63 protein-coding genes, 1 pseudogene and 1 other annotated feature (1 of these 65 only partly in view) are annotated in these 54,705 nt (G+C 62.4%); of the genes and pseudogenes, 32 read left to right on the top strand and 32 right to left on the bottom strand.

The genetic code is table 11. The features are described from left to right. The 17 genes from ffh to LCF60_RS01385 form a co-directional block, all read left to right on the top strand. A protein-coding gene (gene ffh, locus LCF60_RS01465) for a signal recognition particle protein (RefSeq protein ID WP_292289238.1) crosses the window boundary here: on the top strand, window positions 1-644 show its end. The gene continues 862 nt to the left of window position 1, outside the view; only the last 644 of its 1,506 coding nucleotides appear in the window; its start codon lies off the left edge, out of view; its stop codon occupies window positions 642-644. A gap of 6 nt (window positions 645-650) precedes the next feature. Further along, window positions 651-1,187 (top strand): GNAT family N-acetyltransferase, encoded by a 537-nt coding sequence (locus tag LCF60_RS01460; protein WP_292289237.1) that lies wholly within the window; start codon window positions 651-653, stop codon window positions 1,185-1,187. A gap of 94 nt (window positions 1,188-1,281) precedes the next feature. Beyond that, window positions 1,282-1,809 (top strand): GNAT family N-acetyltransferase, encoded by a 528-nt coding sequence (locus LCF60_RS01455; protein WP_292289236.1) that lies wholly within the window; start codon window positions 1,282-1,284, stop codon window positions 1,807-1,809. Further along, window positions 1,806-2,321 (top strand): GNAT family N-acetyltransferase, encoded by a 516-nt coding sequence (locus LCF60_RS01450; protein ID WP_292289235.1) that lies wholly within the window; start codon window positions 1,806-1,808, stop codon window positions 2,319-2,321. Before LCF60_RS01455 ends, LCF60_RS01450 begins: the two co-directional genes overlap by 4 nt. Further along, window positions 2,318-2,926: a GNAT family N-acetyltransferase gene (locus LCF60_RS01445; protein ID WP_292289234.1), complete on the top strand. Its 609-nt coding sequence runs from the start codon at window positions 2,318-2,320 to the stop codon at window positions 2,924-2,926. The genes LCF60_RS01450 and LCF60_RS01445 overlap by 4 nt, the downstream gene beginning before the upstream one ends. A gap of 19 nt (window positions 2,927-2,945) precedes the next feature. Beyond that, window positions 2,946-3,239, top strand: coding sequence for a chorismate mutase (locus LCF60_RS01440; RefSeq protein WP_292289380.1), 294 nt, complete (start codon window positions 2,946-2,948; stop codon window positions 3,237-3,239). Between the two features lie 41 nt (window positions 3,240-3,280). Continuing rightward, a complete protein-coding gene (gene rpsP / locus LCF60_RS01435; protein ID WP_292289233.1) occupies window positions 3,281-3,661 on the top strand; it encodes a 30S ribosomal protein S16 in 381 nt (126 codons plus the stop codon). A gap of 217 nt (window positions 3,662-3,878) precedes the next feature. Further along, complete coding sequence (locus tag LCF60_RS01430) at window positions 3,879-4,700, top strand: MipA/OmpV family protein (protein ID WP_292289232.1); 822 nt, start codon at window positions 3,879-3,881, stop codon at window positions 4,698-4,700. A gap of 76 nt (window positions 4,701-4,776) precedes the next feature. Continuing rightward, window positions 4,777-5,283 carry a ribosome maturation factor RimM gene (rimM, locus tag LCF60_RS01425; protein ID WP_292289231.1) on the top strand — a complete coding sequence of 169 codons (507 nt, stop codon included), beginning with the start codon at window positions 4,777-4,779 and terminating at the stop codon, window positions 5,281-5,283. Further along, a complete protein-coding gene (locus LCF60_RS01420; protein WP_292289230.1) occupies window positions 5,280-6,080 on the top strand; it encodes a hypothetical protein in 801 nt (266 codons plus the stop codon). The genes rimM and LCF60_RS01420 overlap by 4 nt, the downstream gene beginning before the upstream one ends. Before the next feature lie 39 nt (window positions 6,081-6,119). Further along, complete coding sequence (locus LCF60_RS01415) at window positions 6,120-6,737, top strand: hypothetical protein (protein ID WP_292289229.1); 618 nt, start codon at window positions 6,120-6,122, stop codon at window positions 6,735-6,737. A 57-nt stretch (window positions 6,738-6,794) separates the two neighbouring features. Continuing rightward, the gene (gene trmD / locus LCF60_RS01410; RefSeq protein ID WP_292289228.1) at window positions 6,795-7,610 is read left to right on the top strand and encodes a tRNA (guanosine(37)-N1)-methyltransferase TrmD; all 816 of its coding nucleotides are present in this window, start codon (window positions 6,795-6,797) and stop codon (window positions 7,608-7,610) included. Between the two features lie 63 nt (window positions 7,611-7,673). Then, a complete protein-coding gene (locus LCF60_RS01405) occupies window positions 7,674-7,982 on the top strand; it encodes an EthD family reductase (RefSeq protein ID WP_292289227.1) in 309 nt (102 codons plus the stop codon). 301 nt (window positions 7,983-8,283) lie between these two features. Continuing rightward, window positions 8,284-8,667 (top strand): 50S ribosomal protein L19, encoded by a 384-nt coding sequence (gene rplS / locus LCF60_RS01400; protein ID WP_292289226.1) that lies wholly within the window; start codon window positions 8,284-8,286, stop codon window positions 8,665-8,667. Window positions 8,668-8,678: 11 nt separating this feature from the next. After that, on the top strand, window positions 8,679-8,900 hold the full coding sequence (rpmE, locus tag LCF60_RS01395) for a 50S ribosomal protein L31 (RefSeq protein ID WP_292289225.1): 222 nt from the start codon (window positions 8,679-8,681) through the stop codon (window positions 8,898-8,900). Window positions 8,901-9,086: 186 nt separating this feature from the next. Next, window positions 9,087-9,896, top strand: a complete 810-nt coding sequence (locus LCF60_RS01390; protein WP_292289224.1) for a division plane positioning ATPase MipZ — start codon at window positions 9,087-9,089, stop codon at window positions 9,894-9,896. Then, window positions 9,897-10,094 carry a hypothetical protein gene (locus LCF60_RS01385; RefSeq protein WP_292289223.1) on the top strand — a complete coding sequence of 66 codons (198 nt, stop codon included), beginning with the start codon at window positions 9,897-9,899 and terminating at the stop codon, window positions 10,092-10,094. 143 nt (window positions 10,095-10,237) lie between these two features. On the opposite strand, the gene LCF60_RS01380 is transcribed toward LCF60_RS01385, so the two are convergent. After that, the gene (locus LCF60_RS01380) at window positions 10,238-11,455 is read right to left on the bottom strand and encodes a hypothetical protein (RefSeq protein WP_292289222.1); all 1,218 of its coding nucleotides are present in this window, start codon (window positions 11,453-11,455) and stop codon (window positions 10,238-10,240) included. 240 nt (window positions 11,456-11,695) lie between these two features. On the opposite strand from LCF60_RS01380, the gene smc reads away from it, so the two are divergent. The 3 genes from smc (at window position 11,696) to LCF60_RS01365 (ending at window position 16,106) form a co-directional block, all read left to right on the top strand. After that, entirely contained in the window at window positions 11,696-15,151 is a 3,456-nt protein-coding gene (gene smc, locus LCF60_RS01375; RefSeq protein WP_292289221.1) for a chromosome segregation protein SMC, read from the top strand. 41 nt (window positions 15,152-15,192) lie between these two features. Continuing rightward, the gene (locus LCF60_RS01370) at window positions 15,193-15,549 is read left to right on the top strand and encodes a hypothetical protein (protein WP_292289220.1); all 357 of its coding nucleotides are present in this window, start codon (window positions 15,193-15,195) and stop codon (window positions 15,547-15,549) included. Window positions 15,550-15,743: 194 nt separating this feature from the next. Further along, on the top strand, window positions 15,744-16,106 hold the full coding sequence (locus LCF60_RS01365) for a hypothetical protein (RefSeq protein WP_292289219.1): 363 nt from the start codon (window positions 15,744-15,746) through the stop codon (window positions 16,104-16,106). On the opposite strand, the gene LCF60_RS01360 is transcribed toward LCF60_RS01365, so the two are convergent. Beyond that, window positions 16,103-17,092 carry a glutathione S-transferase family protein gene (locus tag LCF60_RS01360; protein ID WP_292289218.1) on the bottom strand — a complete coding sequence of 330 codons (990 nt, stop codon included), beginning with the start codon at window positions 17,090-17,092 and terminating at the stop codon, window positions 16,103-16,105. The genes LCF60_RS01365 and LCF60_RS01360 overlap by 4 nt on opposite strands. Before the next feature lie 252 nt (window positions 17,093-17,344). Beyond that, window positions 17,345-17,402 (top strand) — a sequence feature (sul1 is cis-regulatory element that is thought to sense ions involved in sulfur or methionine metabolism; They are found in Alphaproteobacteria). A gap of 65 nt (window positions 17,403-17,467) precedes the next feature. On the opposite strand from LCF60_RS01360, the gene LCF60_RS01355 reads away from it, so the two are divergent. After that, entirely contained in the window at window positions 17,468-18,958 is a 1,491-nt protein-coding gene (locus tag LCF60_RS01355) for a SulP family inorganic anion transporter (RefSeq protein WP_292289217.1), read from the top strand. Between the two features lie 11 nt (window positions 18,959-18,969). Then, a complete protein-coding gene (locus LCF60_RS01350) occupies window positions 18,970-19,827 on the top strand; it encodes a universal stress protein (RefSeq protein ID WP_292289216.1) in 858 nt (285 codons plus the stop codon). A 14-nt stretch (window positions 19,828-19,841) separates the two neighbouring features. On the opposite strand, the gene LCF60_RS01345 is transcribed toward LCF60_RS01350, so the two are convergent. The 9 genes from LCF60_RS01345 to LCF60_RS01305 all read right to left on the bottom strand — a co-directional run bounded on the left by LCF60_RS01345 (window position 19,842) and on the right by LCF60_RS01305 (window position 28,991). After that, window positions 19,842-20,219, bottom strand: coding sequence for a hypothetical protein (locus LCF60_RS01345; protein WP_292289215.1), 378 nt, complete (start codon window positions 20,217-20,219; stop codon window positions 19,842-19,844). A 10-nt stretch (window positions 20,220-20,229) separates the two neighbouring features. After that, window positions 20,230-21,003 (bottom strand): DUF6478 family protein, encoded by a 774-nt coding sequence (locus LCF60_RS01340; RefSeq protein WP_292289214.1) that lies wholly within the window; start codon window positions 21,001-21,003, stop codon window positions 20,230-20,232. 140 nt (window positions 21,004-21,143) lie between these two features. After that, window positions 21,144-21,752: a dihydroxy-acid dehydratase gene (locus LCF60_RS01335; RefSeq protein WP_292289213.1), complete on the bottom strand. Its 609-nt coding sequence runs from the start codon at window positions 21,750-21,752 to the stop codon at window positions 21,144-21,146. Then, entirely contained in the window at window positions 21,749-23,512 is a 1,764-nt protein-coding gene (gene ilvD, locus LCF60_RS01330; RefSeq protein ID WP_292289212.1) for a dihydroxy-acid dehydratase, read from the bottom strand. Before ilvD ends, LCF60_RS01335 begins: the two co-directional genes overlap by 4 nt. Window positions 23,513-23,686: 174 nt before the next feature. Beyond that, window positions 23,687-25,009 (bottom strand): FAD-binding oxidoreductase, encoded by a 1,323-nt coding sequence (locus LCF60_RS01325; RefSeq protein WP_292289211.1) that lies wholly within the window; start codon window positions 25,007-25,009, stop codon window positions 23,687-23,689. Then, a complete protein-coding gene (locus LCF60_RS01320; RefSeq protein WP_292289210.1) occupies window positions 25,006-25,824 on the bottom strand; it encodes an ABC transporter permease subunit in 819 nt (272 codons plus the stop codon). The genes LCF60_RS01325 and LCF60_RS01320 overlap by 4 nt, the downstream gene beginning before the upstream one ends. Then, complete coding sequence (locus tag LCF60_RS01315; protein ID WP_292289209.1) at window positions 25,821-26,711, bottom strand: ABC transporter permease subunit; 891 nt, start codon at window positions 26,709-26,711, stop codon at window positions 25,821-25,823. The genes LCF60_RS01320 and LCF60_RS01315 overlap by 4 nt, the downstream gene beginning before the upstream one ends. 3 nt (window positions 26,712-26,714) lie before the next feature. Then, window positions 26,715-27,839, bottom strand: a complete 1,125-nt coding sequence (locus LCF60_RS01310) for an ABC transporter ATP-binding protein (RefSeq protein ID WP_292289208.1) — start codon at window positions 27,837-27,839, stop codon at window positions 26,715-26,717. A 66-nt stretch (window positions 27,840-27,905) separates the two neighbouring features. Next, entirely contained in the window at window positions 27,906-28,991 is a 1,086-nt protein-coding gene (locus tag LCF60_RS01305; RefSeq protein ID WP_292289207.1) for a polyamine ABC transporter substrate-binding protein, read from the bottom strand. A gap of 179 nt (window positions 28,992-29,170) precedes the next feature. Between LCF60_RS01305 and LCF60_RS01300 the strand changes: the two genes are divergently transcribed. Both LCF60_RS01300 and LCF60_RS01295 read left to right on the top strand, forming a co-directional pair. After that, window positions 29,171-29,842: a GntR family transcriptional regulator gene (locus LCF60_RS01300; protein WP_292289206.1), complete on the top strand. Its 672-nt coding sequence runs from the start codon at window positions 29,171-29,173 to the stop codon at window positions 29,840-29,842. A 63-nt stretch (window positions 29,843-29,905) separates the two neighbouring features. Continuing rightward, window positions 29,906-31,309, top strand: coding sequence for an aspartate aminotransferase family protein (locus tag LCF60_RS01295; RefSeq protein WP_292289205.1), 1,404 nt, complete (start codon window positions 29,906-29,908; stop codon window positions 31,307-31,309). 45 nt (window positions 31,310-31,354) lie between these two features. On the opposite strand, the gene LCF60_RS01290 is transcribed toward LCF60_RS01295, so the two are convergent. From LCF60_RS01290 to era, 7 genes are all read right to left on the bottom strand, one after another. After that, window positions 31,355-32,125 (bottom strand): FCD domain-containing protein, encoded by a 771-nt coding sequence (locus tag LCF60_RS01290; RefSeq protein WP_292289204.1) that lies wholly within the window; start codon window positions 32,123-32,125, stop codon window positions 31,355-31,357. Window positions 32,126-32,185: 60 nt separating this feature from the next. Continuing rightward, window positions 32,186-32,632, bottom strand: coding sequence for a molybdenum cofactor biosynthesis protein MoaE (locus tag LCF60_RS01285; RefSeq protein ID WP_292289203.1), 447 nt, complete (start codon window positions 32,630-32,632; stop codon window positions 32,186-32,188). 5 nt (window positions 32,633-32,637) lie between these two features. Then, window positions 32,638-32,883 carry a molybdopterin converting factor subunit 1 gene (gene moaD / locus LCF60_RS01280; RefSeq protein WP_292289202.1) on the bottom strand — a complete coding sequence of 82 codons (246 nt, stop codon included), beginning with the start codon at window positions 32,881-32,883 and terminating at the stop codon, window positions 32,638-32,640. Window positions 32,884-32,887: 4 nt separating this feature from the next. Next, window positions 32,888-33,547 (bottom strand): CDP-diacylglycerol--glycerol-3-phosphate 3-phosphatidyltransferase, encoded by a 660-nt coding sequence (gene pgsA / locus LCF60_RS01275; RefSeq protein WP_292289201.1) that lies wholly within the window; start codon window positions 33,545-33,547, stop codon window positions 32,888-32,890. A gap of 181 nt (window positions 33,548-33,728) precedes the next feature. Beyond that, a complete protein-coding gene (recO, locus tag LCF60_RS01270; RefSeq protein ID WP_292289200.1) occupies window positions 33,729-34,466 on the bottom strand; it encodes a DNA repair protein RecO in 738 nt (245 codons plus the stop codon). 9 nt (window positions 34,467-34,475) lie between these two features. Continuing rightward, window positions 34,476-34,814 carry a DUF1491 family protein gene (locus tag LCF60_RS01265; protein ID WP_292289199.1) on the bottom strand — a complete coding sequence of 113 codons (339 nt, stop codon included), beginning with the start codon at window positions 34,812-34,814 and terminating at the stop codon, window positions 34,476-34,478. Further along, the gene (gene era, locus LCF60_RS01260; protein WP_292289198.1) at window positions 34,807-35,715 is read right to left on the bottom strand and encodes a GTPase Era; all 909 of its coding nucleotides are present in this window, start codon (window positions 35,713-35,715) and stop codon (window positions 34,807-34,809) included. Before era ends, LCF60_RS01265 begins: the two co-directional genes overlap by 8 nt. A 158-nt stretch (window positions 35,716-35,873) precedes the next feature. Here era and LCF60_RS01255 point away from each other — a divergent pair, with 158 nt between their 5' ends. Further along, a complete protein-coding gene (locus tag LCF60_RS01255) occupies window positions 35,874-36,707 on the top strand; it encodes an alpha/beta hydrolase (RefSeq protein WP_292289197.1) in 834 nt (277 codons plus the stop codon). Window positions 36,708-36,717: 10 nt separating this feature from the next. Here LCF60_RS01255 and LCF60_RS01250 read toward each other — a convergent pair whose 3' ends face one another. The 10 genes from LCF60_RS01250 to folK form a co-directional block, all read right to left on the bottom strand. Beyond that, window positions 36,718-37,605 carry a DMT family transporter gene (locus LCF60_RS01250; RefSeq protein WP_292289196.1) on the bottom strand — a complete coding sequence of 296 codons (888 nt, stop codon included), beginning with the start codon at window positions 37,603-37,605 and terminating at the stop codon, window positions 36,718-36,720. Beyond that, window positions 37,602-38,291, bottom strand: a complete 690-nt coding sequence (rnc, locus tag LCF60_RS01245) for a ribonuclease III (protein WP_292289195.1) — start codon at window positions 38,289-38,291, stop codon at window positions 37,602-37,604. Before rnc ends, LCF60_RS01250 begins: the two co-directional genes overlap by 4 nt. Continuing rightward, window positions 38,291-39,127, bottom strand: coding sequence for a signal peptidase I (lepB, locus tag LCF60_RS01240; protein WP_292289194.1), 837 nt, complete (start codon window positions 39,125-39,127; stop codon window positions 38,291-38,293). The genes rnc and lepB overlap by 1 nt, the downstream gene beginning before the upstream one ends. A gap of 71 nt (window positions 39,128-39,198) precedes the next feature. Continuing rightward, on the bottom strand, window positions 39,199-39,597 hold the full coding sequence (gene acpS, locus LCF60_RS01235) for a holo-ACP synthase (RefSeq protein WP_292289193.1): 399 nt from the start codon (window positions 39,595-39,597) through the stop codon (window positions 39,199-39,201). Then, window positions 39,594-41,078: an alpha/beta fold hydrolase gene (locus tag LCF60_RS01230; RefSeq protein WP_292289192.1), complete on the bottom strand. Its 1,485-nt coding sequence runs from the start codon at window positions 41,076-41,078 to the stop codon at window positions 39,594-39,596. Before LCF60_RS01230 ends, acpS begins: the two co-directional genes overlap by 4 nt. A gap of 9 nt (window positions 41,079-41,087) precedes the next feature. Next, window positions 41,088-41,840, bottom strand: coding sequence for a pyridoxine 5'-phosphate synthase (locus LCF60_RS01225; RefSeq protein ID WP_292289191.1), 753 nt, complete (start codon window positions 41,838-41,840; stop codon window positions 41,088-41,090). A gap of 26 nt (window positions 41,841-41,866) precedes the next feature. Then, entirely contained in the window at window positions 41,867-42,520 is a 654-nt protein-coding gene (locus tag LCF60_RS01220; RefSeq protein WP_292289190.1) for a DUF2062 domain-containing protein, read from the bottom strand. A gap of 20 nt (window positions 42,521-42,540) precedes the next feature. Next, window positions 42,541-44,679, bottom strand: a complete 2,139-nt coding sequence (locus LCF60_RS01215; RefSeq protein ID WP_292289189.1) for a bifunctional (p)ppGpp synthetase/guanosine-3',5'-bis(diphosphate) 3'-pyrophosphohydrolase — start codon at window positions 44,677-44,679, stop codon at window positions 42,541-42,543. 39 nt (window positions 44,680-44,718) lie between these two features. Further along, a complete protein-coding gene (gene rpoZ / locus LCF60_RS01210; RefSeq protein ID WP_292289188.1) occupies window positions 44,719-45,072 on the bottom strand; it encodes a DNA-directed RNA polymerase subunit omega in 354 nt (117 codons plus the stop codon). A 75-nt stretch (window positions 45,073-45,147) separates the two neighbouring features. Then, complete coding sequence (gene folK, locus LCF60_RS01205) at window positions 45,148-45,714, bottom strand: 2-amino-4-hydroxy-6-hydroxymethyldihydropteridine diphosphokinase (protein ID WP_292289187.1); 567 nt, start codon at window positions 45,712-45,714, stop codon at window positions 45,148-45,150. Between the two features lie 153 nt (window positions 45,715-45,867). Here folK and LCF60_RS01200 point away from each other — a divergent pair, with 153 nt between their 5' ends. Together LCF60_RS01200 and LCF60_RS01195 are read left to right on the top strand one after the other, a co-directional pair. Continuing rightward, window positions 45,868-46,440, top strand: coding sequence for an NYN domain-containing protein (locus tag LCF60_RS01200; RefSeq protein WP_292289186.1), 573 nt, complete (start codon window positions 45,868-45,870; stop codon window positions 46,438-46,440). Between the two features lie 24 nt (window positions 46,441-46,464). Next, window positions 46,465-46,902, top strand: coding sequence for a YqaA family protein (locus tag LCF60_RS01195; RefSeq protein WP_292289185.1), 438 nt, complete (start codon window positions 46,465-46,467; stop codon window positions 46,900-46,902). On the opposite strand, the gene LCF60_RS01190 is transcribed toward LCF60_RS01195, so the two are convergent. Together LCF60_RS01190 and LCF60_RS01185 are read right to left on the bottom strand one after the other, a co-directional pair. Then, entirely contained in the window at window positions 46,883-48,136 is a 1,254-nt protein-coding gene (locus tag LCF60_RS01190; protein ID WP_292289184.1) for an MFS transporter, read from the bottom strand. The two genes, LCF60_RS01195 and LCF60_RS01190, sit on opposite strands and share 20 nt — an antisense overlap. Window positions 48,137-48,220: 84 nt before the next feature. Continuing rightward, window positions 48,221-48,688, bottom strand: a complete 468-nt coding sequence (locus tag LCF60_RS01185; RefSeq protein WP_292289183.1) for a cytochrome c — start codon at window positions 48,686-48,688, stop codon at window positions 48,221-48,223. Between the two features lie 136 nt (window positions 48,689-48,824). On the opposite strand from LCF60_RS01185, the gene ispH reads away from it, so the two are divergent. Further along, entirely contained in the window at window positions 48,825-49,775 is a 951-nt protein-coding gene (gene ispH, locus LCF60_RS01180) for a 4-hydroxy-3-methylbut-2-enyl diphosphate reductase (RefSeq protein ID WP_292289182.1), read from the top strand. A gap of 83 nt (window positions 49,776-49,858) precedes the next feature. Here the strand turns inward: ispH and LCF60_RS01175 are convergent, their stop codons facing one another. Beyond that, window positions 49,859-52,051 carry a DEAD/DEAH box helicase gene (locus LCF60_RS01175; RefSeq protein WP_292289181.1) on the bottom strand — a complete coding sequence of 731 codons (2,193 nt, stop codon included), beginning with the start codon at window positions 52,049-52,051 and terminating at the stop codon, window positions 49,859-49,861. 232 nt (window positions 52,052-52,283) lie between these two features. On the opposite strand from LCF60_RS01175, the gene LCF60_RS01170 reads away from it, so the two are divergent. Genes LCF60_RS01170 through LCF60_RS01155 form a run of 4 tightly spaced genes read left to right on the top strand, consistent with a single transcriptional unit; the run spans window position 52,284 to window position 54,397 of the window. Then, a complete protein-coding gene (locus LCF60_RS01170; protein ID WP_292289180.1) occupies window positions 52,284-52,736 on the top strand; it encodes a DUF3429 domain-containing protein in 453 nt (150 codons plus the stop codon). Beyond that, complete coding sequence (locus LCF60_RS01165; protein ID WP_292289179.1) at window positions 52,733-53,323, top strand: class I SAM-dependent methyltransferase; 591 nt, start codon at window positions 52,733-52,735, stop codon at window positions 53,321-53,323. The genes LCF60_RS01170 and LCF60_RS01165 overlap by 4 nt, the downstream gene beginning before the upstream one ends. Next, on the top strand, window positions 53,316-53,777 hold the full coding sequence (gene rnhA / locus LCF60_RS01160) for a ribonuclease HI (protein ID WP_292289178.1): 462 nt from the start codon (window positions 53,316-53,318) through the stop codon (window positions 53,775-53,777). Before LCF60_RS01165 ends, rnhA begins: the two co-directional genes overlap by 8 nt. Next, a complete protein-coding gene (locus LCF60_RS01155; protein WP_292289177.1) occupies window positions 53,774-54,397 on the top strand; it encodes a trimeric intracellular cation channel family protein in 624 nt (207 codons plus the stop codon). The genes rnhA and LCF60_RS01155 overlap by 4 nt, the downstream gene beginning before the upstream one ends. A 2-nt stretch (window positions 54,398-54,399) precedes the next feature. Here the strand turns inward: LCF60_RS01155 and LCF60_RS01150 are convergent. Continuing rightward, window positions 54,400-54,705, bottom strand: a pseudogene (locus LCF60_RS01150) (aminotransferase); the annotation flags it as partial.

Raw genomic sequence — 54,705 nt, 5'->3', positions numbered from 1 at the left:
CGGACCGGATCGCGGGCCGCATCCTCGGCATGGGCGACATCGTCGCGCTGGTCGAGAAGGCACAGCAGACGCTCGAGGTCGAACAGGCCGAGCGCATGATGAAGCGCTTCCAGAAGGGTCAGTTCAACATGAACGACCTCAAGATGCAGCTGGAACAGATGATGAAGATGGGCGGCATGGAAGGCATGATGGCGATGATGCCCGGCGCCGCCAAGATGCAGAAGCAGATGGACGGCGCAGGGATCGACGACAAGATGCTGCGCCAGCAGATTGCGCTGATCCAGTCCATGACAAAGAAGGAACGCGCCAATCCGCAGATCCTTCAGGCGAGCCGCAAGAAGCGCATCGCCAAGGGTGCCGGGATGGAGGTGTCCGAGCTCAACAAGCTGCTCAAGATGCAGCGCCAGATGGGCGACATGATGAAGAAGATGGGCAAGATGGGCAAAGGCGGCATGCTGAAACAGGCTATGAAAGGCATGTTCGGCAAGGGCGGCATGCCCGAGGGGATGGACCCCAGCCAGATGGATCCCAAGGCGCTGGAACAGGCCGCCAAGGCGATGGGTGCCAAGGGCGGCATGCCCGGACTGGGCGGCGGCATGGGTGGCCTGCCACCGGGCCTGAGCGGATTCGGCAAGAAGAAGTAACTCTCGATGCGTGAAGCCCCCGTCATAACCACGCCGCGTCTGCGTCTGCGTCCACATCGCATGGACGACATGGAAGCCTTCTGGGCCTTTTACCAAACGCCGCGCGCAGGCTATATCGGCGCGCCCAAGGACAGGACACATCTGTTCTACGGGCTGTCGTCCGAAGTGGTCGCGTGGGACTGGATGGGGCACGGGGCGTGGGCCGTCGATACGGCCGAGGGCGATTTTATCGGCCAGGTGGCGATCACCCATCCGCCGCATTTCCCAGAGCGCGAGATCGGCTGGACCCTGTTCGAGACCGCCGAGGGCAAAGGCTACGCGTCCGAGGCCGCCACAGCCGCATTGGGCTGGGCGTGGGAACAGGGCTTCGACACGCTGGTAAGCTACATCACGCCTGAAAACACGCGCTCGCGCGCTCTGGCCGAACGGCTTGGTGCTGTGCTGGACCTCGACGCTGCACTCCCCGAGGGCGAAACCGCCGAGGAAACCGTCGTCTACCGCCACAGCCCGGACGCCGACGGCAGCCCGGAGGCCTACGCATGAGCGCCCGGGTGACGCAGGCGAAAGCGCCTTCGAAGGCGCTTGGAACGCGGTTTGCAAACCGCGTCGCAAGCCTTTTCGAAAAGGCTTCCCGCGCATGAGCCTGACCAATGCACCCACCCTCGAAACGGATCGCCTGATACTCCGCTCGCCCGAAAGGCGCGACGCGGACGCGATAATCACGTTCCTGATGGACGACACGCGTGCGGCCGGTTTTGGCGGCTACACCAATCGCCCGGAATCGTGGCGCTGGTTCGCCCTTAACGTGGGCCACTGGCACTGGCACGGCTATGGATATTTCACGATCGAAGACAAGGCGACGGGCAAACCCGCCGGCATCAGCGGCATCTGGAATCCCGAGGGCTGGCCTGAACCCGAGGTAGGTTGGGTCGTGTTCGACGGGTTCGAAGGCAAGGGCATCGCTTTCGAGGCCGCCTGCCGCGCGCGCCGCTGGGCCTATGACGACCTCGGCTTCACCACGCTGACCTCGAACATCGTGCCGGGCAACACCCGCTCGATCCGGCTGGCAGAGCGCATGGGCGCCGTGTACGAACGGACCTACCACAACCCGAACATGGGCGAAGACCTGCTTTACCGGCATCCGGGTCCGGAGACGCTGGCATGACTTTGGACATCCCCGTGATCGAAACAGACCGCCTGATCCTGCGTGGCCCGCGCGAAAGCGATTTCGAGGCGTTCGCAGCATTCGCCGCTTCCGACCGCGCGCGGTTTGTCGGCGGGCCCTACCCGCGCCTGCGCGCCTGGGGCGGATTTCTGGCAACCTATGGCCACTGGGCTTTGCGCAGCTACGGAATGTGGATGCTGGAAGATCGCGCCAGCGGCACAACCGCCGGGCGGGTCGGCTTCATCTTCAACGAAAGCTGGGATGAACCCGAACTGGGCTGGCATGTCTACGATCCTTTCGAAGGCACAGGTATCGCCTATGAGGCGGCAACCGCAGCCCGAGCCTACGGAGCGCGGCATTTCGGTCTGGACGGCGTGATTTCCTACATCGACCCGGAGAACGCGCGGTCGCGCGCTCTGGCGGACCGGCTTGGCGCGATCCACGAACGCGACGGAACCGTGGCCGGTCATCCCTGCCACGTCTACCGGCATCCCGTTCAGGAGGTCGCATGACAGGTCACCGCGACATTCCCGTTCTCGAAACCAAGCGCCTGCAACTGCGCAGCCCCAGGGCCGAGGATTACCCAGACTTCAAGGCGACCTTTGCATCCTATCGGTCACGCTTCATGGGTGGGCCGCTCAATGGCTACGAGGCGTGGATGCTCTATGCCGCCGAGATCGGTCATTGGGAAATCCGCGGCTTCGGCATGTGGATGGTGCATCTCAAGGACACCGGTGAGACCGTCGGCATGGCGGGTGGCTGGTCGCCGGCGAAATGGCCCGAACGGGAAATCGCCTGGATCATCTGGCCGGATCGCGCAGGCAAGGGATACGCGCTGGAAGCGACCCATCGCGTGCGCCGCCATTTTTACGAGGACAAGGGCTGGGAGACCGCGGTCAGCTATCTCGACCCCAAGAACCTCGACAGCATCCGGCTGGCCGAACGTCTGGGCGCGAAGAAAGACCACGATGCGCCCACCGTCGATGGCAGCGATGTTGTCTACCGTCATCCCAGCCCCGATGCGCTGCGCGGCACGCAATTGTCGCACGGCATCGACATGGAAATTGCGCATTACCAAGACCCCCTGTTCAAACCGAAAGGCTGGGCCATTGACTGATATTGGGACTGACATAACCATTGATCCCGTGACCCGCGCAGCCGAGCTGCTCAAGGGCCACCGCAAAAGCATTGACCGGCTGGACGCGATCCTCGTGTTCACGCTGGCCGAGCGCTTCAAACACACGCAGGCCGTGGGTGTGCTCAAGGCACAACACGACCTCCCGCCCTCAGACCCCGCGCGCGAAGAAAAACAGATCGCGCGGCTCGAAGAGCTTGCGGCTCAGGCCGACCTTGACCCTGAGTTCGCCAAGAAATTCCTGAATTTCATCATTCAGGAAGTCATCCAGCACCACAAACAGAAGCAATCCTGACGGTCAGCCCGTCATCTCGAAAAACCTAGGAGAATATCAAAATGGCTATCAAAATTCGTCTCGCCCGAGGCGGTTCCAAAAAGCGCCCTTTCTACCGTATCGTTGCCGCAGACAGCCGCATGCCGCGCGATGGCCGCTTCATCGAGAAGCTGGGCACCTATAACCCGCTGCTGCCCAAAGACAGCGAAGAGCGCGTGAAGATGGACGTCGAGCGCATCCAGTACTGGATGAGCCAGGGCGCCCAGACCACAGACCGCGTGTCGCGTTTCCTCGAAGCCGCTGGCGTCGTAGAGAAGAAAGAACGCAGCAACCCGAAGAAAGCGGTACCGGGCAAGGCCGCAACCGAACGCGCCGAAGCCAAGGCCGCCAAGGCGGCAGAAGCTGCCGAGGCTCCGGCCAGCGAAGACGCCTCCGCAGAATAAACGCGGACATGCGCGCAGATGGTCGGCCCACCCGGCCATCTGCACGTTTTCCTGCGTTGGTGCAGGACCAATCCCAGGATGGCAGAAAAGCATCGCGGCCTCGGGCGCGTAGTGGACCGTTACGGCATTTTGCGGGAACGCCGAGGCTTTTCTTGACGCCTACCCATCGCCGCGCCATGTCTCCAACCAAGCCTTCACGCCAACAGGAGCCCTCCTCATGATCGCGCGCCTCGTCACCGTCTCAAGTCTCGCCCTCGTCACAGCCGCGGCCGCTCACGCCGCGGGGCCGGAAGAAACAACCGCTCAAGCCCCTGTCATGGCTCCTGCCCCGGCACCGGAGCGGCCGCGGCTTGTCTTCACTTTGCGCGGCGGGGTGGCGGCGTCGCCTGAATATTTTGGCTCGGACGAATATGCGGTCGGGCCCGACCTTGGTTTTCGACTCGATTATCTATCTCTGGGCAACGGTCGCAGCGTCGGCAATCTTGATCCATGGGCCGAAAGGACGGGTCTGAACTTCCGCGGATCGTTCCGCTATATCCGCGAACGCGACACCGGCGATTTTGACGAGCTCGCAGGTCTGGATGACATCGACGCTGCATTCGAAGTAGGTGGCGCAATCAGCTACGGCACGGAAAATTTCGCCACCTTTGTCGAGGCCCGTCGCGGTTTCGGTGGTCATGAAGGCTGGGTTGGAGAAATCGGCGCTGATGCGATCCTGCGCCCGACAGAACGTTTGCGCCTGTCGGTGGGACCGCGCCTGCTTTTCGGTGACGATACGTATACAGACACCTATTTCGGCGTCACACCGGCCGAATCCAGCGCCGCGCTCGGGGCCTACGATCCCGACGGCGGCATGGTGTCTGCGGGGGTCGAGTTCGGAGCCCGCTACAAGATCAGTGATCTCTGGGGACTCGAAGGCGCAATCACCTACGACAAGTTCACGGAAGATGCGGCAGACAGCCCGATCATCGAACAGGGCGAAGACGAACAATGGGGCATCCGGTTTGGTGTGACCCGCGTCTTCAGCATCGGCGGCTGATCCGACACGCAGGCAATTGCCTCGGCATGCCGGTCTGGTCTATCCAGTCGGGCATAGCGACCGGGAGCGAAACCGCGTGAGTGACAAAGTCTGTGTCGGAGCAATTGCCGGGGCCTTCGGGGTGCGCGGAGACGTGCGCCTCAAGAGCTTCACATCCAATCCCGAGGACATCGGGAGCTATGCGCCGTTGGAAACCGAAGACGGCACGCGCAGCTTTACCGTAAAGATCACACGCCAGATCAAGAACGGGCTGGCAGCCCGCCTGTCCGGCGTCAGCACCAAGGAAGACGCCGATGCCCTGCGGGGTACGCAGCTTTTCGTGCCGCGCGACAGGTTGCCGACACTTCCGGACGACGAATTCTACCATGCCGACCTGATGGGGCTCGAGGTGGTCGATACGGGCGGCGCCCCGCTGGGCAAGGTGATGGCGGTGATCAACAACGGCGCGGACGATCTGCTCGAATTGCGCGCTCCGGGCCAGAAACAGACCGTGCTGTTGCCCTTCACCAAGGCGGTCGTGCCCACCGTGGACCTTGCGCAGGGGCGCATCGTGGCCGACCCGCCCGAGGGCCTGTTTTCGTGACGACACGGATCGTCGTGCATGCAGGGTTTCACAAGACAGGCACCACAAGCGTGCAGGCCATGCTGCGCGAGAACGCCAAGCGGCTGGACCCGCATCTGCGGGTTTTCCTGAAAGACGATTTCGAAGACCTGACCACCAGGGCCCGCGCCTTTTCGATCGACCCGAAAGAACGCACGCTGGCGCAGGTCGCCAAGGCGGCCGTCGCATTTTTCGAAACCCTGGACGCGGATGATCCGAGACCTGTCCTGCTCTGCTCCGAAGACCTTTCGGGTCATATGCCGGGTCGTCATGGCCTTGAATGCTATGACAGCGCCGGGCTGGTGATGAAATGCCTGTCCGATGCCGTTCTTGCCCGCTTCGGGGCCGACGCCGACGTGACGTTCTACTTCTCGACGCGTCACCGCGACCCATGGTTGCGCAGCACCTGGTGGCAGAACCTGCGCAGCACCCGTTTGACCCAGGATTTCGCCGCCTACAGTGCCCAGTTCGACGACGCGCGCGGCCTCGAAGACATCCTGACCGAAGTGGCGCAGGACGTTGCCCCGGCCCGTGTCACCTCCTGCGGACTCGAGCAGTCCGCAGAATTGCCCCTCGGACCATTGGAGCCCATTCTGTCTCTGCTGGATCTGCCCGATCTTGACCGCGCGTCCCTGAAAGCCCTGCCGCCCGAGAACGTCCAGCCCGATGTCGGAATAGACGCCGTGTTTCTTGCCTTGAACCAAAGCGCGCTGCCCGAAAAGGACGTGCAGGAAGCCAAGCGCCTCATTCGCAAGATGGCCCGGCGCGTCCTTGCCTGATCTTCCACGGATCTGCGTGGAATTCGCCACGTCAAAGCCATGATCTCGGCGGGAATTCGCCATTCCCAGCCGGTACCGATACTCGACGGCTCGGGGGAGCGAGACTTGGTGACCAACATATCACGCCGACTACTGCTAAGTATTGCCGCGCTTTCACCGGGCATGGTCTTTATTGCCTTGCAGGAATTCGCGGTTTCGATCGCGTTCCTGATCCTTGGGCTGTTCGGCGCACTCGGGGTCGCAGCGGCCGCGCTGGCCCTGTCGCCCCAGATCAAGAACGCCCAGATCGGGGCTGGTATCATCAAGAATGAGTATCCCTCACTTCTTGTTCCCTCTGCCAGATCGGCGCTGATCGACAAGGCGCCCGACCCGATGGTGATCCGGGCGAACCTTCACAGCCTCATGTCCGCCACGACACAGCCGGCCGCGTTTCTGTCCCCTGACGCACAGATCGCGATGGTGCTCACGCGGATCATGGCGCGTTGGCGGAAAACCGATGTGTTGCATGTCTCGGACGATCAGGCCCGCGAGTTGTGGCTCATCGAACGCGTGATGCGCGCAACGCCGGCCGAAGCCGGCGCCATGGCAGCCTTTTTTGCCTCGCCGACCGCAGTTCTGGCCATGCGCGACAGCATTGCTGTATCACCGAGCGCCTGAACTGGTCATTGCGCGAACAAACGACTAAATGCATCGGCGTCACGAAAGGCGAACCCGATGGACGATTCCAAGACACCTCCGCAGAAATCGCATGGCCGCAAAACCATTCGCGCAACATTCAAGCCGCGCGAGTTGATGGAGCAGAGCCCGGATCTGGCGCGGGTCTGGAAGGCGCAGGTCATCACGCTGATGCCCGAGGCGTTCCCCGGCATACTGGGGCAGTCCCTGACCGGGCGCGCGCTCAAGGATGGGCTTTGGCAGATCGAAACCGTGGCGCTGCGTCAATTCGGCGAGGGCAAGCATCGCAATGTGGATGACACTCCGGCCGGGGGTGGAGCCGGCATGGTGCTGCGTCCCGACATCATGGCCGCGGCCATCGACCATGCCCGCCCGCGCGCCGCGCCCGGCAGCCCGCTGATCTATCTCAGCCCACGAGGCCGGCCCTTTACGCAGGACATGGCCAAGAGCCTTGCCGCCGGTCCCGGCGTCAGCCTGATCTGCGGCCGCTTCGAAGGGCTCGACCAACGGGTGATCGACCATTACCGCATCATCGAAGTCAGTCTTGGCGACTTTGTCCTGACCGGAGGAGAGATCGCGGCACAGGCGCTTATCGATGCAACCGTGCGGCTCTTGCCGGGGGTCTTGGGCAATGACGCCTCGACAGAAGAGGAAAGCTTTTCCGACGGCTTGCTTGAACACCCGCAATACACGCGCCCTGCGGAATGGCGCGGCATGGCGATTCCACCGGTCCTGATGTCCGGGCATCACGGCGAAATCGCCAAATGGCGCAAGGAGCAGTCCAGATCACTGACCCGCGAAAGACGACCGGATCTTTGGGCGACACTCGAGGCCAAGGACGACCAGAAGGATTGAGCGCGGCGAAATCTCATGAAGTGTGATAGGGTCGGCGCATTCAGTGACCTGCCGGAGAAGAAAATGGCCCTTTCCCTACAAGTGATTTACCCAATCACCGAAGATACCCATTTTGATTTCGAGTATTACCTTGGCACCCACATCCCCATGGTGGGCGAACACATGGGCGCTCATATCGACAAGACACTTGTGACAAAGGGGCTGGCCTCGGGACCGGATGTAGCGCCGCACTCCTATGCTGTCGCCACAATGACCTTTGCCGATCAGGGTGCCTTGGACTCTGCCCTGGCAGCGTCGGGGCCGGTGATCGCGGACATTGCAAACTTTACCAATACACAACCGCAGATGCTGATTGGCGAAGTGATCGCCTGACGTGGCTCGTGTTCCTTGCACACACTGGTGATGATGCTGCTTCCGGCACCAAACGGCCCTTGATTTGCAGGCCCGGTTCTGGTTTACGGCGCATGTTCCGGGTGTAAGCCCGGTGCGGTGATTCCGTGTGTTCTTCGCATGTGGCCCGAACCGCACCCATCCCGGACATGACAAGACAAAGACGACCTGATCTCTGGCGGGCGCTCCGAACACTCGGAACAGGCGGACCCGGACGAAGACCAAGAGCTCTGAGGACGCGCACATCTTTGCGGAGCAACCGCAAGCATTTAGGAGAGAAGCGATGGACCTGATCGCTCAGTTGGAGGCGGAACAGATCGCCTCGCTCGGGAAAACCATTCCCGATTTCAAGGCCGGCGACACCATCCGTGTCGGCTACAAAGTGACCGAAGGCACCCGCACCCGGGTTCAGAACTACGAAGGCGTCTGCATCAGCCGCCGTCAGGGTTCGGGCATTGCCGGATCGTTCACGGTTCGCAAGATTTCGTTCGGTGAAGGTGTGGAGCGTGTGTTCCCGCTCTATTCGACCAACATCGACAGCATCGAGGTTGTCCGCCGTGGCCGCGTCCGTCGCGCCAAGCTGTACTACCTCCGTTCGCGTCGCGGCAAATCGGCCCGTATCGCGGAAGACACAACTTACAAGCCCCTCAAGGGCGCAGACGCGTAAGGACCGCCGAGATGAAAAAAGATATCCATCCCGAATACCACACCATCAACGTCAAGATGACCGATGGCACCGTCGTGGAAATGCGCTCGGTCTGGGGCAATGAAGGCGACACGCTGTCGCTCGACATCGACCCCTCCGTTCACCCGGCCTGGACAGGCGGCAACTCGCGCCTGATGGACACCGGTGGCCGCGTGTCGAAGTTCAAGAAAAAGTACGAAGGCCTGGGCTTCTAAAGCACCCGCCCTCGAATTCGGATCAGGCCGCTCTTTTCAGGGCGGCCTTTTCATTTGCGGGTGCAGTTCTGCCCGTCCGCCACCTGAGTCTCCGTCGCCGCAATTGGCGCCAAATCGCACCGCACCCCGTTGCAACATCCGCTGCAATCAGGTCATAGATTTTCCAAAGGCGGGGTGAGCGAACAGATGGCACATATCATTGTTGTCGGGAACGAAAAGGGCGGCGCGGGCAAATCGACCGTGTCGATGCATGTCGCGACGGCGCTGTCGCGGATGGGCCACCAGGTTGGCACGCTCGACCTCGATCTGCGGCAAAAGACGATGGGCCGCTACATCGGCAACCGCATGAAGGTGCTTGAAAGCGAGGGGCTTGACCTGCCGACCCCGCGCTACCTCGAATTGCCGGACATCGACCCCGAGAGCCTGCAACCGGGCGAAAACATCTATGATCACCGCCTGTCCGCCGCCGTGGCCGAACTGGAACCCGGTAGCGAATTCATCCTGATCGACTGTCCCGGCTCGCATACACGGCTGAGCCAGGTGGCGCATTCGCTGGCCGATACGCTGATCACGCCCTTGAACGACAGCTTCGTCGATTTCGACCTGCTGGCCCATACCGATGCAAGCGGCGAAAAGATCGAGGGCCCGTCGGTCTATTCCGAGATGGTCTGGAATGCGCGTCAACTGCGTGCACAGGCCGGACTGCCACCGATCGACTGGGTCGTTCTGCGCAATCGCGTTGGTGCACAGCAGATGGTCAACAAGGCCAAGATGGAAAAGGCGCTCGACCGTCTATCCAAACGTATCGGATTCCGCGTGGCCCCCGGCTTCAACGAACGGGTGATCTTTCGCGAATTGTTCCCGCGCGGCATGACCCTGCTGGATCTCAAGGATGTCGGTGTCAAGCAGCTCAACATCTCGAACATTGCCGCCCGTCAGGAATTGCGCGACCTGATCAAGGCGTTGAACCTGCCCGGCGTCACTGTCACCTTCTGAGTGTCGGGTCCGACCCGAAAGGAACTCTGGTTCCGGCTCGTGTTCAGCCTTGGCGGTCTTGCGTTGCTAGTCGTCGTCGTTTTGGTGCGGGGCATTTCCAACGCCGCCGCGCTGGTCGAGGTGGTGGGCATCGCCGGGCTGTTCTTCGGCGGCACCGCGCTCTGGACCGGGCGTGAGCTCTGGCGCAGCCGCGATTGACGTGCCTTGGCGCCGATGCTGAACAGGAAAATCTCAAAGACGCCGCGAATTTGGTCACGCCTGGTGCAGACCTGGTTGCTATACTGTGGAAAGCCCGGACCACCTGATCCGGGCTTTGCCTGTCTCGAGAGCAAGGGCTGCGGTCACTCCGCCGGTACTGCGGCAGCGGGTGCCGCGCGGCGGGTGAAATGCTGACGGTTAAGGCGCAGCACCAACGCGATGGCGACGATCTGAGCAGCAATGGCGATCCCGGTGACACCCCAATAGGCGATGCCGAATTTCTCGATGGCCCCGGCACCAACCAGCCCCTTGTTGACGAAGAAGTGGAGCATCACCGAAAGCGCGACCGCCGGACAGACCAGCGCATAGGATCCGGGCGAGGTTTTCGCCCCCATCACGAAGTCGGTGAAATAGCCCTGACGCATCATGACAACCGCACCGAGCAGAAGGAACACAACCTGCACCGACAGCAAACGGGCCAGGAAGATCATCGTGTCACCGGCCTGCGTATGCGCATCGAACGCGACGTGCAGTCCATGGCTTTGACGCAGGAACAGGATGCCCAGAACGGTGACGATCGGCACGATGATCATCAGGGTCGGGCCGGATTCCCGCGCGGTGCCATGCTGAAGCATCGACGCAAAGGCGGTGGTGGCGGCGATCACGGTATAAAGGATCGCGGCAACCCCGAAGAAGGTCGACAGCATCAGGGCCACGGCAACGGTGCTGGCCGAGGTGCTCATCGCGGCGGGCGCGGCAAAGCCGACACCGACCATGGCGATGCTGAAGGCGGGCAGAAGCTGTGCGAACGAATTATGCGCGGTCACGTCGAACACGCCACCCTTGGACAGAACGCGGCCAAGGAAAGCCCCGATCATGCGGAACGCCAGTACCCCGATGGCGGCAAAGGCGACCAGGGCCATGGGGAACAGGTATTCGACCACGCTCCAAAGCTGCGGCACGAAGACCAGACCGACGATGAACAGGGCGTTGACGCTCATGGCAAGCGCCAGCGGCATGGCCAGCACCGTGGCTTCGGCATTCGTTTCGCGCAGTTTTGCGTAGGCCTCTGTTTTCTTGAAGGCCGAAAACGACTGGAGGTTCCAGATCAGCGATTTGAGGTTGAGAAAGACAAACGTGGCGATGCCGAACAGGGCCACGGCAATGCCGATTTGCAACGACAGGCTGCCACTGCCGAACGCGGCTGTAATGTCCTCGAACACGGGCACGGGTTGACCCGGATGGGGCACCCAGAACATCAGGAACATGAAAAACGTCACGGCAATACCCCCGGCGCCAAGAGAGGCCAGGAAGTAGATCGGTGAATAGGTATCTGCGGGTCTGATGACGGAACGGTCCATGAGCGATCTCCTTACATTCTATTTATGGAATATAAATACATTCCATTTTCAGAATGTAAATAGCTGATTGCTGAACGGGAGATGGTCCTGCACGTTACCGCCTCGCGACGCAGCCCCTAAATCCGCAATATCTTGTGGATAAGCACCCGCTCCTCACCACATGCGGCACGAATACGTTGACTTCGCCGCAACCGCCGCGACACACTGTCGTCAAAGACAGGAATCAGGCAGGCTACCCGAGTGCGCTTTTCCAAACTCCGTTTGACGGGCTTCAAGAGCTTCGTTGACCCCACCGATCTGGTCATCGCAGATGGCCTGACCGGCGTCGTGGGGCCGAACGGCTGTGGCAAGTCCAACCTGCTGGAAGCCCTGCGCTGGGTGATGGGCGAGAACCGTCCGACCGCCATGCGCGGCGGTGGCATGGAAGACGTGATCTTTGCCGGCGCGGCCACCCGCCCGGCCCGAAACTTTGCCGAGGTGTCGATCCAGATCGACAATGCCGACCGTGTCGCCCCGGCAGGCTTCAACGACCAGGATCAGATCGACATTGTCCGCCGCATCACCCGCGACGTGGGCAGCGCCTACAAGGCCAATGGCAAGGACGTGCGCGCGCGCGACATCCAGATGCTGTTTGCCGATGCGTCCACCGGGGCACATTCGCCTGCGCTCGTCCGGCAGGGCCAGATCAGCGAATTGATCAACGCCAAACCCAAGAACCGCCGCCGGATCCTGGAAGAGGCGGCCGGCATCTCGGGGCTTTACCAGCGTCGTCACGAGGCCGAGCTGAAGCTCAAGAATACCGAGGCCAACCTGCTGCGCGTCGACGACGTGATCGAACAGCTGGCAGCGCAACTCGCCCAGCTGGCGCGACAGGCGAGGCAGGCCGCGCGCTACCGCGCCATCGGAGAAGAACTGCGTCACGCAGAGGGTCTCTTGCTTTATCGGCGCTGGAAAGATGCGGATGTCGCCCGTGCCGAAGCGGATGGGCAGTTGCGAGACCGCACGACGGAAGCCGCCAAGGCCGAGACCACCGCGCGCATGGCCACGAGGGCGCGCGAAGAGGCGGATGCCGCCCTGCCCCCGCTGCGCGAGGAATCCGCCATCGCCGCAGCCATCGTCCAGCGTCTGACGCTTCAGCGCGACACGCTTTCGGAGCAGGAACGCCGCGCCGAGGAAACCATCCAGACGCTTACCCGACGCATCGATCAGATGACCAGGGACATGGAACGCGAAAGCGGCCTGAACCGGGACGCGGGTGAAACCATCCAGCAGCTGGAATGGGAAGCGCGCGAACTGGCGAAAGCCGCCGAAGGCCACGACGACAGGCTGGCCGAGACCGCCGAAGCCGCGCGCGAAGCGGGTGCTGTCCTGCAAGCCCGCGAAGCCGATCTGAGCCAGAAAACCGAGGACGTGGCGCGTCTGGCCGCCCGCCACCAATCCGCGCACCGACTGTTGTCGGACAGTCAGAAGACACTCGACCGGAACGAGGCAGACGCGCTGCGCGCCCGCGAAGCGGTTCTGGATGCGAAACAGAGTCTTGTCACCGCGAAAGACACCGCAGAACAGGCCCGCGCCGAACAGGCTTCGGCTCGTGATCTCGCCGAGCGGGCAGATGAGGTTCTGACCGAAGCCGAAGCCGCCCGTGCCGACACGCAAGCCCGCGAGGCCGACGCCCGCGCCGAGCGCTCTGAAGCCGAGGGAGAGATGAACGCGCTTTCGGCAGAGACAAGCGCCCTCGCCCGCCTGCTTGACCGCGACACCGCCGAAGGAGGACAGATCCTCGACCGTCTTCAAGTCGAGCAGGGATTTGAAAAGGCCCTTGGCGCGGCGCTGGCCGACGATTTGCGCGCCCCCGAGGTCGAAGGTGACGGGCCGACGGGCTGGTCTGTCCTGCCCGCTTATGACGTGACCCAGCCGCTGCCCGACGGCGTGACCGCTCTCACGCAACATGTCTCGGTCCCGGAGGTTCTTGAGCGGCGCATGTCGCAGATCGGTCTTGTCGATCCCGAGGACGCGGCACGCCTGCATCCGCTGCTCAGACCCGGCCAGCGCCTTGTCAGTCTTGAAGGGGACCTCTGGCGCTGGGACGGCTACCGCGCATGGGCCGAGGACGCGCCTTCTACCGCGGCGCTGCGGCTGGAACAGCTCAACCGCCTTGAATCCCTCAAGCAGGAGACCGCGCGCGCCTCGGCCCGCGTGGACGGCGCACGGGACGCACATGAGAGCCTGACCCAGCGCATGTCCGATCTGGCGCAGGCCGAGAAAGCCGCCCGTCAGGCCCGCCGCGATGCGGATGCCGCGGTCACCGAAGCCGCCCGCAAGCTCAGCCGGGCAGAGGCCGATCGCGACATGGCGGAAGGCAAGCTTGAAAGCCTGTCGCTGTCGGTGTCGCGCTACGAGGATGAGGCCACCACGGCGCGCGCTTTGCTGGTCGAAGCCCAACGTGCCGTGGCCGGCCTTGAAGACCTCGACAGCGCCAGGGCCGAGGTCGAAGACCTCAAGATGACGGTCGAAGCGGCGCGCATGACGATGATGTCCCGCCGCTCTGCCCATGACGAACTGCGCCGCGAAGGCGAGGCTCGCAAAGCTCGTGCGCAGCAGGTCACCAAGGATCTCAGCGGCTGGCGCCACCGGCTCGACACCGCCGAAAAGCGCAGCGCCGAGCTTGCCGAACGACGTGAGGCGGCGCAGACCGAACTTGATGCGGCCTCGCACAGGCCCGCGGAACTTGCCTTGCAGCGCGAAAACCTCGGGCACGAGATTTCGCAGGCCGAGGCCCGCAAGGCCGCCGCAGAGGTTGCGTTGTCTTCTGCCGAGGCCGCTTTGCGCCAGTCGGATCAGGCCGAACGCGAGGCCGAGCGGAAAGCGTCGGAGGCCCGCGAAGCCCGCGCCCGATCCGAGGCCCGCGCCGAAGCCGCCCGCGAAGCGGTCACGGCGGCCGCCGAACGGATCGCCGAGGAGCAGGACACCAGCCCGACCGCGCTCTTGCAGAAGCTGGGTGCCGATCCGGACAACCTGCCGAAGGCCGAGGCGATCGACGCGGACGTGTCCCGCCTCAAACGGCAGCGCGACGCCCTTGGCGCCGTGAACCTGCGTGCCGAGGAAGACGCCCGCGAGGTGCAGGAAGAGCACGACACCCTGCTTGCCGAAAAGCTTGATCTGGAAGAGGCGGTCAAGACACTCCGCTCCGGCATCGCCAGTCTTAACCGCGAAGGCCGCGAACGGCTTCTGACAGCGTTCGAGCAGGTGAACAGCAACTTTACCCTGCTTTTCACCCATCTGTTCGGCGGCGGCGAGGCAAACCTCGTAATGGTGGAAAGCGACGACCCTCTCGAAGCCGGGCTCGAGATCATGTGCCAGCCGCCGGGCAAGAAGCTGTCCACCCTGTCGCTCCTGTCAGGTGGCGAACAGACGCTGACTGCGCTTGCGCTGATTTTTGCCGTCTTCCTCGCCAACCCTGCGCCGATCTGCGTGCTCGACGAAGTTGACGCTCCGCTGGATGACGCGAACGTCACCCGCTTCTGCGACATGCTGGACGAAATGTGCCGCCGCACCGAAACTCGGTTCCTGATCATCACCCACCACGCCGTCACCATGTCTCGCATGGACAGGCTTTTCGGGGTGACCATGCAGGAACAGGGCGTGAGCCAGCTTGTCTCGGTCGATCTCAAGAAGGCCGAACGCCTGGTCGCGTAAACGTGTCCCCGGTTTCGGCGCGGTTCGTCTAACATCCAACCATGATACGCTGGATTTTCCTTCTGTGCCTTTTGCCTGCGATGCTTGCCGCACAGGAGATCGTGCCGCGCGACGGTGACGTCCTGTTCGATCAGACAACGCTCGACACCCGGCTCAGGGGCACCACGATCAGGTTTTTCGACGATGGACAGTCCCGATTTTTCGAGGACGGTCGCTATACCTACACCTACGCAAACGAAGGCGGCACCGGGTACGGGTATTTCGAGGTCGGAGAGAACAGCACCATCTGCATCGAATTCGTCACCGGGTTTTCGCGGTGTGATCTTTACGTGACAGACTCGGCTGGGCGGTTGACCGTCATCACCACGTCCGGAGACCGGTTTCCGACCCGACCCTGAGTCATAATACGCGACAAGACCGGGTTCGCCACAACCCATACACGAAAACCGGCGCGGAACCGCAAAATATCGGCTGGCTTCCGCTCATTTTAACATTTCGGGCACAAAGCTTACCTGAACGTTAACTCTTTATTATCATCTGCTGAACGACGCTGGGAAAGCCCCCCGCCCCGAAACCGGATCCGCTAACCTCAATGCATGTGCTGATTGTACAGAACAACGTGAAGCTTGGTCAGATGTGGCAACGCCATCTGCAACGGCACGGGCATGTGGCGGACGTGTCCCTTGACCAGGAATCCGCGATCGACAGTCTTTGCGCCCGCTACTACCCGATCATCATCCTCGACGTGGTTCTGGACAATGGCAGCGCCATCGCCGTCGCCGATTACGCAAGCTATCGCCATCCCGATGCCCGCGTGATCTTTGTCACCAACACCAGCTTCTTTTCCGACGGGTCGATCTTTCAGCTGTGTTCGAACGCCTGTGCCTTCGTCCCCAGCGCCACACAGCCGGATGACCTTGCGGCGATGGTCGAGCATTACGCCAAGGCGAACTAGGCGGCGTGCAGACGGTCCCGCCCATGTGGCGCATCGAAGTCGAGGATCGGGTTGATCGGGATGATCCGGTTCGGATTGATGCTGTCGTGGCTGTAGTGATAGTGGCGCACGATATGATCGAAGTGAACGGTTTCGGCAACGCCGGGCCATTGGTACAGTTCGCGCGTATAGCCCCAGAGATAGGGATAATCGATGATCCGCCGACGGTTGCACTTGAAATGCAGATGATAGACGGAATCGAACCGCGCAAGCGTCGTGAACAGACGCCAGTCCGCTTCGGTGATCCGATCGCCCATCAGGTAGCGCCTTGATGACAGCCGGTCGTCCAGCCAGTCCAGGCTGTCGAAAAGCGGCACCACCGCTTCGTCATATGCCTGTTGCGTGGTGGCGAAACCCGCCTTGTAGACCCCGTTGTTGACCGTATCGTAAACACGCGCATTCACCTCTTCGATGTCGTCGCGCAGCGGTTTCGGCCAGTAATCATCGGTGTTTCCGGTGATCCCGTCGAAGGCCGAATTGAACATGCGGATGATTTCGGCGCTTTCGTTCGACACGATGGTCTCGCGCTCCTTGTCCCACAGGATCGGAACGGTGACCCGACCCGAGATCCCGGGATCGGCCTTGAGGTAGATGTCGCGCGCGAAAGGCAGACCGTACAAGCGATCGCCGGTTGCCCCCGGAAAATCCGTGTCGAACGACCAACCGTCACCCAGCATGTCCGGATGCACCACGGACACGTCGATATGCGGCTCGAGCCCTTTCAGCTTGCGGAAGACCAGCGTGCGATGCGCCCAGGGGCAGGCGAAGCTGACGTAAAGGTGGTAGCGTCCCGACTGGGCCGGAAAACCGCCGTCCCCGGACGGGCCCGCGCTTCCATCGGCGGTGATCCAGTTGCGGAATTTCGATGTGCTGCGTTCGAACTTTCCGCCCGAGCTTTTCGTATCGTACCACTGGTCTTTCCAGACGCCGTCTACCAATAGACCCATGTCGCGCTCCTCTTTTTCATTCAGGAACACATAGCGCAGACCGCCGTTCCACAAAACGCCACTGCCCGCGCAGACAGGTCCGGGTTTGCGCACATCCCGGGCCGGTCATCCTCAAACACCCGGTCCGCTGCCAGACTTCTGCTCAAATCCTGGGCATCCGGTGCCTTAAAGACACCGCTGCGTGCATGACGGCCAAGGATTGTGCCGGGGCAACTTGGCTTTTGCGTGGCGTCACGGTAAGGAGCCCGCGAACATGGAGCGGGGTATCTCATCCTGCTGGCTCTTCCGGCCGCCTATCCGCCGGATAACCCATAATTTATGACACCGAAAAAAGACCGCGAATCGACACCGCGGCCTATGGGCACAGAACTTTTCATGATCACTCTCTCACAGTATCGTCACCAGTGGACCCACAACATCCGAGGCGACCTGCTCTCCGGTCTTGTTGTCGCCCTGGCCCTGATCCCCGAAGCCATCGCGTTCTCGATCATCGCCGGGGTCGATCCGAAGGTCGGGCTTTATGCGTCCTTCTCGATTGCCGTCATCATCGCGATCACGGGCGGACGTCCCGGCATGATCTCGGCAGCGACAGCAGCCACCGCGGTGCTGATGGTCACATTGGTCCGGGATCATGGGCTGGAATACCTGCTTGCCGCCACGGTTCTTGCCGGGCTCTTGCAGATCGGAGCGGGTTTCCTGAAACTCGGGTATGTCATGCGCTTCGTGTCGAAATCGGTGATGACCGGGTTCGTCAACGCGCTCGCGATCCTGATCTTCATGGCGCAATTGCCCGAACTCGACCCCTCCCTGGTGCCCATGCTCACTTACGTGCTGGTCGCGGCGGGGCTTGCCATCATCTATCTTTTTCCGATGCTGACCAAGGCTGTCCCGTCACCGCTGGTCACGATCATCGTGCTGACCGTGGTCGTTCTTGTCATGGGATGGGACGTGCGGACCGTGGGCGACATGGGCGATCTTCCCGACACCCTGCCGGTGTTCCTGATCCCCGACATCCCGCTCAACTTCGAGACCCTGCAGATCATCTTCCCCTATTCGGTCGCCGTTGCCGTCGTCGGCTTGCTGGAAAGCCTGATGACGCAGCAGATCGTCGATGACCTCACCGACACCTCGTCAGACCGCAACCAGGAATGTATCGGCCAGGGCATCGCCAACACTGCCACCGGCTTTATCGGCGGCATGGCCGGGTGTGCCATGATCGGCCAGTCGATCATCAACGTGAAATCCGGAGGCCGCGGGCGGCTCTCGGCGTTTTCAGCCGGGGTCTTTCTCTTGATCATGGTTGTTGCCCTTGGTGACATCGTGGCGATGATCCCGATGGCGGCGCTGGTGGCGATCATGATCATGGTCTCCATCGGCACGTTCTCTTGGTCCTCGATCAAGAACCTGCGCGATCACCCGAGATCGTCCTCCATCGTGATGCTGGCGACCGTGTTCTTCGTCGTCTACACGCACAACCTGGCCATCGGCGTTCTGGTCGGCGTGCTTCTGTCGGGCATCTTTTTTGCCTGGAAGATCTCGCAACTGTTCCGCGTGCGTTCCACCATCACGCCGGATGGCAACCACCGCACCTACATGATCGAAGGCCAGCTGTTCTTTGCGTCCTCCGAGGACTTCATGAAGGCCTTTGACTTCCGCGAAGCGCCAGAGAAAGTCACCATCGACCTCAGCCGCGCGCATATCTGGGACATTTCGTCGGTTGCGGCGCTGGACATGGCTGTGCTCAAATTCCGCCGTGAAGGGGCAGAGGTCGAACTGATCGGCCTGAACGAAGCCTCCGAAACCATCGTTGACCGGCTGGCAATACACGACAAGCCAGGCGCGATGGACGAACTGCTGGGCCACTAGGGAAGAAACCAATGACCACCAACACACTGATCGCCCTCGTGGACGGCTCTGCCTACGCCGAAAGCGTTTGTCATCACGCCGCGTGGATCGCGGGGCGCAATGACTGGACCGTCAAGATCTACCACGTCATGGGCCGCCGCGATGCTGTCGAAAAACAGGATCTGTCCGGCGCTATCCGCCTCGGGGCGCGCACCGCTCTGCTTGAACAGCTGTCGGAACTGGACGCCACCCGCGCCAAGCTCGCGCATGAACACGGGCGCGCCATTCTGGAAGATGCAAAGGCGATCATCGAGGGGGATGGCAAGGTCGCCGTCGAAACAAGGCTGCGCCAGGGCGATCTGGTCGAGACGATCACCGCCAAGGAAGAAACCGGCGACATGATCGTCATCGGGAAAAGGGGCGAAGCCGCCGGGCTGGCGATGGAGCATCTTGGCTCCAATCTCGAACGCATCGTGCGCGCCAGCCACAAGCCGGTCTTCATCGCCAACCGTGCCTTCAAGCCGGTGGAACGTGTGCTCGTGGCCTTTGACGGCGGAGCGTCTTCGCTCAAGGCCATCGACTACATTGCGCGCAGCCCGCTCTTCTCGGGTCTGAAGGTGACGCTTGTCTTTGCCGGCAAGGACACCTCCGACCTGAAAAAATCCCTGTCCGATGCCGCCGCGACGCTCAAGGCGGGCGGGTTCGAGGCTGAAACCCTGGTCCAGCCGGGCGAGCCGGAAAAGGTGCTGGCCCAGGTCACGTCCGAAGGCGCGCACGACCTTCTGGTCATGGGGGCCTACGGCCATAGCCGCGTGCGCTCGTTCATCATCGGCTCCACCACGACAGAGATGCTCCGCTCGTGCCGGGTGCCGGTTCTGATCATGCGCTAGAGCGGAAACCCGGCTCAGGCGGTCTCGCGGCAGTGTCGACGGAACGACCGTTTGAGCAGGTCAAGCTCGGCCCGGAGCAGGGCCATTTCCGATCGGATGTCCTCTCCGGCGGCGTCTCCCGCGATGATGGAGAAATCGCCGAGCGGCAAGCCCAAGCTGTCCTCGGAGATCAGGAAGGTATGCACACCGTCGGCGATCATGTTGGCAGGGACAGGCACGCGAAGCAGCCAGGACGCCGGATCCGGCAGCGGCTCGATCGCCACGTCCGGAACCTCCTGGTCATGTACCCGGACGGCGACTTTCGGTGCGGGGGTGTCGTCGGTGCTTCCGGCGATCACGCCTTCCCAGATGCCTTCGAAAAAGCGGGATTTCGACAGGGAATACGCAGTCATCAGTTGATCCTCACAACTCGGCACGCGGGCGACGGCTGAAAAACAAGTCCCGCAGGATCACCTCGCTCATTTCCGGGTTCTCGAAAATCAGGTCGATCCAGAGTTTCTCGACCCGCTTCTCGTTCAGTTTCGTGTAGGCCAGATCGAATTCGACGGCGAGCGTCCGGTCGTTCAGCGGCAGTTCCCGCACGATTTGTTCGGTGTTGGGGCCGTGTTGGACATTCAGCCGGGCAAAGATTTCCAGTGGCCTCTCCAGCTCGACGATGACATCGAAGCGGATCAGATGTTTGCGCTTGAGATCATGCGCGGCGGCCGGCGGAAGGTCGATCACCAGGGACAGGTACGAGCCGTCGAAACGAAAGACATCAAGTCGCAGACCATAGGCCGCCAGATCATCGGCGCTGGTGTTGCGCAGCTGGCGCAGCGTCAGTTCGGATTGGGCGCAGTCGTGAAACAGCGTCACCTCGCGCCCCAGCATGGATTTGTTCTCGACCGACGAGATACCTTGCACCGGCAACGGGCCGCACCACGCTTCGGGGCGCCACGACCAGTCCGCGTCATAGGGGACCGGCACCGCCTGGTTGCCGACGACGGGAAGCGCGAGGCGGTCGTCGGCGACATGGATCAGTTCATCGAGATGGTATTTCATCCGGCGGGCCGCCGCCCGGTTGCGCCGTAATTCGCGCAAATCTGCATAGCGCGCGGTTTCGGCCCAGCGGCGGAACCGCCTGAGCGCGGATTGCTGGATCACACGGTCAAGCAGACCGGGTTTCATCTCCGACATGAGCTGCTCGCTCCTGCAAATATGCGTCCGGCGTTTTTCTGGCCGGTTCCCCGTTTTTATCACAGATCCCGCAATCGTAATAAACGGTCAAGTCGCGGGACCGGAGGATCAGTTGCAGATTGCGACTGTTCTGCACTGGGCTAGGTGCCTGCCTCGGATCTAGCGCGGATGCGTGAAGAAACCGTGTTCAGGAATGCGGCCCCCTGCGCGCCGGTCAAGGGGCTGTTCCGAGGCGCGTAAAGCGTGACACCGATCAGATGGTCGCCCAGCACGAACGCCCCGCGCCAATGGCGCGGATCGCTTCCGTCGAACGCCGATGCGCCGCCGCTTGCCATCTGGCCCACGCTCAGCGCGCTGAGTTCGCGGCTGTTCAAAAGCTCGGTCCCCAGCGCGCCGGCAAGATCGGAGGGTGAGGGCGCGACGCCGTTTGCACGGCTCACCGTGACCGTCACGAGACCCGGCTCCACCTGCGGACCGTGCTGGCCCCCGGTCAGGATGTTGCAGCTTGCGATGGCCGCGAAACCGCCACTTGCCGCGCGGCGCAATGTTGTCCGGTCGATGCAGTAGCCGTCCGGACCCGAAACCGTGATGCGCCCACTTGCCAATGTCGCGGACAGCAGTGGCGCCGGACCCGTTTGCACCGACGGGTCCACCAGGGACATGCTGCCGAACGGCGCCGTATCGTTGCAACCAAGCAGCAATACCGCGCCCAGAAGCGCGGTGCCGATCGGTTTCAAAATGGCTGTCACAGATCGCAATACTGGTGTTTTTCGCCTTCGGCTCCCGGATGCGTGACAGCGCCCTTGTAGGTCGGGCCGACAAGCTTGGCGAATTTCCAGATCGCACCGGAGGTGTAGATGGTTTCACGCGGGCCGGTCCAGTCGGCCTTGCGCTGTTCCAGCTCGTCGTCCGACAGGTCCACGCTGAGTGATCCGTTGACGGCGTCGATGGTGATCATGTCGCCGTTTTTCAGCAGTCCGATCGGACCGCCAAGGGCGGCTTCGGGGCCGACATGGCCGACACAGAACCCGCGCGTCGCCCCGGAGAACCGTCCATCGGTGATCAGCGCGACCTTCTTGCCCATACCCTGACCCGACAGCGCCGCCGTTGTCGCCAGCATTTCACGCATGCCGGGGCCACCGGCGGGGCCTTCGTTGCGGATCACCAGGACCTCGCCCTCTTCGTAGGACCGCGCCTTGACGGCGGCGAAGGCGTCTTCCTCGCATTCAAAGACGCGGGCCGGGCCGGTGAAGACCTGGCCTTCGGCCGAAATGCCAGCGACTTTGACGATGGCGCCTTCGGGGGCAAGGTTGCCCTTGAGGCCCACAACGCCACCGGTCTTGGTGATCGGGTTTTCGATCGAATAGATCACCTTGCCATCCGCCTCGCGCGCGATGCGGTCCAGCTCTTCGCCGATGGTGCGGGTGGAGGCGGTGATGCAATCCTCGTGGATCAGGCCCGCCTTGCGCAGTTCCTTCATCACGACGGGGATCCCGCCAGCGTCGTAAAGATCCTTGGCGACATAGGTGCCGCCGGGCTTGAGGTCGACGAAATAGGGCGTGTCGCGGAAGATCTCGCAGACATCCTCAAGGTAGAATTCGATCCCGGCCTCGTGCGCGATGGCAGGAAGGTGCAGGCCGGCATTGGTCGATCCGCCGGTACACGCCACGACGCGCGCGGCGTTTTCCAGCGCCTTGCGGGTCACGACGTCACGCGCCTTGATGTTCTGCTCGATGAGATCCATGACCGCGCGGCCCGACGCCTCGCCATATTGATCGCGGGATTCGTAGGGTGCCGGCATGCCCGACGAATTGAACAGCGCCAGACCGATCGCTTCGGAAACACAGGCCATGGTATTGGCCGTGAACTGTCCCCCGCAGGCCCCGGCAGACGGGCACGCGACGCGTTCGAGCATGTCGAGCGCCGCATCGGACATTTCGTTGTTCTGGTGTCGCCCGACCGCTTCGAACATGTCCTGCACGGTCAGGTCACGGCTACGGAAATCCTCGGGGATCTCGTCGACCTGCGGCGCACGCCCCGGAAGGATCGACCCACCGTAGATGAAGACCGACGGCACGTTGAGACGCACCATCGCCATCATCATGCCGGGCAGGGACTTGTCGCAGCCGGCAAGTCCCACAACCGCGTCATAGGAGTGGCCCCGCATCGTCAGTTCGACCGTGTCGGCAATCGCTTCGCGCGACGCCAGCGAAGACCGCATGCCCTCGTGGCCCATCGCGATGCCGTCGGTGACGGTGATCGTGGTGAATTCACGCGGCGTTCCGGACGCGTGCTTGACGCCCATCTTCACCGCCTGCGCCTGACGGCTCAAAGCGATGTTGCAGGGGGCGGCCTCGTTCCAGCAGGTGGCAACGCCGACCAGAGGCTGGTGGATTTCTTCCTCGGTCATGCCCATCGCGTAGTAATACGACCGGTGCGGCGCGCGCTCGGGTCCTTCGGTGACATGGCGGCTCGGCAGTTTCGACTTGTCGAATGGACGCTTGAGCATGACGCTCCTCCCTGAAATCTTGCTTGGATCCGGAATAACGAAGGGGTGAGACCTGCACAAGAGATTGCGGAACGGGCGTGCAAGCCATTTCGAAATGGCTTGAAGGAAGCGCGTTCGAACGCGCTTTGGACGCGGTTTGGAAACCGCGTGGGCAACGGCTTTCGAAAGCCGTTCCTACCGATCGAACATCGTTGCGGCAGCGTAGGCCGGAGCAAGCAACGCGCGGCGCGCCGACCCTAGCGGGAAGCGCCCGGGCGGCTGCGACACGAAGCGCGGGACCGGACCCCGAAAATGGCGCCCCAGAACCGTATCGGCCAGCCGCGCGCCAAGGTAGCTGCCCATTGCGACGCCGTTGCCGTGATACCCGAGCGCGGCGTAGACGCCCGGCATCTCGGGAACGGCACCGGCAAAAGGTGTCAGACCGCGCATCAGGCAGACCAGACCGGACCATTCATGGGTGATGTCGATCTCCTGCCAGTGCGGGAACAGCTGGTGGAAATCGGCACGGATTTTCCGGGCAAGCGCCGCTTCGGACCGTCGCGTCGCGCGCAGGCCACCCCGCATGCCGAACAGGAAGCGACCATCCGGCATGAGCCGGAAATAATGCAGCAGAAGCCGGCTGTCATAGCACATCTGATCGCTCGTCCAACCCTGACGGGCTTGCTCGCTTTCGGTGATCGGCCGGGTCACGATGATCGACGATTGCACCGGCAGGTACCGGGCGCGCAACCATCCGGGCACGTCTTCCGAGGAGTAGCCGTTTGTGGCAAGGATCACGGTGTTGGCGGTGAGTGTTCCGCTCGGCGTCGTTACGCGCCATCTCCCGCCTTTCGGGGCAAGGGTCAGCGCCGGACTCCGGCAGAAAACCGCAGTACCGGCGGCTTGGACCGCGTCGCGCAGACCGGCGTGATATTTGCCCGGATCGAGGGCGAAGCCGATCGGGGTGGTCATGCCGCCATGGAATTGCCCGGCAAGGCCCTGCTCGGCCAGTTTTTCTCGACCGAAGACGTCCGGGGTCACGCCATGATCCCGTTCGACCTGTGGCACCGAAGCCCGCATCGCGGTGAAGGCCCGCGGGGTATGGGCGAGGCATGTCTCGCCTGCGGAATGGGTGTCGGCGGCGATTGCGTGACGGTCGAGCAGATCGCGCACATGCGCCACCGCTGCCCGTTCGGCGGCATGCCAAAGGCTGCGTTCATCCGTGCCGTGTCGTCTTTCCACAGCGGCGCCGCCAAGTTTGGAACCGCCAAGACAGCAGAACCCGCCATTGCGGCCCGACGCGCCCCAACCAGGGTGTTCGGCATCCAGGACGGTGACCCCGACCCCGGCCTCGGCCAGTGCCAGCGCGGCGTTGAGACCGGTGAAGCCGCCGCCGATCACCGCCACCTCGGTCACGTGATCACCTTCCAGCCGGGAATAGTCGACCGGCGGCGCGGTTTCGCGCCACCAGCAGGCGGTCGGGGTTTGATACGCCGCCGCTTCGTAGATGCGCCTCATGCCGGGCGTTCGGCCATGCGTTCGTCGCGCGCCTGCCGGACCGCCGCTTGTTTGGTGACAAGTGATGCCGTGATGACGCCGACGGTGACGATGGCGATCATGATGGTGGACAGCGCGTTGATTTCCGGGCTGACGCCCAAGCGCACCGCCGAGAAGATCTTGATCGGCAGGGTCGTCGCTGACGGACCCGTGGTGAAACTGGCAATCACCAGATCATCCAGCGACAGGGTAAAGGCCAAAAGCCAGCCCGAGATCACCGCAGGCGCGATGATCGGCAGGGTCACGAGCCGGAACGCCTCGAATGGCGAACAGCCCAGATCGAGCGCCGCTTCCTCGAGCGACTGGTCGAAGCTGACAAGGCGCGAGGAGACAACGACGGAGACATAGCACATCGAGAAGGTCGTGTGGGCCAACACGATGGTCAGAACGCCCCGGTCCAGACCGATGCCGATGAAAAGCAGCAGCAGCGACAGGCCGGTGATGACTTCGGGCATCACCAGTGGCGCATAGATCATGCCCGAGAACAGCGTGCGCCCCGAAAACCGTCCGGCGCGCACCAGCACGTAGGCCGCCATCGTGCCCAGCACCGTGGCGATGGTGGAACTCATCACCGCGACCTTGATCGTGACCCAAGCGGCGTTCAGGAATTCCTCGTTGCGGATGAGTTCCCCGTACCACTGGGTCGAGAACCCGGCCCAGACGGTCACCAGCTTGGACTCGTTGAAGCTGTAGACCACCAGGATGATCATCGGCACGTAGAGAAACGCGAAACCCAGCGTGAGAGCGGTTGCGTTGAACCAGGAAAAGCGTCTCATCCCTCGGCCTCGCGCTGTTTCTGTTCGTTGCGCTGGAACAGGATGATCGGGATCACGAGGATCAGGAGCAGGATCACTGCCACCGCCGAGGCCACGGGCCAGTCGCGGTTCGAGAAGAATTCCTCCCAAAGGACCTTGCCGATCATCAGCGTGCCCGAGCCCCCCAGCAGCGACGGGATCACGAATTCCCCGATCACCGGGATGAAGACCAGGAAACATCCCGCGATGATGCCGTTCTTCGATAGCGGAATGGTCACCAGCCAGAACGCGCTCATGCGGGAACAGCCGAGGTCTTCGGCGGCTTCGAGAAGGCTGTCATCCATGCGTTCCAGCGCCGAATAGATCGGCAGGATCATGAACGGCAGGTAGGTATAGACGATGCCGATATAGACGGCGGTGTTGGTGTTGAGGATCGTCAGCGGTTCATTGATCACCCCGAGCCACAGCAGGAACTGGTTCAGCAGACCCTCGTTCGCCAGGATGCCCATCCACGCATAGACCCGGATCAGGAAACTGGTCCAGAAGGGCAGGATCACCAGCATCAGAAGCGTCGGGCGCCATTCGGGCGCGGATCGCGCCATGGCATAGGCGATCGGATAGCCGACCAGCAGCGTCAGAAGCGTTGAGATCAGCGCAATCTGAAGCGAACTGAGATAGGCCTTCCAGTACAGATCGTCGGTCGTCAGGAAGCGGAAATTCTCGAAATCGAGCGCGGCAAAGAAGGATCTGATCCCCTCCCATCCAGCGGACAGATCGAGTTGCGGCATGTAGGGCGGCCGCGCCAGCGCGATATCGGACAGGGATATCTTGAGGACGATGAGAAACGGGATCAGGAACAGCGCGACGAGCCACAGGTAGGGCACCGCGATGAGGAGGAACCGGCGCATTCCCTAACGCTCCAACAGGACACCGGCGGTGTCCGTCCAGCTGATCCAGACCGGATCTTCCCACGTGATCTGTCGCCGCGACAGGCGCCTAGTGTTGGCCGTTTGCGCCTTGATGACATGGCCTGTGGGCAATTCGACGTGGTAGGTCGAAATGTTGCCGAGATAGGCGATGTCGAGGACTTTGCCCGCGATCTTGTTGGCGGCATCCTGCGGCTCTTCGGCGCTGATGGCGACCTTTTCGGGCCGGATGGCGAAATGGATCTCCTGACCATCGGCAAAGGGCAAGGATGTCGTGCCGATGATGTCGGGCTGATGCTCGGCCCATCTGACCGCCACCTTGTCGCCCTCCGGCTTGGCGCGCCCCGAGATGATGTTCACGTCCCCGATGAAGTCGGCCACGTAGACCGAATTCGGCGCCTCGTAGATCTGCGCGGGGGTGGACACCTGGATGATGCGCCCTTCGTCCATCACGGCCACGCGGCTTGCCACGGTCATTGCTTCTTCCTGGTCGTGAGTCACGATCACGAAGGTGGTGCCGGTCTTTTCCTGGATGTCCATCAGTTCGAACTGGGTGTCCTGGCGCAGCTTCTTGTCAAGCGCGCCCAGCGGTTCGTCCAGCAAAAGCAGTTTCGGTGCCTTGGCCAGCGAACGCGCTAGCGCGACACGCTGACGCTGACCGCCGGAAATCTGGTGCGGTTTGCGCTTGGCAAACTTGCTGAGCCGCGTAAGCCGCAGCATTTCCTCGACCCGCGCCGCAATCTTGTCCTTGTCCTTGCCCTCGCGCTTGAGGCCGAAGGCGATGTTGTCCCACACCGACAGGTGCGGAAACAACGCGTAGGACTGGAACATCATGTTGACCGCGCGCTTGTTGGGTGGAACACGCGCCATGTCCTGACCGGCAATCAGGATTTGCCCCTCTGTCTGGGCTTCGAACCCGGCCAGCATCCGCATCATCGTCGTCTTGCCGCAGCCCGAGGGGCCAAGAAGGGCAAAGAACTCCTTTTCGAAGATGTCCTGCGTCAGATCGTCGATGGCGGTAAAATCGCCGAACCGCTTGGTCACGTTCTTGAACTGGATCAGCGGCTTTTCCGTGGGATCTTCCCACGGAGCGAAAACGGTTTGGGCCACTCGGCACCTCCGGGTCGGAAGGAGAATCCGGCGGAGGGCGTCCGCCGGATTTGAGAGCAGGTCGGATCAGGTCCCGGATTTGACCGAGGTCCACATCCGCGTCAGGTTCCGCTGTTCGCGCGGCGGGAATGGCGTGACCGTGTAAAGGTTTTCCAGCGTCGATTCATCCGGATAGATCGCCGTGTCGTTGATCACGTCGTCGATCAGGAATTCCTGGGACGCCTTGTTTCCGTTGGCGTAATAAACGTAGTTCGACGCGGCAGCCATGTTTTCCGCGTCCATGATGAAGTTCAGGAAGGTGTGCGCCGCGTCCGGGTTGGGGGCGTCGACCGGGATGGCCATCTGGTCGAACCACATCAGCGCACCTTCGGTGGGCGCATTATAGGCCACTTCCACGCCATTGTCCGCTTCCGCGGCGCGGTCACGTGCCTGAAGGATATCACCGGACCAGCCGAAGGCCACGCAGATATCCCCGTTCGCCAGCGCATTGATATACTCGGAACTGTGGAATTTCTGGACATAGGGACGCACGGCCGACAGCACTTCTTCTGCCTTGGCAAGGGCTTCTTCGTCCTTGAGATCCGGATCCATGCCCGCATAGGTCAGCGCGGCCGGGATCATCTCGGTCGGTGCGTCCAGGAAATGCACGCCGCATTCGGACAGCTTTTCCATGTTCTCCGGGTTGAAGACCAGCTCGAGCGACGAGATCGGGGCGTCCTCGCCGAGGACTTCCTTGACCTTGTTGACGTTCACGCCGATGCCCGTGGTGCCCCACATGTAGTTGATCGAATACTCGTTGCCCGGATCATACTGTTCGGTGCGTTCTTCGATGGCTTCCCACATGTTGTCGAGGTTCGGCAGCTTGGATTCATCCAGCTTCTGGAACGCGCCGGCCTGGATCTGGCGTTGCAGGAACGTGCCTGTCGGCACGACGACGTCATAGCCCGACCCACCGGCCAGCATCTTTGTTTCCAGCAATTCGTTGCTGTCGAACACGTCGTAGATCAGGTCGATCCCGGTTTCTTCCTCGAACTTCGTGAGAAGCTCTTCGTCGATATAGTCAGACCAGTTGTAGACGCGCACTTCGTCGGCATGAGCGATTGACGCCAGCAGTGCGGCACCTGCGGTCATGGTCAGCAGATGGGTTTTCATGAAAGTCTCCCGTTGATCCTCGGGCGCTTGCGGCCCAATGGATTTGAATTTGATCAAATCTTGCCCGATCTGGCAATAGCTGAGATGGTTTCATGCCCGCCGGGATCGTGCAAGATGGCTTGTCAGAAGCGGGTTTTCAGGCAATGTGCCCAAGGAAGCGGCAGTCAGCGAGGGATGGGATGACCAGTCAGAGACCTGTCAAAGCTTACGCCGAGGCAACCGGACTGCCGGCGCATGAGGTGGTTTACCGCAGGTTGCGCGACCAGGTGCTGTTCGGAGAGTTCGAACCGGGCCAGCCGGTCACGATCCAGGGATTGACCGAGTCCCTCGGCGTCGGCATGACCCCGGTCCGCGAGGCTTTGCGTCGGCTGACCGCCGAAGGGGCGCTGGAATTCCTGGGCAACCGGCGGATCGCCGTGCCGGTGCTCGATCACCGGGCGATCGACGAATTGACCGTTGCGCGCAAAGCGCTCGAACCAGAACTGGCGCGACGGGCAGCCGGCAACGCCACGCGTGATGACATCAACAGGCTGACCGAAATCGACACGCGTCTCGACGCGGCGATCCGGCGCGGGGATGTCGGGCAATACCTGATCGAAAACCACCGGTTCCACGCCGATCTCTACGCCTTGGCAACAGCGCCGATCCTGTCGGAAATGGTGCTCAGGCTTTGGCTGCGGTTCGGCCCGTCGCTGCGCGTGGTCTGCGGTCAATTCGGCACGCGAAACCTGCCGGATCGTCACAAGGATGTGCTTGCGGCGCTTTCGGTTGGCGACGGCGCGGCGGCGGCAGAGGCGATGTTGGCCGACGTGGTTCAGGGAATGGAACAAATCCGCCAGGGATTGTCCTGATTCGATTGACTCGGAATAATTTGATCATATTTTGACGGCAACCTTTCAGCGAGGATTTGTCCAATGGCCTTGATCACCAACCACATGCCCACTTCCGAATTGCAGGCGCTCGATTCCGCGCACCACATGCATCCGTTCACGCATGGTGCCGGGCTTAGCCAGAAAGGCGCCCGCGTCATCACACGCGCCGATGGCGTCTGGCTCAATGACAGCGACGGCAATCGCATTCTGGACGCCATGGCCGGGCTGTGGTGCGTGAATATCGGCTATGGCCGCAAGGAACTGGCACAGGCTGCGGCCCGCCAGATGGAAGAGCTTCCGTATTACAACACGTTTTTCCAGACGACCCATGTGCCCGCGATCGCGCTGTCGCAAAAACTGGCGGAACTGTCGCCGGACGGGTTCAACCAGACCTTCTTCGCCGGTTCCGGTTCCGAAGCGAACGACACCAATCTGCGTCTGGTCCGGACCTACTGGGCCGAAAAGGGTCAGCCCGAGCGCAACATCGTGATCTCGCGGTGGAATGCCTATCACGGCTCCTCGGTCGGCTCTGGATCATTGGGCGGCATGAAGGGCATGCACATGCAGGGCGGCTTGCCGATCCCCGACATCCACCATATCGACCAGCCGAACTGGTGGTCCGAAGGCGGCGACATGACCCCCGAGGAATTCGGCCTTGAACGCGCGCGGCAACTGGAAGCGGCCATCGAGGAATTGGGTCCAGACCGCGTGGCAGCCTTCATCGCCGAACCGGTGCAGGGCGCTGGCGGCGTCATTATTCCGCCGGAAACCTACTGGCCCGAGATCCAGCGGATCGTCGACAAATACGGCATCCTGCTGATTGCCGACGAGGTGATCTGCGGCTTTGGCCGGACCGGCAATTGGTTCGGAAGCCAAACCATGAACATCCGTCCGCACATCATGACGATCGCCAAGGGTCTGTCCTCGGGCTATCAGCCGATCGGCGGGTCGATCATCTGTGACGACGTGGCCGAGGTCATCAATTCGGTCGAATTCAATCACGGATACACCTATTCCGGCCACCCGGTGGCCTGCGCTGTGGCGCTGGAAAACCTGCGTATCCTTGACGAAGAAGGCATCGTGACCCGCGTTCGCGAGGAGACCGCGCCTTATCTGAAGCAGAAGTTCGAGAGCCTTGCGGAACATCCGCTGGTGGGCGAGGCCAAGATCATCGGGATGATGGGATCACTTGCACTGACGCCCGACAAGGCATCCCGTGCCCCGTTCGAGGCAGATGCCGGCACGGTCGGGTTCATCTGCCGCGAACGGTGCTTTGCCAACAACCTCGTGATGCGCCATGTCGGAGACCGGATGATCATCTCGCCGCCGCTGGTGATCTCCAAGGACGAGATCGACATGCTGATCGCCCGCGCCTGGCAGTCGCTCGACGAATGTCACGCGCAGCTGAAGAATGACGGGTTGATGAAAGCGCAGGTGGCAGCCTGACGCGCCTGAACCGACAAGGGATCTGGGGAAACGCTTGAAGGCGTTTCAGCCCTTGGTCAGCGTATGCTCGTATCTCTGGCGCGCCACGGCTTCATGCGCCTCGGCCTTGCGGTTGTCCGCAAGGCAGGTCTCCACGTAGGACAGGTGATCGACCACGGCCCTGCGCGCGGCCTCGGGCTCGCGGGCCTGCAAGGCGTCGTTGATCGCGCGGTGCTGATCCAGAAGCGTCGCGCGGGTTGTCTTCTGGCGGAACATGATCTGACGGTTGTAGAACACGCCTTCGCGCAGAAGCTGGTACATCGATCGCATCATGTGGAGCATGATGACATTGTGGCTGGCTTCGATGATCGACAGGTGGAATTCCGCATCAAGTGATGCCTCGTCCGCCGGGTTGCGTTTCTGATGCGCGGCTTCCATCCGCTCGAAAACCGTGTTGATGACCTTGAGATCCGTGTCCGACGCCAATCGCGCGGCGCGTTCGGCGGCCAGCCCTTCCATGTCCTTGCGAAAGGACAGGTAGTCCAGGACCGCTTCGTCATGGTTGGCAAAAAGCTGGATCAAGGCATCCGAGAACGCCGATCCAAGCACATCCGCAACAAAGACCCCGGCGCCAGCCCGGCTTGTCAGCAGGCCACGCTCCGAAAGGTCGGCGATGGATTCCCGCAAGGACGGGCGCGACACGTTCAGACGCTCGGCGAGTTCGCGTTCAGAGGGCAGCCGTTCGCCCGGGCGCAGGATGCCCTGGAGGATCAGCTTTTCGATCTGTCGCGTGACCGAAGTGGACAGCTTTTCTGGCGTGACGGGTTGAAAGGGCATCGGACTCGCAATCTGCGTTGGATTGGTCAAACAATATGACCAAATCACCCGGCAAACAAGTTACCACCGCGAAAGCGCATCCTCGTCTTCGTCCTTGGCGGACACCCAACCGGTTTCCCCGGTGGTCGCATGTTCCTTTTTCCAGAACGGCGCGCGGGACTTGAGGTAATCCATCAGGTATTCCGCCGCCTCGAACGCGTCCTTGCGGTGCGGTGCGGCGGTGGCCACCATCATGATCTTTTCACCCGGCTCCATGCGGCCATAGCGGTGGATCACCAGAACGTCCCCCAGAGACCAGCGCGTGCGGGCCTCTTCCGCGATGGTTTCCAGCGCCTTCCGGGTCATGCCGGGATAATGTTCGATCTCCATCGCATCCAGCCCGCCATCGCCGAAATCGCGAACGATCCCGGTGAAAGTGACGACAGCCCCCATGTCATGCCGACCGTTGGCGAATGCCTCGGCCTCGGCCCCCATGTCGAAAGGCGTGTCCTGAACGACAATGCGCACCGGTCCTAGCCTCCTGTCATCGGCGGGAAGAACGCAACTTCCCGCGCGTCCTTGATCGATGCATCGAAATCGGTCAGCTCCTGATCGACGGCAACGCGCAGCGCGCTCAGGTCCGAGAAGGCCAGATCGTAGCGTTCCTCGCGCGCGCGCAATTCCGCCACCAGATCGGCCACCGTTGCCGCATCCGTGGTCACCTTTTCCTTCGGCAGTCCAATCCGTTCTCGGACCCATGCGAAATAAAGAACGTCCATTTGGTCAATCCTTCAGAAACGGAACCGCTTTGCGAAAGTAATCCCATCCGGTCACCACGGTCAGGAACGCCGCGATCCACAGCAGCACCAATCCGATGGTCCCCGCCCAGATCATGCCGGCGTGCTTCCACCAGAGACCATGCAGGTCTTCGATTTCACCAGCCATCACACCCTCGAATATCTCGGGGCTCATGCCCATCGCAGACATTCCGAGATAGTGTTCGAAGACGCCCTGCGCAAACAAAACCGCAATCGCGATCATCTGGAGCGTCGTCTTCCACTTGGCAAGCGGTGTCACCTTGAGCGTGCCCGCCGTATCCCCCAGAAATTCGCGCAGACCGGAAACGAACACTTCCCGGAACAGGATGAACGTCGCAGGCAGCACCAGCCAGGGCGACATCGACGAATAACCCACGATCACCATCAGCGCGATCACCACCATCGCCTTGTCTGCGATCGGGTCAAGCATCGCGCCCAGTTTGCTTTCCTGCTTCCAGGCCCGCGCGAGATACCCGTCGAACCAGTCCGTCACCGCAGCCAGCACGAAAAGCACCAGGGCAAACCAGTCCGCCGCCGGGCGCGCGAAGTAGAGAAACATCAATGCGACTCCGGGCGCCGCGGCCAGACGCAGGACAGTCAGGATGTTGGGCACTGTCATATTCATGTCTCTTTACCTATCGCGCCCGTTGCGGACTGAAAAGACGAGGTTTGATTGTTTTCCGAACTCGCCGCGGGCAATCCGGCGCCGGAGAGGCAAAATCGGCGGCGCATCGCGCTCTTGATGGCCCGCCGCAGACCTGAAAGACAGAATCAAGACCCATGTCGGCCGGGATGTGCCCGGACCTTCAGTCGCGCGGGGTGGTGCGACGGCCAAGCAAATCCACATAGCGGGCCCGCGCCGGAGGCAACGGCTTGCCCACCTGGTCCGACGCCAGCTTGTGCTCAAGGAAGTACCCGGTCACCGCCAGCGCCTCCACGACCTCCGCATCTGTCGCAGCGCCTTCGCCTTTCAGGGCATCGGGCAAGGGAAGCAAGCGGTCCGCCCACTCCCCCGCCCCCTTGGCCGACACGGCCCGACCCGATTTCGGAGACACGTAAGCCAGACCGTCCGTCACCCCGGTGACTGCACAACATCTCAGGTCGAGGCCATATCCCATTTCGTCAAGCAACACTGTCTCCCAACGAAGATAGGCCAGCGCCCAAAGGTCGGACTGGTCCAGCAGGTCGAGAAGGTTCTGCGTGTCGGCATATAGCGCCGGATGAGCTTCACGCTCCGGAAGGACGAAGGCCAGCATCGACAGCACCGCGTTCAAGCCTGCCAATATCGTCCGGTCCTGCATCGCGATCGCCGCCCGCGAGCGTTGAAGCTCGACGGTGAAACTGCCGAGGTGGTCCTCCAGACGGGCACGCCACGCAAGATCAAGCTGGGCTCCGGGTTGCAGGATCGGCGCCACCCTGCGGGACGCCCCGCCCCGCACCACGCCCGCGTGCCGTCCGCGTTCCGGCGTGAAGACGTCGATGATCATCGAACTTTCGCCATGCCGGCGGCTGCTCAGAAGGATACCCGTGTCACGCCAGTCCATGTTGAGACACTAGCCCGACAGCCCGTCTTCATCCAGCAGGTGCCGACCGGCGCGGTCTTCGACCTCGATCACCCAAAGGTCGCTGTCAAAGCTGCGTTGTCTGGCGATGCTGGCGTCGACATCCGCCTCGGCCCCGTCTGCCAGAACCTGCCAGGCGCGGTCGCCGGTCATCATGTCATATTGGCGCACAAACGCCTTGGCCTGACCGTCAAGCGTGTTGAGCTTGACCAGAATGGCCCCGGCGGTGTCGTCGCCATGCGCCGTGACGAAGGCCGGGATGTCAAAGAGCGACAGGCGGCGCAAGTAGGCCTGCACCCAGAACCCGCTGGCCAGCCGGGCCTCAGCCATTGCCGTCCTTGAAATCGAGACCCATCTCGGAATAGCGCTCGGCCTCGTCGAGCCATTTCTCGCGGACCTTCACCTGCATGAAGAGGTGGATGCGGCGGCCCAGGAACTCTTCAAGCTCCTCGCGCGCGGCCTTGCTGATTGCCTTGATGGTCTCGCCCTTGTTGCCCAGAACGATCCCCTTATGACCATCGCGGATCACATAGATGATCTGGTCGATCCGCGCCGATCCGTCGTCGCGCTCTTCCCAGTGCTCGGTCTCGACCGTCAACTGGTAGGGCAATTCCTGGTGCAGGCGCAGGGTCAGCTTTTCGCGGGTCATCTCGGCGGCGATCATGCGCAGCGGCAGATCCGCGATCTGGTCTTCGGGATAGAGCCACGGGCTTTCAGGAAGTTCGGCGGCCAGCCATTTGCGCAGATCCTTGACCCCATGTCCCTTTTCGGCCGAGATCATGAAGCTTTCCGTGAAGGGAAACTTCTCGTTCATCTCCTTGGTCAGCTTCAGCAGATGCTGCGCCTCGACGCGGTCGATCTTGTTGATGGCCAACGCGACAGGGCGTTTGCCCACCACTTCGCCAAGGTTCTCGAGGATCGCCTCGACCCCTTCGGTGATCCCACGATGCGCTTCGATCAACAGCACGACGATATCGGCATCCGATGCGCCGCTCCAGGCGGCAGCGACCATTGCGCGGTCAAGACGGCGGCGCGGCTTGAACAGGCCCGGCGTGTCCACAAGAACGATCTGGGCATCGCCCTCGATGGCAACGCCGCGAATGCGGGCGCGGGTGGTCTGCACCTTGTGGGTGACAATCGACACTTTCGCGCCGACCATCTGGTTGGTCAGCGTGGACTTGCCCGCATTGGGCTCTCCGATCAAAGCGACGAATCCGGCGCGCGTGGTCATTGGCTGTCCTGTCCTTGAGGTCGTCCGCGCATAGCGGATTTCATTTGGCTTGACCAGTGACCACCACACCCGCGCCGAGGCTTTCGGAACTCCGATCACACCGCAGCGTTCAACGCCACAAGACCCAATGACCCAGCCACGACCAAGGAGATTCTGAAATGTCCGATCCCGTCACGCTTCATGTCGAGGAGCATTCCGCCCTCGGGCGTCCGGTGGTCCTGATCCACGGCTGGCCCCTGTCATCCGCCGCTTGGGAGCATCAGATCGACGCCCTGACCGAAGAAGGCTACCAGGTCATCGCTTATGACCGTCGTGGGTTCGGGAAGTCGGACAAGCCCGGCACCGGGTTCGACTATGATACGTTGGCCGAAGACCTGTCGAGGCTGATGGATGACCGCGACCTGCGCGATGTCACACTGGTCGGCTTTTCCATGGGCGGGGGTGAAGTTGCGCGCTATGTCGGCAACCACGGTCAGGACCGGCTCAGAAGCGTCGTGTTCGCCGCCGCCGTGCCGCCGTTCCTGATGCAGGGCGAGGACAATCCCGACGGCCCGCTCACGCAAGAGGCCGCCGACGAGTTCGAACGGGCCCTGAAGTCGGATCGCGACGCCTTCTTCGACGATTTCACACGGCAGTTCTTTTCGGCGGGTGACGACCTGAAAGTGTCCGAAGAGGAACGGCAAAAGGCACTGTCGCTCTGCAAGCAATCAAGCGAAGCGGCCGCATTGGGCTGCATGCAGGCTTGGGCGACAACAGACTTCCGCGAGGACCTGAAGAAGATCAAGGTGCCCTCGCTTGTCCTGCATGGCGATGCGGACGGGATCGTGCCGATCGAAGGGTCAGGCCAGCGCACGCATGAGATGGTCGCCGGAAGCCAGATGCACGTGATCGAAGGCGCGCCCCATGGCTGCAATGTCAGCCATGCGCAGGACTTCAACACGGCGCTGGTTTCGTTTCTCAAGGAGACCGACAAATCGCCCCTGCCGGTCTGACAGACGGGACTCACTGCGCAGGCGCGCGCCCGACCCTGCGGCCACTCCGGATCAATGTGTAGGTTCCGCTGCCGACGATCAGCGCCGCTCCGATCAGGGTGAACGCGTCCGGGCGCTCACCGAAGAAGAAGTACGCGAAGACCAACGCGATCAACAGTCGGGAATAGCGGAACGGCGCCACCACCGACACCTCTCCGCTTCGCATCGCCTTGGTCAAGGCGCTGTACCCGATCAACCCGGCCAACCCGGTTCCCATCAGCATCAGAAGCGCGGGCACGGTCGGCGCAGCCAATGGCGCGCTTTCGAAGACCGTGATCACGACACCCGCGACAAAGACCATGACAAACCCGAGAATGCCAAGCTGCGTTGCCGTCACCTCGGGGGGGCTGGCGCGCGTCATGAGATCGCGACCGGCAAAGCCGATCATGCCCAGAACGGCAAAGATCACCGTTGCATCGAATCCCGATGGTGTCGGTCTCAGGATCAGCAGCACACCGGCAAACCCGATCGTCATCGCCACCCAGCGACGCAGACCGACCTGCTCCTTGAGCACGAGCGCCGCGCCCAATGTCACCACCAGAGGCGCCGCCTGCAGAATGGCCGAGGTGGTGGAAAGCGGCACGTAAGCCAGACTGAGCGCAAAGAACAAACGGCCCAGGATCTCGAAGCCGGACCGGATCAGCAATGGTCCTTCGATATAGGCGCGGCGCAGGATCGTTTCCTTTCGCCACAGCGCATAGAGAACGAAAAAGCTGGTGCCGAAGATGCCGAACAGCATGGTTCCGACGCCCGGCGACACACCTGCGCTGCCGGTTGCCGCCTTGAAAAACGCGTCTTCCACCGCGAAGCCCAGCATGGCAAGCACCATGAAAAGGCTGCCGCGCAGGTTGTCGCTCAAGACTGGCTCGCTTCCAATGTGGCAAGCAGGGCCTTTGCCGCCGCCTGCTCGGCCAGACGTTTCGACCCGGCACGTGCTTCGGCCGAATTGCCGTTCTCCAGCCGGGCCGCGATGACGAAATTCGGCGCATGATCCGGACCGTCGCGCGAGACCTCTGTATAGGACGGTGGCGGCATGCCACGCGCCTGCGCCCATTCCTGAAGCGCGGTCTTCGCGTCGCGCGCATCCGACTCGACCGACCCGATCCGCGCGCCCCAAAGGCGCAGGATCATGTCCTTGGCCACGTCAAAGCCGGCATCCAGATAGACCGCCGCAATGACGGCTTCCATCGCGTCGCCCAGCAAGGCCTGCTTGCGGCGCCCGCCCGACAACATTTCCGACCGCCCCAGTTTCAGCGCCGCGCCAAGGTCGAGTTCGCGCGCCACATCGGCACAGGTTTCCTTGCGCACCAGCGCATTGAACCGCGGCGCAAGCTGACCCTCCGAGGCCGCCTTGTCCTTGGCCAGAAGCGCCTCTGCCATGACGAGGCCCAAAACCCTATCGCCCAGAAACTCGAGCCGCTGGTTGTCTTCGCGATTGGCTCCGGCACGCGAGGAGTGCGTGACCGCGCGCACGAGCAGTTCAGGGCGGTCGAACCGGTGTCCCAAGCGCGTCGACAGCGCCTGAAGGTCAGCCGCCAGCTTCATTACTCGATCTTCTCGAAAAAGCGGTCGCCCCGCCATGTCCAGAAGAACAGCATCGACGACCCGGCAGAGGAGAAAACCACCCGGTTGGCCTTGCCGACAAGGTTCTCGAACGGCACGAAACCGACGCCCCCTGCCACGCTGGGCACACGGCTGTCGGAGGAATTGTCCCGGTTGTCACCCATCATGAAATAGTGGCCTTCGGGAACGGAATAGACCGGCGTGTTGTCCGATCCCTGGTTGCCGATATTGAGAACAGAATGCGTCGTGCCGCCCGGCAGGGTTTCCAAAAACCGCTCTTTCAAGCAGGTGCCCCCGGTGCCGACGGGACCATTGGCGCAGCGCGGTCGCAGGCGCTGCGGTCCCTGCGGCATCGCGGTTTCCTCGAACGCAGGCTGCGGTTCAAGTTCGACGCTTTCGCCATTGATGTGCAGAACGCCCCGGATCATCTGGATCTCGTCGCCCGGAAGACCGATCACCCGCTTGATGAAATCGCGCCCCGTGACGGGGTGGCGGAACACCGCAACGTCACCGCGTTCCGGCTCGGACCCGAACAGGCGGCTGTTGTCCCCATCGGCCCAGCCGCAAATGTCGGACGCGTCGATGTCGATCCCGAAGGCGGGCAGGTACAGCGACGGGCAGGAAGCGTAGGAATAGCCATAGGACATCTTGTTCACGAACAGGAAATCCCCGATCAGCAGCGTGTCCTTCATCGACCCGGACGGGATCCAGAAGGGCTGGAAGAACAGCGTCCTGAAGACCCCTGCGATCAGAAGCGCATAGACGATGGTCTTGATCGTTTCGACGATACCACCGCCTTTTTTGGTTTCAGACGCCATGTTCCTGCCTTTTGCTCGATTGTCCCGCGCTACATGAGCGGGGGCGGGGCGGGTGTCAAGCCAAGCGGGCGTTACTTGGGGCGCGCCTCGATCAGTACGGTGGCCTGCGCCCAGGGGTGGTCATCGGTGAGCGTGACGTGAATGATCGCCTCATGGCCCGGCGGGGTCAGTGCATCAAGGCGGGCCTTCGCCCATCCGGTGACCTCCATCACGGGTTGCCCGGTATGCAGGTTGCGCACCGACATGTCCTTCCACGCGATCCCCATGCGCAGACCGGTGCCGAGCGCCTTAGAACACGCCTCCTTCGCGGCCCAGCGCTTGGCATAGGTGCCCGCCACGTCGCGGCGGCGTTCGGCCTTGCGCTGTTCGGTTTCGGTAAAGACGCGATTGCGGAACCGGTCGCCAAACCGTTCGAGCGTTCCGGCGATGCGGTCGATATTGGCCAAATCCGTTCCGATGCCGATGATCATGCGCTGTCTCCTGTCGCCTCGAACATGGGAAAGCTGACGCCCAGCGCCCAGGCCAGAATGATGCCCAGCGCGATCCCCGCCACCAACGGCCCGGCGCGTTTGCCGAAGGCCCGCCCCATCGTGCCATGGACAAGGAAAAACAGAACGATCACCGGCGCGATGATGATCAAGAAGAACAATCCCTCGAAATCAAGCGCGACGGCAATGCCCAGTGACACCAGAAGCGCCACCCGAGCCGAGATGCGGCGCCACACCGACGCCTTCCACACCAGGTGCGCGTCGGCGACCATGAAAGGTACCGCGCCGACGATCAGGGCGGCAATGATCGGAAGCCGTTCGACGATGGGAAAGAAATTCGCGCCATACCTGTCAAGCGCGAACCCGAACACGCCGATGCCCCAGATCAGCAACGCAAGGATGGCCAGGCTCATGGCACGCATATTGGTCCAGCCAAGCACGAATGGGCCCCACAACACCCGCTGCATGAGCAGGCTCAGCAGACCGAAAATGCCCAGATGGATGGCCAGATAATCCGCGACAAGCACCGGCAGCAGGCCGAAATCGAGCGGCATCGCGAGGAACGGCGTGAGGATCGCGGGAACCGCCAGCGTTCCGGTATAGCGCCAGATGCTCGGCTGCTGATTTGCAGGCAGGTCCGCTTGCGTCAGGATCAGGCGAGCCAAGGGTGCCGACAGGATGGTGATCGCCGCCATCAGACCCAGAAAGGCCCAGCCCGTCGGAGGCACAGACGCGGTGGCGTCGCGTCCATAGTACCGGTTCAACCATGCCAGCGCGTCGGCCCGCCCGACCCGCGATTGCAGGATCGACACATGCTCGGTCCACGGCGCATATCGCGCAGAGCGCAGAACCTCGCCATCACGAACGGTGTCGCCCTCGTCGGCCTCCGGCGCGACCATCCGAAGCGCGGTCACGCCGAATTCCCGCAAATGCGGTTCCCATTGCCCGGCGATGAGCAACATGTCTTCCGGGTGGTCTTCGGTCACCGCCTGCGAAAACGCCGACAGAAGCACGATCGGACCAGCCTCGACCTCGGCCGCGACCCGGATGAGCACATCCGTCGCCATGGAATGACCCAGAAGGGCGACCGGTTGCTCTCCTGCCACGTCCTCGATGACCCGCCGGGTCTGATCCATGAGCAGCCGCGTCGTGCCCTCGATCTGCGTCACGTCCCCGGACATCGGGTCCGGATGCATGCCATGGCCTTCGAAATCGAACATGTGCACCCGGTATCCCGCCCGAGCAAGGACCAGCCCGTAGCCCTGCATCATCTCGCGCGAACCGGCAAAGCCGTGGGCCACCACCACGTTGGGCCCATCCGCGCCATCGCGCGTCAGGGTGGTGACGGGCGTGTCGCCCACTTTCCGGTCGGTAAAGGTGATCCCGGACCGCGCGGCCTCCAGCACGTAAAGCGACACCGCTGCCACCAGCAGCGCGAGAAGTGTGAGGACCGGCCGCGCCATAAAGCCGGATCAGACGCGCGCGGCGTCCATCAGGCGGCGCATTTCCGCGATCGCCGGGCCCAGGCCGCGGAACACCGACTCCCCGATCAGGAAATGCCCGATATTGAGCTCCACCACCTCGGGGAAGGCCGCAACCGGGGCAACCGTATCATAGGCCAAACCGTGCCCGGCATGCACCTCCAGCCCCAAGGAGTGCGCATAGGCTGACATCTCACGCAGCATCGCAAGCTCACTGTCACGCTCTTCGAACCGGCCTTCGGCATGGGCATCGCAATAGGCGCCGGTGTGCAATTCGATCACCTGTGCACCGATCCGCTCGGCCGCCGCGATCTGGCGTTCATCGGCACCGATGAAGATCGACACCCGGCAGCCCGCCTCGCGCAGCGGCGCGATGAAACCCGCCAGCTTATTCTCCTCGCGCGCGACCTCTAGCCCGCCTTCGGTGGTGCGTTCCTCGCGTTTTTCGGGAACGATGCACACCGCATGAGGCTTGTGACGCAGCGCGATTTTCTGCATTTCGGGGGTTGCGGCCATCTCGAAGTTGAGCGGCACCCGCAACTGTTCCATGAGGCGGTCGATGTCGCTGTCGATGATGTGCCGGCGATCTTCACGCAGATGCGCGGTAATGCCGTCGGCGCCGGCTTCTTCGGCAAGACGTGCGGCGCGCACCGGATCGGGATAGGATCCGCCACGCGCGTTTCGCAGGGTCGCCACGTGGTCGATGTTCACTCCGAGCCGCAAGCGGCCTACAAACTCAGTCATTCTCGCCTCCGTTATTGAAGCTGAACCTAGTCTGCCGCCTGCCCGTCGTCAGCCTGTTTCTTCTTTTTCTTCAAAGCCGCGATCTTGGCCTTGAGCACCCCTTTGCGGCGGTTCTGGTAGGCCCGGATCAGGGGCACGGAAAGATAGTAGCACACCAGCCCCGTGAGGATGCCCGGCAGGATGCCCCCGACCAGCCACGGAAAGAACACCTCGTGATAGAAGATCGTCAGACCGCTCCATTCCGGGTCGCTGCCGGTGAAGATCGCCGCGAAATTGCGCCACAGGTCTTCGCCCGCCTTGGCGAACTTGTAGCCGATGCTGCCATGTTCATGCGCGATCTCGCCGAGGCCGAGCAGCCAATAGCCGGTCTGAAGCGAGGCGACGCTGATCGGCACATAGGTAAGCGGATTGCCGAAGAAGGTCGACAGGAGCGCGGCCAGGATGTTGCCCCGCATCACCCACGCCAAAATCGCGGCGGTAACGAAGTGCAGACCGTAAAACGGCGTGAAGGTTGTGAGAACGCCGGCAAAGATGCCGCGCGCGATCCGTTCGGGCGGGTCCGGCAGACGATTGAGCCGATGCTGGACATAGCGGGCCGCGCGTGTCCAGCCACCGCGCGGCCAGAGCGCCTCGCGGAGGGTGATCAAGATAGATCGCCTGTCCCGCCGTTTGAATACCAACTCGCGCCCCTTCGATCTTCCTATTCGGCCGCAGCCGCTTGCATCGACAATGCGGGATCCCGTCTTCTGACGACAGACGCTACATCACTCTCCGCTTGCAACGCCGACATGACGGAATGCAGGTGATTGGCATCCGTCAGGTCGATATCTACGAGCAGCTTGTAAAAATCCGGTTTGCGATCCACGAAACTCAGGTCCGAGATATTGGCCTTGCGTTCCCCGATCAATGTGCAAATCCGCCCCAGGACACCAGCATCGTTTCCGATCGTCAGTTCCATGGAAACGCTATAGACCGGCGGATGGTTTCCGTCCGCCCAGTGCAGATCAAGCCAGCGCCCCGGCTGGTCTTCGAAACTGGCCAGCGCGCCACAGTCGATGGTGTGCACGGTGACTCCCTTGCCACGCTCGACGATGCCGACGATTCGCTCTCCGGGAAGAGGCTGGCAACAGGGCGCCCGGTCAAAGGCTTGCCCCTTGGCCAGGCCGATCACCGCGCGCTGGGTCTCGACGAATTCCATCGGTTTCGGCGCAAGGTCGGGATAGACCGCCGCGACAACGTCGCGGGCCGAGATCTCGGCGCTTCCCAGCCGCGCCAGCAATTCCTGGGCGTCCTGGATGCGCATGTTGCGCGCGGCCATTTCGAGCGCCTTGTCGCTGGCCTTCTTGCCGACATTCTCGAAGGCGGATCTCGCCAGTTCGCGTCCCAATTGCGCGAACCGTTCGCGCCCGGCTTCGCGCAGCGCGCGGCGGATGGCGGATTTCGCCTTGCCGGTGGTCGCGATATCCAGCCATGTCGCTTGCGGGCTCTGTCCCTCGGCGGTGACGATATCGACGGATTGTCCGTTCTTCAACCGCGTCCAGAGCGGCACCCGGATGCCATCGACCTTGGCACCGACACAGCCCGACCCGATACGCGTGTGGATCGCATAGGCGAAATCCAGCGGCGTCGCGCCACGGGGCAGTTTGACCACGTCGCCCTTGGGTGTGAAGCAGAACACCTTGTCGGGATACATCTCGAGCTTGACCGCTTCGAGAAAGTCCTCGTGATCGTCTTCGCCGACGAACTGTTCGGTCAGCGACGCCACCCATCTGGCCGGATCGACCGCAAAGGGGTTCTCGCTGCGCACGCCGTCCCGGTAGGACCAATGCGCGGCGACACCGGTTTCGGCCACGTCGTGCATCTGGCGGGTGCGGATCTGGACTTCGACACGCTTGCCGTCGCGGCCCGAGACCGTGGTATGGATCGACCGGTAGCCGTTCGACTTGGGTTCGCTGATGTAATCCTTGAACCGGCCCGGAATGGCGCGCCAGCGCTGGTGGATCACGCCAAGCGTGGCGTAGCAATCCGCCTTGGAGCGGGTGATGATGCGAAAGCCGTAAATGTCCGACAACCGAGAAAACCCGATCTCCTTCTCCTGCATCTTGCGCCAGATCGAATAGGGTTTCTTTGCCCGGCCAAACACCTCGGCGTCGATCCCCGCCTGTTCCAGTTCGGTCCGCATGTCGCCGGTGATCCGGTGGATCACGTCGCCGGTTTCCTTTTGCAGGGTGATGAAGCGACGGATGATGCTCGCCCGGCCCTCGGGATTGAGAACGCGGAACGCCAGGTCTTCCAGTTCCTCGCGCATCCACTGCATCCCCATGCGCCCGGCCAGCGGCGCGAAGATATCCATCGTTTCGCGGGCCTTCTGGACCTGCTTTTCGGGCTTCATCGCCTTGATCGTGCGCATGTTGTGCAGACGGTCGGCCAGCTTGACCAGAATGACACGCAGGTCCTTGGACATGGCCATGAACAGCTTGCGGAAGTTTTCCGCCTGCTTGGTTTCCGAACTGGACAGCTGGAGATTGGTCAGCTTGGTGACCCCGTCCACCAGCATGGCAACTTCGTCGCCGAACCGGGCTGCCACTTCGGAATAGGTCGATTTCGTATCTTCGATCGTGTCGTGCAGGATGGCCGTGATGATGGTGGCATCATCCAGTTGCTGTTCCGTCAGGATCGCGGCAACCGCCACCGGGTGCGAGAAATACGGCTCTCCGGAATGACGGAACTGGCCCTCATGCATCTCGCGGCCATACTCGTAGGCCGCGCGGATGAGCGCTTCATTGGTTTTCGGGTTGTAGTTGCGAACCAGCGCAACAAGGTCGTCAGCCGCGATCATCGGCGCCTCATTTTCATGCGGCCCGCATTGCGGCAGACCTTAGCCCTGCCCTTGCGCCTCCATGAGCGCGCGGAGCAGTTTTTCTTCGGACAGATCATCTTCTGCCGGCTTGTCGGGCTCTGCGCCCATGAGAAGCGCCATGGCGTCTTCTTCCGGCTCATCCACCTCGATCTGAGTCTGATTCGATTCGATCAGTCTCTCGCGAAGTTCGTCTGCCGATTGAGTTTCGTCCGCAATCTCGCGGAGCGCAACAACAGGATTCTTGTCGTTGTCGCGGTCCACCGTAATTGCGGCTCCAGCCGCCACTTCGCGCGCACGATGCGCGGCAAGCATCACCAGTTCGAACCGGTTCGGGACTTTATCGACACAATCTTCAACCGTCACGCGGGCCATGGGGAACTCCAATTCATCGGGCAGCAATCGAGAACACGTTAGATATCGGTCGCGCAGGGCGATTACAAGTCGATATCAGGTTTCAAGCACAACAATCTGCGCCAGATCCTCTGGCGCGAGTGCACTGCACATCTCTTCCACGGTCCGGTTCAGGACCGGATGCACCCACTCTGCCGCAATATCCCTCAGCGGTACAAGAACAAATGCACGATCCTGCACGCGGGGATGCGGAAGGATCAAATTATCCGGAGCAGCGGATTTCTGCGATTCGGGTGCAAGGGTCCGCCACCGGTCATGGGTTTCCAGGTCCGGCAAGACGGCGTCCCCTGCGGCAATCAAATCCAGATCCAGCGTCCGCATGCCCCAACGTTCTTTCCGCTCCCTGCCGAACCGCGCCTCGATCTCGTGCAAGGCTGCAAGAACCTCCTGCGGAGCAAGTGTGCTTCTCAGATGTGCCGCGGCGTTGACGTAGTCGGGCCCGGTTCCGGGCGGGAAGCATGGCGTTCGATAAAAGGCGCTTACGGAAACGACAGACATCATTTCGGACCTCGAAAGAAGGTCCAAAGCCGCCTTCAGGGTCTCTATCGGCGAGCCTTCGCCGGAGGGCAAATTGGCCCCTAGCGCTACGTGGTAATCGTTCATAATTCTGTCATACATGGGGGGCTGACCGGAAATTATACCTTGCGATGTTACTTCAAATCATTAAATCACGGCCCGCTGCATGACCATAAGGTGTTGGAACCAACCACTCCCGATGCCGGTTGCACAACAAGCTTTATTTGAAAGGCCCAATTCATGTTCTACAAAGACGAACGTTTGGCGCTGTTTATAGACGGCTCCAATCTTTACGCAGCGGCGAAGTCCCTTGGCTTCGACATTGACTACAAACTGTTGCGTCAGGAGTTTGTGCGTCGCGGGAAACTGCTGCGTGCCTTCTATTACACCGCGCTTCTCGAAAATGACGAGTATTCTCCGATCCGCCCGCTGGTGGATTGGCTGCATTACAACGGCTTCAACATGCGGACGAAACCGGCCAAGGAATATACCGACAGCCAGGGACGCCGCAAGGTGAAGGGCAACATGGACATCGAACTGACTGTCGATGCCATGGAACTTGCCGCACATGTTGACCATATCGTGTTGTTCTCGGGCGACGGAGACTTCCGCCCGCTGGTCGAGAGCCTTCAGCGCATGGGCGTGCGTGTTTCGGTCGTCTCGACGATCCGAAGCCAGCCTCCGATGATCGCCGACGAACTGCGCCGCCAGGCCGACAACTTCATCGAACTCGATGAACTGCGCGATGTCATCGGGCGGCCGCCACGCGAACAGACGCAGGAGCGTCAGCCAGCGACGGCGGAACAGGACTGAAGGTGATCCGCGTCCCGAGGGCTCATGTGGACTGACCTCGTCTCGCTTGGCGGTCTGTTCATCGTGGCGTTCGGGGCGGCCACCATCCTTCCCTTTCAGTCCGAAATCGTCTTCGTCGCGCTGCAAGTGCGCGGAGACATTCCCATCTCATGGATCGTCATCGTCGCGAGCATCGGGAACATTCTCGGCTCGGGCCTGAATTACGTGATGGGCCGGGTGCTCGAACGCTACAAGGACCGGCGCTGGTTTCCCACCTCCGAGGCCCAGCTCGAGCGCGCCCGGGCCTGGTACCAGAAATGGGGCGTCTGGACCTTGCTGTTCAGTTGGGCCCCGCTGGGCGACGCGCTCACCATCGTGGCCGGTGTCATGCGCACCAATGTGTGGCTGTTCTTCCTGCTCGTGAGCATCGCCAAGACCATACGCTATATCGTCGTGGCCCTGATCACTGCGGCGGCGTTCTGACCTCGGCACCCGTTGCGGCCAGGGGCATGTCACGCGCTGCCCGTGTGATGCCCCACGCCATGATCGCCGTCACGGCCACGAAGTAGATCGCGATTGCGACGAATTGCGTTTCGATCCCGATGCCGAAATCGATCAGCGCGCCGGTCAGACCGGGCCCGATGGCCGACCCAAGCACCATCACCGCCGTCGCCATCGACTTGATCGACCCGATATGCGCCGTGCCGTAAAATTCCGCCCAGAACGCATTCGGCAAGGTGGCATTGGCGCCCGAGGTCATCCCGAGGAACACAAAGCCAAGCGCCAGCCCGATCGGGCTCTGCGTGGCGGCGAAGATCAGGAACGCGACCACCATCGGAAGCTGGTAGAACGGCGTCAGCCGCGCCGTGCCCAACCGGTCAAGCGCCCAGCCCGACACCACCATGGAGGCGATGCCCACGGCCGTGTAGAGCGGGAAGAAGCTGACAAAGACAAGGTGTTCCAGACCCTTCACTTCGGACACATGCACCTGGTGGAAGAAAAAGGCGGTGTTGAACGCCGACGGCCCCAGCACCGCTGGCACCATGCACCAGAACAACGGATGCCGCAGCGCCTGCAATCGCCGCCAATGCTGCCCGCGCATCCCGAAAGAGACATCGGTCTCCGCATGGGACGCGGGCGTGCGTTCCTGTGCCAGCAGGCGGTTCAGAACGGGGATCGCCAGAACACAGATCCCGGCACCAATCATCCACAGGTTCTGCCATGCGACCACCGTCATGGTCGCCACCACGGCCATCGGGACAAGGGCTTCGCCGACCGCGAATCCCAGCGCAGCAATCGACAGGGCTCGCCCCCGCGTCGCCACGAACCAGCGCGCCATCGCGATGACGGCGATATGCGAACACATCCCCTGACCGAAAAGACGCAACGCAAAGATGATCAGCGGCAGGGCCCAGACCCAGGGGTTGAACGCCATCGCAAGACAGGCTGTCGCCAACCCGATCAGCACCACAGGCGCCAGGATGCGAACCCGGAAAACATCGGTCAGGCCACCGGCCCACACCATCACGGCCGCCGACGCCATCGTGCCGACCATGTAGATCCCGCCCCAAGCGCCATGGCTCAGATCAAAATCCAGGCGGACTTCGCCGGCAAAAAGCGAAATGAAATAGGTCTGCCCGAAAGACGACAGGAAGGTGAGCATGGCACCCGCCGTCAAGAAGGGCGCATTGGCGTGAAGATACTCGGTCAGACGCATGTGACCGCCATGACTCCAAGCCAAAGCACTTGCAAGTCGCAAACGCATGGCTCGGCGGAAACGAAGCCTTTGGCCGGCTCGACGCTACGGCAGGACGCGGGCGTTGATCTCGTTGTGGATCTCCTGGATCTCGGCGGGCCAGGTGCTCTTGATGTATCCCAGAACGCTGGCGATCTCGTCATCGGTCAGCACGTCGCCAAATCCGATCATGTTCGACCGGTAGGTGCCGCCGACGATGGCCTCGGTGCCCTCGCGCACGATCCGCATGAGAAGCGCGTTGTCATGATGCCAGGTGTGCCCTGTCTCGTCATGGGGTGGCGCGGGAAGAAACCCGGCGGCATCGCGATCCTGCCAGTTCGGTTCGCCTTCAAGATCGGCACCATGACAGCTTGCACAATGGGTGTCGTAAAGGGCCGCCCCTTCCGCCACGCGCGTGGCATCGGCAAAGGGCAGCTTCGGCCGCGCCTCGTCCTGCGTCCAGCCCGGCAGAACCAAGGCTGCACCGGCCAGGCCCGCACCGAATGCCACACTGACCATAATCGTCTTTCTCAAGTCCCGTCCTCCATCGTGGTCCCGCGTACACAACGGCTTCCTGCGCGGGAAGGTCAATTCACGCCTGAGTGAAAGCAGCATTGCACTGGAAACACGTGCCTCTAGGCTTTAGGTCTGGGGCATGACGGAGATCGACATGACCAGACCGCCCCTGACACTCTACCTCGCCGCACCGCGCGGTTTCTGCGCCGGCGTGGACCGCGCGATCAAGATCGTCGAGATGGCGCTTCAGAAATGGGGCGCGCCGGTCTATGTGCGCCACGAGATCGTCCACAATAAATACGTGGTCGACAGCCTGCGCGACAAGGGTGCGGTGTTCGTCGAGGAACTGCACGAATGCCCTGATGACCGCCCGGTGATCTTTTCCGCGCATGGCGTGCCCAAGGCGGTCCCCGCAGAGGCCGCCAAGCGCGAGATGATCTATGTCGACGCGACATGCCCCTTGGTCAGCAAGGTGCATATCGAGGCGGCGCGGCACCACGAGAACGGTCTCCAGATGATCATGATCGGCCACGAGGGCCATCCCGAAACCATCGGCACGATGGGGCAATTGCCCGAGGGTGAGGTGCTGTTGGTCGAAACGGTCGCGGATGTGGCCAAGGTGGATGTGCGCGATCCCGATAAGCTGGCGTTTGTGACGCAGACCACGCTCAGCGTGGATGACACGATCGACATCGTCGCGGCCCTTCAGGCGCGGTTCCCCAAGATCGTCGGCCCGCACAAGGAAGACATCTGCTACGCCACCACGAACCGTCAGGAGGCGGTCAAGGTCATGGCGCCGAAATGCGACGCGCTGCTGGTCGTCGGCGCGCCGAACTCGTCGAACTCGCGGCGTCTGGTCGAAGTGGGCAGCAAGGCGGGCTGTGCCTATTCCCAGCTTGTCCAGCGCGCCCCCGATATCGACTGGCGTGCACTGGAAGGGATCGCCAGCATTGGGATCACGGCTGGTGCGAGCGCGCCCGAAGAGCTGATCAACGAAGTGATCGACGCCTTCCGGGATCGCTACGAGGTGACGGTCGAGACGGTCGAAACGGCGGTCGAGAACGTTGAGTTCAAGGTGCCGCGCGTCTTGCGGGTTCCGGCCTGAGAGGACGCAAGCTGCGTGCGAGCACGCAGCCTACGGGAAACACCACGGCGTAGGGTGCGTGTCCCCACGCACCGCTCACCTTGTCACTTTTTCCCGCCCGGCTTGCCGCCAAACTTGCCCGTCGGTTTTCCCGCAGGCTTTGCCCCCGGTTTCCCACCGAACTTGCCACCCGGTTTGCCCGCACCCGCACGCGGTTTGCGCATGCTTTGCGATGGATCACCGGCATTGGCGCGCGCGATGTTCTTCTTGCTGTTGGGCTTGCCTTCGGGCGGAGTCGGGCCCTTTGGTTTCCCCTTGTAGGGCTGCGCCTGGAATTCGCTTTCCGCACGACGCGGCGGACGGTCACCGCCCGGCTTGTCGCCATAGGGTTTGCGGTCGCGCGACGGGCCGTCGGATTTGCCTTGGTAAGGTTTGCGCTCACGCGCTGGTCCATCCGACTTTCCATACGGCTTGCCCGCCGGTTTCGACTCTTTGCGATCCGCCGGTTTCGGCTTGCGGACGCGCGGTGCCGGTGCATCGTTCCAGTCGATCGGGGCTGCCGATTTCGGCGCGGGTCTGGGCTTTGCCGAAGCGTCGGCTTGTGCAGCCGAAGACGGTTCCGATCTGGGCCGGTCCTCGTAAGCCTTGCGCTCGGGTTTCGGGCTGTCGCCATATGGCTTGCGCTCGGGTTTCGGTCCACGATTGGCGGCAGGCCGCGCGCCGCGATCAAAGTCGGGCGCCTTGTCGAGCCGGGTCAGGGTCACGCCCTTTTCCAGTTCCATCTCGGGTCCCACGGCATTCAGGAACCGCGCGACCGACGCCTCCTTGATCTGCACCAAGGAATGATCCTGCTGGATGCGGATCGCGCCGATATCGTCCTTGCTCAGATTGCCTGCGCCACAGACCATCGGCAGGATGCGCCGCGGCTCGGCATCTGCCGCACGACCACCGGACACCGCGAACCAGACGCTGGGGCCGAACTCCTCGCGCTTTTCGGGCTTGGCACCCGGATCCGACAATTCCTCGGGCGCGGTGTGCTGTTCGCGGAAGAGGCGCAGATAGGCCGCGGCGATCTGCTCGGCCGTCTTTTCGGCCACCAGCCGGGCCACAACCGATTCCTCGGACTCACCAACCGGTGTCTCCCATGCGGGATCGGCAAACATGCGGTCTTCGTCGCGCTCCAGCACTTCGTCGGCCGACGGCGCAGACCCCCATTCGGATTTCAGCTTGGCCATGCCCAGGATACGCTCGGCCTTCTTGCGCACTTTCGGTGTCACGATCAGCGCGGACACTCCCTTGCGCCCGGCGCGGCCTGTCCGGCCCGAGCGGTGCAGCAGTGTTTCGTGGTTCGACGGCAATTCGGCATGCACCACCAGATCGAGATTCGGCAGGTCGATGCCGCGTGCGGCCACATCCGTCGCAACGCAGACCTGCGCGCGACCATCACGCATCGCTTGCAGCGCGTGGGTGCGTTCGGTCTGGGACAGTTCACCCGACAGGGCGACAACCTGAAACCCGCGATTCGACAAGCGGGTCGTCAGGCGGTTGACCATCGCACGGGTGTTGGCAAAGACGATGGCGTTCGGTGCCTCGTAATACCGCAGCGTGTTGATCACCGCGTTGTCGGTGTCCCGGTCGTTCACCATCATGGCGCGATACGCGATATCGGCGTGCTGGCTGGTCTCGGATTTCGTGACGACACGGATCGCGTCGCGCTGATAGCTTTTCGCCAACTTGGCGATCTGCGGCGGCACGGTAGCCGAGAAGAGCAGCGTCTGACGGTCTTCGGGCGCTTCGCCGAGGATGAACTCGAGGTCCTCGCGGAAACCCAGGTCCAGCATTTCGTCGGCTTCGTCCAGCACCACGGCACGGCACTGTGACAGGTCGATGGAGTTGCGCATGATGTGGTCGCGCAGACGGCCCGGCGTGGCGACAACGATATGCGCCCCCCGCTCCAGCGCGCGGCGTTCGTCGCGCATGTCCATGCCACCCACGGTCGAGGCCATCACGACACCCGCCTGCGCGTAAAGCCATGCCAACTCGCGTTTCACCTGCATCGCCAGTTCCCGCGTCGGCGCGATCACCAAGGCCAGCGGCGCGCCAGCGGGACCGAAGGTTTCGTCCTCGAGGATCGTCGGCGCAATGGCAAGGCCGAAGCCCAGCGTCTTGCCCGAGCCGGTCTGGGCCGAGACCAGAAGGTCGGCCCCGACATAACCGGGATTGAGAACTGCCTCCTGAACCGGGGTCAGCGTATCGTATCCACGGGCATCGAGGGCATCTTGCAGGGCTTTTTTCACGAGTGTCGTCTTCTTTGTATCAGCGGCCCGTCAGCGGGCCAAAGCGCGCGTCTAGATCATTGCCATGCAAATGTATAGCGTCATCGGCGCAGATCCACCGAGGACCCGCCATGCATCGCTCGCAATCCTGCACCGACCCGATTTTTGCCGTCCTGCGGCGTCTCGGTCAGACGGTTGGCGCTGGCACGCGCTTGGGCTATGTGGCGACCGAGCAACCGAAAACGGACAAGCCATGACGCAAATCCCCCGCTCTGCCCTGTTCCTGGGCCTTGCCGGCGTGATCCCCTTTGCCTGGGGTGCGCTGACCCTGCTGTCGGATGCGGCGGCGCAATGGGGGATCGACACGCTCGGCCCCCGGTTCATCGGTCCCTATGTGCAGCTGTCCTACGGCATGGTGATTCTCAGCTTCATGTCCGGCGTGCTGTGGGGCTTTGCCACCAAGGCGCAGGGCGGGCAGGCGGCCACCGGTTATGCCCTGTCGGTGATCCCGGCGCTCTGGGCGTTTTTCATGACCGGCGGCGGCCCGGTGTCGGCGGGCATGAACCTGATCTTCGGGTTCCTCGGTCTGCTGGTGCTGGATTTCGCCTTCTGGACCTGGGGTCTGGCCCCCCGATGGTGGATGCACCTGCGGGTTCTGCTGTCCGCCCTGGTCATCCTCTGCCTGTCCGTCGGTGTGTTCCTGTGACCGACCGCAAGACCATCGCCGTCTACGATGCCCGCGCAGGCGATTACGCCAGGCTTGATCCATCCGACACGCCCAGCGCCACGCTTGCCGCGTTCCTTGCTGCCTTGCCGCAGGGCGCACGGGTGCTCGATCTCGGCTGTGGCCCCGGCACGTCGGCCCGACACATGGTGCTGGCAGGATGCAAGGTCGACGCACTCGACGCCTCGGCCGCGATGATCGAACTGGCCGCTGCCATCGACGGCATCACCGCGCGGCAGGCCAGTTTCCACGACATCAGCGGCACCGCGATCTATGAGGGCGTCTGGGCCAATTTCAGCCTGCTGCACGCGCCCCGTGCAGATCTGCCGCATCATTTATCGGCGATACACACAGCGCTGAAACCCGGCGGCCTGTTTCATGTCGCGGTCAAGGAAGGCACCGGCGAGGGGCGCGACAGCCTCAATCGCCATTATACCTACTACACCGAAGCAGAGCTGACGGGCCTGCTGCAAAAAGCCGGTTTTACCGTCGGCCCCTATCGACGCGGGCGCGACAAGGGGCTAAGCGGCACCGAGGAAAACTGGATATCCGTGACCGCCCATGCCTGAACTTTACGCCTATACCGACGGAGCCTGTTCCGGAAACCCCGGACCCGGAGGCTGGGGTGTGCTGATGCAGGCAAAGGACGGCGATACAATCGTCAAGGAACGCACCCTGTCGGGTGGCGAGGCGAACACCACCAACAACCGCATGGAATTGCTTGCGGCGATCCACGCGCTGGAAACGCTGGCGCGGCCGTCCTCGCTGACCATCATCACCGACAGCGCCTACGTGAAGAACGGCGTGACCGGCTGGATCCACGGCTGGAAACGCAACGGCTGGAAGACGGCCAACAAGAAACCGGTCAAGAACGTCGAACTGTGGCAGCGTCTGGACGAAGCGCAGAAACGCCATGACGTGACCTGGGAATGGGTCAAGGGCCATGCGGGCCATCCCGAAAACGAACGCGCCGACGAACTGGCGCGCGAAGGCATGAAGCCGTTCAAGAAAGGCGCTGCGTGACGCTGATCGCGCTGCTTGACCACGCGGCGGTGCTCGTCTTTGCCCTGACCGGGGCCCTGGTCGCCAGCCGCGCGCAGTTGGACATCATCGGCTTTGCCTTCCTTGCGATCCTCACCGGGGTCGGCGGCGGGACGATCCGCGATGTCCTGCTGGACCGCAACCCGGTGTTCTGGATGGCCGACCCGACCTATCTGGGCGTCGCCGTTGTGGCCGCCCTGCTCGTGTTCTTCACCGCCCACCTGTTCGAAAGCCGCTACACCGCGATCCTCTGGCTTGATGCTGCCGCTCTGTCCTTCGCCGTGGCTGCCGGGGCCAATATTGCCGCCGCTCTGGGGCAGAGTGCGGCCATCGTGATCGTCATGGGGGCCGTGACCGGCTGCATGGGCGGGCTGATGCGCGACGTGGTGGCCAACGAAGTGCCGCTGGTGCTCAAGCAGGGCGAACTTTACGTGACCTGTGCCGTGGCTGGTGCAGCGGTGATCGCGTTTGCTCCCCTGCTTGGCGTCAGTCAGACGCCAACAGTTCTGCTTGCCGCCGCGATCACCTTCGGGTTGCGCGCAGGCTCCATCGCCTTTGGTTGGAGCCTGCCCGTCTACAAGTCCCGCCCGCCGCGCAACTGACCTTATTGCAGGTCGCTGAACGCCTCTTGCAGACGTTTGGCGGCTTCCTCGACGCGGTAACGCTGCGTGGCGAGATTGAAGCGCAGGAAGGTCTCGCCACCGGGGCCGAATTCCGGGCCGGGGCTGGGAGCGATGCGCGCCTCCTTGCGCACACGGCGGCTGATCTCTTCGAAATCCATGCCGGTGCCCGAAAAATCGACCCAGGCCAGATAGGTCGAAGCCAGCGGCAAAGACTGCACGCCGGGGATCGCGTTGACTGCCTCATCGAAAATCTTCCGGTTCTCGATCAGGTGTTCGATCTGGGCATC

Origin of the sequence: Marivita sp. (assembly GCF_020055635.1) — a bacterium.
In the GTDB taxonomy this organism is placed as follows: domain Bacteria; phylum Pseudomonadota; class Alphaproteobacteria; order Rhodobacterales; family Rhodobacteraceae; genus Marivita.
The sequence above is the reverse complement of the archived record's forward strand: the minus strand, read 5'-3'. Positions and strand labels throughout refer to the sequence as shown.

Excerpts from the sequence above, each read along its gene's own strand:
- LCF60_RS01460 (WP_292289237.1), top strand. The coding sequence starts at position 651 with ATGCGTGAAGCCCCCGTCATAACCACGCCGCGTCTGCGTCTGCGTCCA.
- LCF60_RS01455 (WP_292289236.1), top strand. The coding sequence starts at position 1,282 with ATGAGCCTGACCAATGCACCCACCCTCGAAACGGATCGCCTGATACTC.
- LCF60_RS01450 (WP_292289235.1), top strand. The coding sequence starts at position 1,806 with ATGACTTTGGACATCCCCGTGATCGAAACAGACCGCCTGATCCTGCGT.
- LCF60_RS01445 (WP_292289234.1), top strand. The coding sequence starts at position 2,318 with ATGACAGGTCACCGCGACATTCCCGTTCTCGAAACCAAGCGCCTGCAA.
- rpsP (WP_292289233.1), top strand. The coding sequence starts at position 3,281 with ATGGCTATCAAAATTCGTCTCGCCCGAGGCGGTTCCAAAAAGCGCCCT.
- LCF60_RS01430 (WP_292289232.1), top strand. The coding sequence starts at position 3,879 with ATGATCGCGCGCCTCGTCACCGTCTCAAGTCTCGCCCTCGTCACAGCC.
- LCF60_RS01415 (WP_292289229.1), top strand. The coding sequence starts at position 6,120 with ATGATCTCGGCGGGAATTCGCCATTCCCAGCCGGTACCGATACTCGAC.
- trmD (WP_292289228.1), top strand. The coding sequence starts at position 6,795 with ATGGACGATTCCAAGACACCTCCGCAGAAATCGCATGGCCGCAAAACC.
- LCF60_RS01405 (WP_292289227.1), top strand. The coding sequence starts at position 7,674 with ATGGCCCTTTCCCTACAAGTGATTTACCCAATCACCGAAGATACCCAT.
- rplS (WP_292289226.1), top strand. The coding sequence starts at position 8,284 with ATGGACCTGATCGCTCAGTTGGAGGCGGAACAGATCGCCTCGCTCGGG.
- rpmE (WP_292289225.1), top strand. The coding sequence starts at position 8,679 with ATGAAAAAAGATATCCATCCCGAATACCACACCATCAACGTCAAGATG.
- LCF60_RS01390 (WP_292289224.1), top strand. The coding sequence starts at position 9,087 with ATGGCACATATCATTGTTGTCGGGAACGAAAAGGGCGGCGCGGGCAAA.
- LCF60_RS01380 (WP_292289222.1), bottom strand. The coding sequence starts at position 11,455 with ATGGACCGTTCCGTCATCAGACCCGCAGATACCTATTCACCGATCTAC.
- LCF60_RS01370 (WP_292289220.1), top strand. The coding sequence starts at position 15,193 with ATGATACGCTGGATTTTCCTTCTGTGCCTTTTGCCTGCGATGCTTGCC.
- LCF60_RS01365 (WP_292289219.1), top strand. The coding sequence starts at position 15,744 with ATGCATGTGCTGATTGTACAGAACAACGTGAAGCTTGGTCAGATGTGG.
- LCF60_RS01360 (WP_292289218.1), bottom strand. The coding sequence starts at position 17,092 with ATGGGTCTATTGGTAGACGGCGTCTGGAAAGACCAGTGGTACGATACG.
- LCF60_RS01355 (WP_292289217.1), top strand. The coding sequence starts at position 17,468 with ATGATCACTCTCTCACAGTATCGTCACCAGTGGACCCACAACATCCGA.
- LCF60_RS01350 (WP_292289216.1), top strand. The coding sequence starts at position 18,970 with ATGACCACCAACACACTGATCGCCCTCGTGGACGGCTCTGCCTACGCC.
- LCF60_RS01345 (WP_292289215.1), bottom strand. The coding sequence starts at position 20,219 with ATGACTGCGTATTCCCTGTCGAAATCCCGCTTTTTCGAAGGCATCTGG.
- LCF60_RS01340 (WP_292289214.1), bottom strand. The coding sequence starts at position 21,003 with ATGTCGGAGATGAAACCCGGTCTGCTTGACCGTGTGATCCAGCAATCC.
- ilvD (WP_292289212.1), bottom strand. The coding sequence starts at position 23,512 with ATGCTCAAGCGTCCATTCGACAAGTCGAAACTGCCGAGCCGCCATGTC.
- LCF60_RS01325 (WP_292289211.1), bottom strand. The coding sequence starts at position 25,009 with ATGAGGCGCATCTACGAAGCGGCGGCGTATCAAACCCCGACCGCCTGC.
- LCF60_RS01320 (WP_292289210.1), bottom strand. The coding sequence starts at position 25,824 with ATGAGACGCTTTTCCTGGTTCAACGCAACCGCTCTCACGCTGGGTTTC.
- LCF60_RS01315 (WP_292289209.1), bottom strand. The coding sequence starts at position 26,711 with ATGCGCCGGTTCCTCCTCATCGCGGTGCCCTACCTGTGGCTCGTCGCG.
- LCF60_RS01305 (WP_292289207.1), bottom strand. The coding sequence starts at position 28,991 with ATGAAAACCCATCTGCTGACCATGACCGCAGGTGCCGCACTGCTGGCG.
- LCF60_RS01300 (WP_292289206.1), top strand. The coding sequence starts at position 29,171 with ATGACCAGTCAGAGACCTGTCAAAGCTTACGCCGAGGCAACCGGACTG.
- LCF60_RS01295 (WP_292289205.1), top strand. The coding sequence starts at position 29,906 with ATGGCCTTGATCACCAACCACATGCCCACTTCCGAATTGCAGGCGCTC.
- LCF60_RS01290 (WP_292289204.1), bottom strand. The coding sequence starts at position 32,125 with ATGCCCTTTCAACCCGTCACGCCAGAAAAGCTGTCCACTTCGGTCACG.
- moaD (WP_292289202.1), bottom strand. The coding sequence starts at position 32,883 with ATGGACGTTCTTTATTTCGCATGGGTCCGAGAACGGATTGGACTGCCG.
- pgsA (WP_292289201.1), bottom strand. The coding sequence starts at position 33,547 with ATGAATATGACAGTGCCCAACATCCTGACTGTCCTGCGTCTGGCCGCG.
- recO (WP_292289200.1), bottom strand. The coding sequence starts at position 34,466 with ATGGACTGGCGTGACACGGGTATCCTTCTGAGCAGCCGCCGGCATGGC.
- LCF60_RS01265 (WP_292289199.1), bottom strand. The coding sequence starts at position 34,814 with ATGGCTGAGGCCCGGCTGGCCAGCGGGTTCTGGGTGCAGGCCTACTTG.
- era (WP_292289198.1), bottom strand. The coding sequence starts at position 35,715 with ATGACCACGCGCGCCGGATTCGTCGCTTTGATCGGAGAGCCCAATGCG.
- LCF60_RS01255 (WP_292289197.1), top strand. The coding sequence starts at position 35,874 with ATGTCCGATCCCGTCACGCTTCATGTCGAGGAGCATTCCGCCCTCGGG.
- rnc (WP_292289195.1), bottom strand. The coding sequence starts at position 38,291 with ATGAAGCTGGCGGCTGACCTTCAGGCGCTGTCGACGCGCTTGGGACAC.
- lepB (WP_292289194.1), bottom strand. The coding sequence starts at position 39,127 with ATGGCGTCTGAAACCAAAAAAGGCGGTGGTATCGTCGAAACGATCAAG.
- acpS (WP_292289193.1), bottom strand. The coding sequence starts at position 39,597 with ATGATCATCGGCATCGGAACGGATTTGGCCAATATCGACCGCATCGCC.
- LCF60_RS01230 (WP_292289192.1), bottom strand. The coding sequence starts at position 41,078 with ATGGCGCGGCCGGTCCTCACACTTCTCGCGCTGCTGGTGGCAGCGGTG.
- LCF60_RS01225 (WP_292289191.1), bottom strand. The coding sequence starts at position 41,840 with ATGACTGAGTTTGTAGGCCGCTTGCGGCTCGGAGTGAACATCGACCAC.
- LCF60_RS01215 (WP_292289189.1), bottom strand. The coding sequence starts at position 44,679 with ATGATCGCGGCTGACGACCTTGTTGCGCTGGTTCGCAACTACAACCCG.
- rpoZ (WP_292289188.1), bottom strand. The coding sequence starts at position 45,072 with ATGGCCCGCGTGACGGTTGAAGATTGTGTCGATAAAGTCCCGAACCGG.
- folK (WP_292289187.1), bottom strand. The coding sequence starts at position 45,714 with ATGAACGATTACCACGTAGCGCTAGGGGCCAATTTGCCCTCCGGCGAA.
- LCF60_RS01200 (WP_292289186.1), top strand. The coding sequence starts at position 45,868 with ATGTTCTACAAAGACGAACGTTTGGCGCTGTTTATAGACGGCTCCAAT.
- LCF60_RS01195 (WP_292289185.1), top strand. The coding sequence starts at position 46,465 with ATGTGGACTGACCTCGTCTCGCTTGGCGGTCTGTTCATCGTGGCGTTC.
- LCF60_RS01190 (WP_292289184.1), bottom strand. The coding sequence starts at position 48,136 with ATGCGTCTGACCGAGTATCTTCACGCCAATGCGCCCTTCTTGACGGCG.
- ispH (WP_292289182.1), top strand. The coding sequence starts at position 48,825 with ATGACCAGACCGCCCCTGACACTCTACCTCGCCGCACCGCGCGGTTTC.
- LCF60_RS01170 (WP_292289180.1), top strand. The coding sequence starts at position 52,284 with ATGACGCAAATCCCCCGCTCTGCCCTGTTCCTGGGCCTTGCCGGCGTG.
- rnhA (WP_292289178.1), top strand. The coding sequence starts at position 53,316 with ATGCCTGAACTTTACGCCTATACCGACGGAGCCTGTTCCGGAAACCCC.